The 57671-nt window shown below is 42.6% G+C and carries 47 protein-coding genes (2 of these 47 running past the window's edge); 19 read left to right on the forward strand and 28 right to left on the reverse strand.

The features are described from left to right. The 3 genes in view from RM544_RS03520 to RM544_RS03530 are tightly spaced (at most 9 nt apart) and all read right to left on the reverse strand, a layout consistent with a single transcriptional unit that may run on beyond the window. Positions 1–1051 carry the 5' portion of a dihydrolipoyllysine-residue acetyltransferase gene (locus RM544_RS03520; protein WP_311360377.1) on the reverse strand. It extends 557 nt beyond the left edge of the window, so the window shows 1051 of its 1608 coding nt (coding positions 1–1051); its start codon is at positions 1049–1051; its stop codon lies off the left edge, out of view. A gap of 9 nt (positions 1052–1060) precedes the next feature. Next, the gene (locus RM544_RS03525; RefSeq protein WP_311360378.1) at positions 1061–2038 is read right to left on the reverse strand and encodes an alpha-ketoacid dehydrogenase subunit beta; all 978 of its coding nucleotides are present in this window, start codon (positions 2036–2038) and stop codon (positions 1061–1063) included. After that, positions 2038–3225: a thiamine pyrophosphate-dependent dehydrogenase E1 component subunit alpha gene (locus RM544_RS03530; protein WP_311360379.1), complete on the reverse strand. Its 1188-nt coding sequence runs from the start codon at positions 3223–3225 to the stop codon at positions 2038–2040. Before RM544_RS03530 ends, RM544_RS03525 begins: the two co-directional genes overlap by 1 nt. 424 nt (positions 3226–3649) lie before the next feature. Here RM544_RS03530 and RM544_RS03535 point away from each other — a divergent pair, with 424 nt between their 5' ends. Together RM544_RS03535 and RM544_RS03540 are read left to right on the forward strand one after the other, a co-directional pair. Continuing rightward, entirely contained in the window at positions 3650–7816 is a 4167-nt protein-coding gene (locus tag RM544_RS03535) for a S8 family serine peptidase (RefSeq protein ID WP_311360380.1), read from the forward strand. Positions 7817–8004: 188 nt separating this feature from the next. After that, complete coding sequence (locus RM544_RS03540; RefSeq protein WP_311360718.1) at positions 8005–9348, forward strand: MATE family efflux transporter; 1344 nt, start codon at positions 8005–8007, stop codon at positions 9346–9348. A 57-nt stretch (positions 9349–9405) separates the two neighbouring features. Here RM544_RS03540 and RM544_RS03545 read toward each other — a convergent pair whose 3' ends face one another. The 3 genes from RM544_RS03545 to RM544_RS03555 are packed head-to-tail and all read right to left on the reverse strand — an operon-like array spanning position 9406 to position 12193. Next, entirely contained in the window at positions 9406–10143 is a 738-nt protein-coding gene (locus RM544_RS03545) for a pseudouridine synthase (protein WP_311360381.1), read from the reverse strand. A gap of 32 nt (positions 10144–10175) precedes the next feature. After that, the gene (locus tag RM544_RS03550) at positions 10176–11357 is read right to left on the reverse strand and encodes a vWA domain-containing protein (RefSeq protein WP_311360382.1); all 1182 of its coding nucleotides are present in this window, start codon (positions 11355–11357) and stop codon (positions 10176–10178) included. Then, positions 11357–12193, reverse strand: a complete 837-nt coding sequence (locus tag RM544_RS03555; RefSeq protein ID WP_311360383.1) for an AAA family ATPase — start codon at positions 12191–12193, stop codon at positions 11357–11359. Before RM544_RS03555 ends, RM544_RS03550 begins: the two co-directional genes overlap by 1 nt. A gap of 238 nt (positions 12194–12431) precedes the next feature. On the opposite strand from RM544_RS03555, the gene cysK reads away from it, so the two are divergent. Together cysK and RM544_RS03565 are read left to right on the forward strand one after the other, a co-directional pair. Further along, positions 12432–13397 carry a cysteine synthase A gene (gene cysK, locus RM544_RS03560; RefSeq protein ID WP_311360384.1) on the forward strand — a complete coding sequence of 322 codons (966 nt, stop codon included), beginning with the start codon at positions 12432–12434 and terminating at the stop codon, positions 13395–13397. A 151-nt stretch (positions 13398–13548) separates the two neighbouring features. After that, a complete protein-coding gene (locus RM544_RS03565; RefSeq protein WP_311360385.1) occupies positions 13549–14004 on the forward strand; it encodes a hypothetical protein in 456 nt (151 codons plus the stop codon). Positions 14005–14042: 38 nt separating this feature from the next. On the opposite strand, the gene ggt is transcribed toward RM544_RS03565, so the two are convergent. After that, positions 14043–15779, reverse strand: coding sequence for a gamma-glutamyltransferase (gene ggt, locus RM544_RS03570; protein WP_311360386.1), 1737 nt, complete (start codon positions 15777–15779; stop codon positions 14043–14045). Between the two features lie 9 nt (positions 15780–15788). Continuing rightward, positions 15789–16544 (reverse strand): enoyl-CoA hydratase-related protein, encoded by a 756-nt coding sequence (locus RM544_RS03575; protein WP_311360387.1) that lies wholly within the window; start codon positions 16542–16544, stop codon positions 15789–15791. Between the two features lie 125 nt (positions 16545–16669). Here RM544_RS03575 and rrtA point away from each other — a divergent pair, with 125 nt between their 5' ends. Further along, positions 16670–17263, forward strand: a complete 594-nt coding sequence (rrtA, locus tag RM544_RS03580) for a rhombosortase (RefSeq protein WP_311360719.1) — start codon at positions 16670–16672, stop codon at positions 17261–17263. A 76-nt stretch (positions 17264–17339) separates the two neighbouring features. Here rrtA and RM544_RS03585 read toward each other — a convergent pair whose 3' ends face one another. Next, the gene (locus RM544_RS03585) at positions 17340–19838 is read right to left on the reverse strand and encodes a S9 family peptidase (protein WP_311360388.1); all 2499 of its coding nucleotides are present in this window, start codon (positions 19836–19838) and stop codon (positions 17340–17342) included. A 194-nt stretch (positions 19839–20032) separates the two neighbouring features. Between RM544_RS03585 and RM544_RS03590 the strand changes: the two genes are divergently transcribed. Further along, positions 20033–20578 carry a glutathione peroxidase gene (locus RM544_RS03590; RefSeq protein WP_311360389.1) on the forward strand — a complete coding sequence of 182 codons (546 nt, stop codon included), beginning with the start codon at positions 20033–20035 and terminating at the stop codon, positions 20576–20578. A 155-nt stretch (positions 20579–20733) separates the two neighbouring features. Here the strand turns inward: RM544_RS03590 and RM544_RS03595 are convergent, their stop codons facing one another. Both RM544_RS03595 and RM544_RS03600 read right to left on the reverse strand, forming a co-directional pair. Continuing rightward, on the reverse strand, positions 20734–21345 hold the full coding sequence (locus tag RM544_RS03595) for an FMN-dependent NADH-azoreductase (RefSeq protein ID WP_311360390.1): 612 nt from the start codon (positions 21343–21345) through the stop codon (positions 20734–20736). Between the two features lie 87 nt (positions 21346–21432). Further along, positions 21433–22680, reverse strand: coding sequence for a cystathionine gamma-synthase family protein (locus RM544_RS03600; protein ID WP_311360391.1), 1248 nt, complete (start codon positions 22678–22680; stop codon positions 21433–21435). 153 nt (positions 22681–22833) lie between these two features. Here RM544_RS03600 and RM544_RS03605 point away from each other — a divergent pair, with 153 nt between their 5' ends. Further along, entirely contained in the window at positions 22834–23610 is a 777-nt protein-coding gene (locus tag RM544_RS03605; RefSeq protein ID WP_311360392.1) for an NRDE family protein, read from the forward strand. A 154-nt stretch (positions 23611–23764) separates the two neighbouring features. After that, complete coding sequence (locus RM544_RS03610; RefSeq protein ID WP_311360393.1) at positions 23765–24955, forward strand: amino acid aminotransferase; 1191 nt, start codon at positions 23765–23767, stop codon at positions 24953–24955. 89 nt (positions 24956–25044) lie between these two features. Here RM544_RS03610 and RM544_RS03615 read toward each other — a convergent pair whose 3' ends face one another. The 5 genes from RM544_RS03615 to RM544_RS03635 form a co-directional block, all read right to left on the reverse strand. Further along, positions 25045–25491 (reverse strand): YaiI/YqxD family protein, encoded by a 447-nt coding sequence (locus RM544_RS03615; protein ID WP_311360394.1) that lies wholly within the window; start codon positions 25489–25491, stop codon positions 25045–25047. After that, positions 25491–26252 carry an SDR family oxidoreductase gene (locus RM544_RS03620; protein WP_311360395.1) on the reverse strand — a complete coding sequence of 254 codons (762 nt, stop codon included), beginning with the start codon at positions 26250–26252 and terminating at the stop codon, positions 25491–25493. Before RM544_RS03620 ends, RM544_RS03615 begins: the two co-directional genes overlap by 1 nt. A gap of 72 nt (positions 26253–26324) precedes the next feature. Continuing rightward, the gene (locus RM544_RS03625) at positions 26325–27092 is read right to left on the reverse strand and encodes an SDR family NAD(P)-dependent oxidoreductase (protein WP_311360396.1); all 768 of its coding nucleotides are present in this window, start codon (positions 27090–27092) and stop codon (positions 26325–26327) included. Continuing rightward, positions 27089–28096, reverse strand: coding sequence for an NADP-dependent oxidoreductase (locus RM544_RS03630; RefSeq protein ID WP_311360720.1), 1008 nt, complete (start codon positions 28094–28096; stop codon positions 27089–27091). Before RM544_RS03630 ends, RM544_RS03625 begins: the two co-directional genes overlap by 4 nt. 16 nt (positions 28097–28112) lie before the next feature. Continuing rightward, complete coding sequence (locus RM544_RS03635) at positions 28113–29915, reverse strand: acyl-CoA dehydrogenase (RefSeq protein ID WP_311360397.1); 1803 nt, start codon at positions 29913–29915, stop codon at positions 28113–28115. A 361-nt stretch (positions 29916–30276) separates the two neighbouring features. Between RM544_RS03635 and RM544_RS03640 the strand changes: the two genes are divergently transcribed. Continuing rightward, entirely contained in the window at positions 30277–32538 is a 2262-nt protein-coding gene (locus RM544_RS03640) for a TonB-dependent receptor (RefSeq protein WP_311360398.1), read from the forward strand. Positions 32539–32651: 113 nt separating this feature from the next. Here RM544_RS03640 and RM544_RS03645 read toward each other — a convergent pair whose 3' ends face one another. From RM544_RS03645 to RM544_RS03655, 3 genes are all read right to left on the reverse strand, one after another. After that, positions 32652–35828, reverse strand: coding sequence for an efflux RND transporter permease subunit (locus RM544_RS03645; protein ID WP_311360399.1), 3177 nt, complete (start codon positions 35826–35828; stop codon positions 32652–32654). Next, positions 35828–37036, reverse strand: a complete 1209-nt coding sequence (locus RM544_RS03650) for an efflux RND transporter periplasmic adaptor subunit (RefSeq protein WP_311360400.1) — start codon at positions 37034–37036, stop codon at positions 35828–35830. The genes RM544_RS03645 and RM544_RS03650 overlap by 1 nt, the downstream gene beginning before the upstream one ends. Positions 37037–37171: 135 nt before the next feature. Further along, positions 37172–37849: a CPBP family intramembrane glutamic endopeptidase gene (locus RM544_RS03655; RefSeq protein ID WP_311360401.1), complete on the reverse strand. Its 678-nt coding sequence runs from the start codon at positions 37847–37849 to the stop codon at positions 37172–37174. Positions 37850–38006: 157 nt separating this feature from the next. On the opposite strand from RM544_RS03655, the gene moaE reads away from it, so the two are divergent. Further along, positions 38007–38459 (forward strand): molybdopterin synthase catalytic subunit MoaE, encoded by a 453-nt coding sequence (moaE, locus tag RM544_RS03660; protein WP_311360402.1) that lies wholly within the window; start codon positions 38007–38009, stop codon positions 38457–38459. 58 nt (positions 38460–38517) lie between these two features. Here moaE and RM544_RS03665 read toward each other — a convergent pair whose 3' ends face one another. Both RM544_RS03665 and RM544_RS03670 read right to left on the reverse strand, forming a co-directional pair. Next, entirely contained in the window at positions 38518–39444 is a 927-nt protein-coding gene (locus RM544_RS03665; RefSeq protein WP_311360403.1) for an electron transfer flavoprotein subunit alpha/FixB family protein, read from the reverse strand. After that, positions 39441–40199 carry an electron transfer flavoprotein subunit beta/FixA family protein gene (locus RM544_RS03670; RefSeq protein ID WP_311360404.1) on the reverse strand — a complete coding sequence of 253 codons (759 nt, stop codon included), beginning with the start codon at positions 40197–40199 and terminating at the stop codon, positions 39441–39443. The genes RM544_RS03665 and RM544_RS03670 overlap by 4 nt, the downstream gene beginning before the upstream one ends. Before the next feature lie 244 nt (positions 40200–40443). Here RM544_RS03670 and RM544_RS03675 point away from each other — a divergent pair, with 244 nt between their 5' ends. The 5 genes from RM544_RS03675 (at position 40444) to RM544_RS03695 (ending at position 46958) form a co-directional block, all read left to right on the forward strand. Continuing rightward, on the forward strand, positions 40444–42093 hold the full coding sequence (locus RM544_RS03675; RefSeq protein WP_311360405.1) for an electron transfer flavoprotein-ubiquinone oxidoreductase: 1650 nt from the start codon (positions 40444–40446) through the stop codon (positions 42091–42093). 17 nt (positions 42094–42110) lie between these two features. Beyond that, the gene (locus tag RM544_RS03680) at positions 42111–42911 is read left to right on the forward strand and encodes an alpha/beta fold hydrolase (RefSeq protein WP_311360406.1); all 801 of its coding nucleotides are present in this window, start codon (positions 42111–42113) and stop codon (positions 42909–42911) included. A 90-nt stretch (positions 42912–43001) separates the two neighbouring features. Further along, the gene (locus RM544_RS03685; protein WP_311360407.1) at positions 43002–43223 is read left to right on the forward strand and encodes a DUF2788 domain-containing protein; all 222 of its coding nucleotides are present in this window, start codon (positions 43002–43004) and stop codon (positions 43221–43223) included. Positions 43224–43257: 34 nt separating this feature from the next. Next, positions 43258–43782: a flavodoxin FldA gene (gene fldA, locus RM544_RS03690; protein WP_311360408.1), complete on the forward strand. Its 525-nt coding sequence runs from the start codon at positions 43258–43260 to the stop codon at positions 43780–43782. A 290-nt stretch (positions 43783–44072) separates the two neighbouring features. Further along, positions 44073–46958, forward strand: a complete 2886-nt coding sequence (locus RM544_RS03695; protein WP_311360409.1) for a M14 family metallopeptidase — start codon at positions 44073–44075, stop codon at positions 46956–46958. Positions 46959–47084: 126 nt separating this feature from the next. Here the strand turns inward: RM544_RS03695 and RM544_RS03700 are convergent, their stop codons facing one another. Further along, positions 47085–49112: a HAMP domain-containing methyl-accepting chemotaxis protein gene (locus RM544_RS03700; RefSeq protein WP_311360410.1), complete on the reverse strand. Its 2028-nt coding sequence runs from the start codon at positions 49110–49112 to the stop codon at positions 47085–47087. Positions 49113–49330: 218 nt separating this feature from the next. Here RM544_RS03700 and fur point away from each other — a divergent pair, with 218 nt between their 5' ends. Further along, complete coding sequence (fur, locus tag RM544_RS03705; RefSeq protein WP_311360411.1) at positions 49331–49762, forward strand: ferric iron uptake transcriptional regulator; 432 nt, start codon at positions 49331–49333, stop codon at positions 49760–49762. Positions 49763–49834: 72 nt separating this feature from the next. Here the strand turns inward: fur and RM544_RS03710 are convergent, their stop codons facing one another. Genes RM544_RS03710 through RM544_RS03725 form a run of 4 tightly spaced genes read right to left on the reverse strand, consistent with a single transcriptional unit; the run spans position 49835 to position 53277 of the window. Continuing rightward, complete coding sequence (locus RM544_RS03710; RefSeq protein ID WP_311360412.1) at positions 49835–50692, reverse strand: aminotransferase class IV; 858 nt, start codon at positions 50690–50692, stop codon at positions 49835–49837. A gap of 43 nt (positions 50693–50735) precedes the next feature. Further along, the gene (locus RM544_RS03715) at positions 50736–51704 is read right to left on the reverse strand and encodes a 5-oxoprolinase subunit C family protein (RefSeq protein ID WP_311360413.1); all 969 of its coding nucleotides are present in this window, start codon (positions 51702–51704) and stop codon (positions 50736–50738) included. Continuing rightward, on the reverse strand, positions 51695–52540 hold the full coding sequence (locus RM544_RS03720) for a 5-oxoprolinase subunit B family protein (protein ID WP_311360414.1): 846 nt from the start codon (positions 52538–52540) through the stop codon (positions 51695–51697). The genes RM544_RS03715 and RM544_RS03720 overlap by 10 nt, the downstream gene beginning before the upstream one ends. Beyond that, complete coding sequence (locus RM544_RS03725) at positions 52537–53277, reverse strand: 5-oxoprolinase subunit PxpA (RefSeq protein WP_311360415.1); 741 nt, start codon at positions 53275–53277, stop codon at positions 52537–52539. Before RM544_RS03725 ends, RM544_RS03720 begins: the two co-directional genes overlap by 4 nt. 88 nt (positions 53278–53365) lie before the next feature. On the opposite strand from RM544_RS03725, the gene RM544_RS03730 reads away from it, so the two are divergent. Genes RM544_RS03730 through RM544_RS03740 form a run of 3 tightly spaced genes read left to right on the forward strand, consistent with a single transcriptional unit; the run spans position 53366 to position 55757 of the window. After that, a complete protein-coding gene (locus tag RM544_RS03730; protein WP_311360416.1) occupies positions 53366–54211 on the forward strand; it encodes a CvfB family protein in 846 nt (281 codons plus the stop codon). A 19-nt stretch (positions 54212–54230) separates the two neighbouring features. After that, positions 54231–54638 carry an OsmC family protein gene (locus RM544_RS03735; RefSeq protein WP_311360417.1) on the forward strand — a complete coding sequence of 136 codons (408 nt, stop codon included), beginning with the start codon at positions 54231–54233 and terminating at the stop codon, positions 54636–54638. Between the two features lie 36 nt (positions 54639–54674). Further along, positions 54675–55757 carry a hypothetical protein gene (locus tag RM544_RS03740; protein WP_311360418.1) on the forward strand — a complete coding sequence of 361 codons (1083 nt, stop codon included), beginning with the start codon at positions 54675–54677 and terminating at the stop codon, positions 55755–55757. A 78-nt stretch (positions 55758–55835) separates the two neighbouring features. Here the strand turns inward: RM544_RS03740 and RM544_RS03745 are convergent, their stop codons facing one another. Next, positions 55836–57311 (reverse strand): DNA recombination protein RmuC, encoded by a 1476-nt coding sequence (locus RM544_RS03745; protein WP_311360419.1) that lies wholly within the window; start codon positions 57309–57311, stop codon positions 55836–55838. Between the two features lie 172 nt (positions 57312–57483). Further along, positions 57484–57671 carry the 3' end of a fumarate hydratase gene (locus RM544_RS03750; RefSeq protein ID WP_311360420.1) on the reverse strand. It continues 1348 nt past the right edge of the window, so 188 of the gene's 1536 nt are visible here — the last part of the coding sequence; its start codon lies off the right edge, out of view — the gene reads right to left on this strand; the stop codon is at positions 57484–57486.

The following is a 57671-nucleotide window of genomic DNA, read 5'->3' on the forward strand; positions in this document are numbered from 1 at the left end:
ACTGTGGCTTAAGTGCTTGCCTTAAAGCGATGAGTTCATCCATCACCAATTCATCTGAGACCGTAAAATGCGGTATCGTCGTAACACTGGCAAGCATTTGTTTTGCCATAGCAGCCTTAATACCGCGCATCGGAATCGTTTCAAGTATGTCTGAACTTTCACTTGTATTAACCAAAGTAGAATGCGAGCTACTTTGTGACTTGTTTTGGCTTGACGGTCCTTTCTGAGCATTGTTCGACAAAAAGTGCTCAATATCCTCTTTTAGGACTCGGCCTTTCTTACCGCTGCCAGCAACCATACTTAAGTCGACATTTTTCTCTCTGGCGACACGTCTCACCGCTGGGCTCGCTAGCGCTTTGCCATTTTTGGTATTTGATACCTGACTGGCAGACGCCTCCTGCACTGTTTGCTGTTCTTCAGTCGTTTGAATTACACGCTCCGGCTCGCCACTAGCGATAGTTGCTGAACCAGCGATTGTTTGGTCGAACAATGGCGTGTGCACCTGTGCAATATCGCCCTGTGCATAATGCAACTTAGTCACAACACCTTGATGCTTCGCTGGAATTTCTACTACAGCCTTATCGGTCATGACTTCGACAACCACTTGGTCTTCCTCAACCAAATCGCCTTCTTGAATGCACCACTTCACAATCTCACACTCAACAATACCTTCACCAATATCTGGCAGAATGAACGCCTCTTGCTGGCTTCCTTGTTGATTTATTTCATGAGACGCTAGCTTTTCAACACTTTCTTCGATTACGTTATTGGTCGATTCAGTGACATTTTCAGAAACGCTTTCTGTGCTCGCTTCACCCTCAATATCCATTGCGAACAATGGCTCATGGACCTTTGCAATATCGCCTGTTTTATAGTGTAGCTTGCGCACAACGCCTTTGTGCATTGCTGGTATCTGGACAGTTGCTTTATCGGTCATGACTTCGGCAACCGGCTGATCCTCTTCTATTTGGTCGCCTTCATTGACTAACCACTCAAGAAGTTCACATTCAACAATACCCTCGCCAATATCGGGTAGAATAAATTCGTTCATGGTACTTCCTTAATAGTTCATCGTGCGCATGATAGCTTCGAATGTTTTCAGGTGGTCTGGCATATACTCTTTTTCATGTGCCAAAGGATAAGGCGTATCAAGACCACACACTCTCGCAATGGGTGATTCTAAATGCAGAAAGCATCTTTCTTGTACAGTGGCAGCGATTTCACTTGCAAATCCACCTGTTAACGGAGCTTCATGATTAATCAATAGACGACCGGTTTTGCACACCGATTCACAAACAGCTTCCACATCCCAAGGTAGAATACTCTGCAAATCAATCACTTCACAAGACACTCCCTTCTCACTGGCCATGGCGGCTGCTTTTTCAATGATTTCTACTTGAGCTCCCCAAGCCAGTAAGGTGATATCACTTCCGCTTGAGACAAGGTCGGCTTTGCCCAAAGGTAACTCGTAGTCTTCCTCTGGCACTTCACCTACTGAGGCACGATATAGTTTTTTCGGCTCCATAAATAACACGGGGTTGTCATCACGAATAGACGATAATAATAGACCTTTCGCTTGACGAGGATTGCGTGGAATAACGATTTTCATTCCAGGAATGTGCGCAAAGAAAGCCTCTGGCGACTGTGAATGATAGTGACCGCCAGCGATTCCGCCGCCATACGGCGTTCTAATGGTCAACGTTCCCGTGGTAAATTGACCGCCCGAACGGTAGCGCCATTTGGCGGTTTCATTCACGATTTGGTCAAATGCGGGGAAAATATAATCACCAAACTGAATTTCAGCAATTGGCACTGAGCCCTGAGAAGCCAAACCATTGGCGAAACCAATTATGCCTTGCTCTGTTAACGGAGTGTTGAAGCAACGACCTTTACCAAATTTCTCTTGTAAATTACTTGTGGCTCTAAAAACACCGCCGAAGTGGCCTACGTCTTCACCAAACACCATGACTTTTTCGTCTTCCGTCATTGCAGTGATCAGCGCGTTGTTAATCGCTTGGAGTAAGTTCATCTTTGCCATTACTTAATTCTCCCTGCCGTCTTCGGATAGTGTTCTGGATAACGTTTAATATGCTCTTTGAGGCTTGAAAGTTGTTCTTGTAGGTGCCAAGGTGGCGTATCGTATACATCCTCAACAATATCTTCTATTGGCGCTACGTCGACTTTTTCAGCTGTTTTTACAGCGGCAAGAATATCTGAGCGAGATTTATCTAGGAACTGCTCTGTCGCTTCCTTATCAAACCACCCTTTTTTATCTAGCCAGCGAGTGAAGCGATCGATAGGATCCTTCGCACGCCATTTTTCTTCTTCGTCTTTCGAGCGGTAACCTGTGGGATCATCACTCGTCGAGTGTGCTGCCAATCTGTAGGTCATAGCCTCAATAAGCACAGGGCAATTCTCGGCAAGCGCAATCTCTCTCGCTTTCTTTGTCGCAGCATAAACAGCTAGGACGTCATTGCCATCTACTCTGATCGTTTTCACGCCATATCCAATGCCCCTAGATGCAATACCATCACCTTTGAACTGTTCCTCAGCTGGCGTTGAGATGGCATAGCCATTGTTTCGGCAGAAGAATATCACTGGACAATTTAAAACAGCCGCCATATTCACACCAGCGTGAAAATCACCTTCAGAGGCTGCGCCTTCTCCAAAATAACAAATGGTTATTGCATCGTTACCCGCCATTTTTTGACCGTAAGCATAACCGGATGCCTGTGGTATTTGAGTGCCGAGTGGAGAAGAAACAGTCATGAAATTCAGCGTTTTATCACCATAATGAATTGGCATCTGTCTGCCTTTATTCGGATCAAGCTTATTGCTAAACATCTGGTTCATAAATTGTTCGGTTGTGTAACCGCGATATGCAAGAGCACCTTGTTCTCTGTACTGTGACATGATCATGTCATGCTCGGAAAGTGCCGCTGCACTGCCAACCGTAGAGGCTTCCTCACCTGTACATGATAGATAAAAACTAATACGACCTTGTCGTTGTGCACCAACCATACGCTCATCTAGCAAACGAATATACTGCATTGTGGACGCTATTTTTTTAGCCGTCGTTTCATCTAAATGTGGTGTTTCATCTGGGTTTGTCTCGCCGCCTTCTTGGTCAAGCAATTGAATCATTGGTATTTCTAACAAGCCATTTTCGATAAGTGCGACCTCGTGAGTCGTTTTCACATTCGAAAGGTGATTTCTGTCTTGCATTATCAACATCCATTAGAGTTTTATTTAAGCGTATATAGTAGTTAAGCTTTCACCCTACTGTTTTGCTAATTTTTTTATAAATATTGCTCAAGCGATGATATTTGTTCTAATTTAGCCCATGTATTAGAGTATTCATCCTATATGTTAAAAATTTGATAATAAAAGCGGTCGAGCATGTAAAAAAATAGCGATGTAAGTATCACAGCTCACAAGCTTGCTTTAATTTACATACCCTTTTTAATGCGCTTGCCGATATACACTCAATAGTAAGGACCCATTGATTGATATTCATTTCTTGTAAAGAATAGTTGCTAGGATAATCCTTTCGACTTTGCGAAATATTTCGCTTATTTTTGAAAAATACAGTATCAATTTATGCTGCTAAGCCCGCTGTGCGGCTTTTTAATTTCGTTTGGAGGTTGATTTGTTTAAACAAACGTCACTGGCAATGTTAATTGCTTTCGCTACAAACCCATCGTTTTCTGCCCCTGTTGCCGTGCCACAAAAGGACACTGCCGGACCAGCAAAAACCATGGCTAAACCAGCTTATCTACAAGCTGAAAGTTTCATAAGCAACATGGAAGATGCTCAAGGCCAGCATGTGTACATTGTTCATTTTAACGACGCTCCCATTGCACTCTATAACGGCGGTATTCCCGGCTTATTAGCAACAAAACAAAGCGACAGTAAGCTCCAGTTGAAATCACCTGAAGTTCGCAGCTACACTACTTATCTAAACGAACAACATCAGCAATTTTTGAAAGCTGCCTCCGCGACGATAAAAAACTTCAAACCTATTTTCACCTACAAATACGCATTTAATGGCATGGCCATACGTGTTACTCAAAACCAAGCGGCTCAATTAGCAAAATTACCCTATGTATTGAAAGTCGTAAAAGACAGAACGTATGCACTAGATACCGATACCGGCCCAGAGCTCATTGGTGCGCCACGCGTTTGGTCTGGCGTCGCCCTTGATAGTGGTGTCGGAAACTATGGTGAGGGTGTTGTTGTCGGTATTATCGACTCGGGTATCAATACCGACCATCCTTCTTTTGCAGACGTTGCTGATGATGGCTACGACCATACCAATCCCTTAGGAGCAAATAATTATCTAGGTGATTGTGCTGGCGAATTCGCCAATTTGTGTAACGACAAGCTGATAGGGGTTTACAGCTATTCAGTCATTACAGATACATATACCGATACAGACGTTTTCCCAGTTGGGCTAGCGCAAAACGGGGAAGATTATGGTGGCCACGGGACCCATGTTGCAGGCACAGCTATTGGTAATACATTGCTAGATGTGCCCGAGTCTTTACCTGAGTTTGATGCTGAAGAAAGTGACGGCATTGCAACTGGATTTGTGTTTCCTCGGATATCTGGCGTTGCACCACGAGCTAATGTGATTTCTTATCAAGTATGTTGGGGTGGACGCAGTGACGCGGGAGATACCTATGGCGATTGTACCGGTGCAGCAATAAACCAGGCAATTGAAGATGCCATTGAGGACGAAGTTGATGTGATCAATTATTCAATAAGTGGCGGTGGCCAACCTTGGAATAGTTCAACGGAAATGGCGTTTTTGTCTGCACGCAATGCTGGTATTTTTGTGGCGACATCGGCTGGAAATAGTGGGCCAGATGCTGGAAGTACAAGAAAGCATGCACCTTGGTACACGGCAGTTGCTGCTGCAGAGCATGGCCGAAGTATTTCTTATGCGAAACAAATAGGTAACTTTACAGGTGGGAATACCGGCTTACAAACGCTCACCGGCGTGAGTAACAGTGATGGTATTACAGCCCCCATTGTTTATGCAGGCGATTTTGAAAATCCAAATGATCCAGGTAATGACAGCGCGCAGTGTCTACAACCCTTTCCTGCCGGCACATTCAGTGGACAGATTGTTGTCTGTGACCGTGGTGAAATTGCGCGTGTTCAAAAAGCGGTCAATGTCAGAGACGGTGGCGCTGGCGGCTATGTCCTTGCCAATGTTGTAGGAGGAGCAACCAACATCGTTGCTGACCAATATGTTGTACCGGGCATTCACATTGGTAGTTCTCAAGGCACAGCGCTACGCAATTGGTTAGCCGCAGGCACTAATCATGCTGCAACTATTACCGCGTCCTCAGGCCAGTTAGTGGTAAACGAAGCAAGACAGGATGTATTAGCTAGCTTTTCGTCTAAAGGACCGAACAGCAGTATCAGCACATTATCTCCGACCATTGGCGGGCCGGGCGTACAAATTTACGCTGCCTACGCCGATCAACAGTTTGGCCATGATGGTCATGAGCCCTCAGCTGGCGATTATAATTACTTGTCCGGCACCTCTATGTCGAGTCCACATATTGCTGGTGCCGCAGCCCTACTTAAGGCTGTGAACCCTGAATGGACGCCAGACAACATTCGCTCGGCACTTGCTATGACAGCCTCACGTACCGTTAAAAAGGAAAACGGTGTCACTGCCGCTGATTGGTTTGATTCAGGCTCTGGTCGTGTTCAAGTCGACTTGGCCGTTGAGGCCGGTTTAGTCATGGAAGAAAGTGCGGCTAATTATTTGAATGCAAACCCAAATACTGGTGGTGATCCTAGAACGCTTAATATTCCTTCGATTACTGATAACGATTGTGTGCGCACTTGTTCATGGACACGCACGTTTACTGCCACTAAATCTGGTAGCTGGACAGTCAGCGCAGAGGAAATATCTAATGATATTTCTATCTCAGTCTCTCCAAGCACTTTTTCACTGTCTGTTGGCGAAAGTCAGACAGTCACGACGACAATTGATGTGACTGCAGCGACAAGTTCTACATGGCGCTTTGGGGCAATCAATTTAACGGCGAACGGACAGCCTGATTTGCATTTACCTGTTTCTGTGATCCCCGCTAATGGTTCAATACCTGAACTCATTAGCACTACGGCAGGACGCGACGCAGATTCCTTGTTGATCAAAAATGTCGAAACATTAGCGCAAACTAACTTCAGAGCAACAACATTTGGCTTTACGAAAGCAACGAACCTTGATGGCCAACTGGCTCAAGACCCAAGCCCGGGAGAACCATTTGATGATACGGCCGTGGGCATTGATTTATATGAGTTTACTGCAACGTCTGAAACACAAAGAGTCGTTGCAAGAGTCACAGAGAGCTCAGCACAAGATATAGACTTGTTCTTGGTATTTGATGCCAATGACAATGACATACCTGAGGAATCTGAAGTGGTTGCAAGCAGTCTTAGTTCTGGCGCAATCGAGAGTATAGACGTTGATTTAGACGATCTGAGTGCAGGTAGACATTGGATTGTGGTTCAAAATTTCACCGCCTCTACTGATGGTGAAAGTGATACTTATGGGCTAATGTACGCTGTAGTCGATCAAGAGGACAGCACAATTTCTTTAAGTGCCGACGTGCCTTCCTCTGTAGGTAGTGGTGTTCCATATGATGTCCGATTAAATTGGGACCTTGGGGCCAGTGATGCTGGCGATAATTATTTTGGCGTCATTGGCTTTGGCACAAACGGTAACCAAAGTGCAGTTTCAAGAACGGCAGTGAACGTGCTTAGAGGTGAGAACGATGTTCAGCTTGATACCACAAACCCGAGCATAAACATTGGACAAGCCACCGAGTTTACGATCGATATTCTTGGTACCAGCTCACCTGAAAACAGAAACTACGATGTTACCTTACCGATTCCGAATGGGTTTACGCTTGTTCCGAGCTCTGTTCAACAAGGCGGCGCAATATCTGGCGAAGAGGTCACTTGGAATGTAACGAAACGTGCCGATGAAGCTGAAGCCGAAACGCTTAGCTTTGAGTTAATACCCTCAGCAGATATTAGTGACAATGACCTGAGCTTCGCTATACGATCTGATGTCACTAACATTCAAGTTGCCCAATCAGAAGAGTCGATATTACGTACTGCCTTGCAGATTGATAGACCACCTGTGATTAGTATTGACGGGGCACAAGACGCTAACTTCAGTGTATTTGAAACATTGTCCTTATCAATCACAGCAGACGTCAGTGATCCGAATGGAGACCAGCTAACGGTTAATTGGGAACAAATCAGCGGTCCTGATGCCGTTTTGAGTAGCCCAAATGAAGCGACACTTGGTCTAATAGCACCTCAAGTAAACCAGCAAGAAGTGATTGTACTGCAAGCAACCGTCAGTGACCCACAAGGGAACACCGCAACCGCAAGTGCAACGGTAACAGTCAATAATAATGAGGCACCCACCCTTACAATTACGGCACCAAGCTCAGTTGTCGGCGGAACAAGCTATACGGTAAGTGTCAGTACAAGTGATCCAGAGGGTGATAACGTGAGTGTTACCATTGATGGTGTTTCGGGGACTAGTCTGACGCGCACAGCACCCAATAGTGCGGGCACATTGAACCTTGAAGTTGTTGCGAGCGATGGTATCAATGACGTTACTGAAACAGTCAGTATAACCGTGACAGCTGCTCCAAGCACTGGCGGAGGAAGTACCGGTGGAAGCAGCGGCGGCGGTGGTAGCCACTCATGGATTAGTTTACTCCTGATCCCGTTTATTGCTTGGCGTAGGCGCCAGTCTAGCGAACGCCGGAGCTAAACGACCTGGTAAATGGAAATAAAAAGAGCCTATATTGGCTCTTTTTTTATGCCTACAACGCTGTTTTACATAGGATATAGAGTAGTTTGTGATACCATTTATCACATCTTCAAAATGTTCTCCCGAATTACCCTAGGCAGTCCAATATCGTGTCAAACAAAGTTACTAAAGCACTCTTTCTAAAAGAAATGAAAGTTCTTCTCACCTTGGCATGGCCACTGCTTATTGCCCAAGTTACCCAAACTCTCATGGGCGTTTCAGACACTATTATGGCCGGCCGTTATAGCTACACAGATATGGCTGCAGTTGCCATTGGTTTCAGTATTACGATGCCAATTTTGATGTTTATTCAAGGTATTACACTGGCACTTTCTCCCATTATTTCTCGTTTACAAGGAAGCAACCAAACCGACAAAGTCGCGAGTGCCTTGCATCAGTCTATTTGCTTATCGCTAATAATCAGTCTTATCTGTGTATGCTTAATCCCTCTAGTTGATGATTTTTTTGCTTTAATGGAAATGGAGCAAGCACTCAGAACTATCACCATCGAATATACAATATTCATACTTTTATCAGCCCCTGGTTTTGCGCTTTATCAAAGCTTGAGGAACTGTTGTGAAGGCCTATCTAGTACCCGACCAACCATGGTTATCATGTTTGCAGGCCTACTGGTAAATATCCCTGCAAACTATATTCTGATAAACGGTTTATTCGGGCTACCTGAGCTTGGTGGTGTTGGTTGTGGTATCGCAACGATGATCGTCATATATGTCATGGCGTTAAGCACTCTCATTTATACCTTAAGTGCTCGGAAGCTGAAAGATTACAATTTATTCTCTCAATTTCATCGCCCTCGACTGGCTTTGCAATTGAACCAACTAAAGATTGGCTTACCGATCGCGTTCACTATCGTGTTCGAAGTAACCTTATTCGGTGTGGTCGCCCTGTTGCTCGCGCGATTTGGTGCTTCTGTCGTTGCAGCCCATCAAATAGCCTTAAATTTTTCATCATTGATGTTTATGCTACCAATGAGCATAGGTATTGCTGTGGCAATTAGAATCGGATACTCAATCGGTAAAGAAGATGCGCTTAACGCAAAAATAGCGGTCTATTGTGGGCTATTCTGTTCGATAGTAATTGCACTTTTCACAGCCACAATGACAGTGATATTGAGCACTCAAATAGCAAGTTTGTATACTGAAAACCAAGAGGTCATTTATCTTGCTTCTAGTCTCTTGTTCTTTGCCGCCCTGTTCCAGTTTAGTGATGGCATTCAAGTAGTCTCAGCCAATGCCTTAAGAGGCTACAAAGACACCCTTGCTATGTTCCTCATTAGTTTCGTCTCTTATTGGCTAATTGGTTTAACGGTTGGTGTTGTATTAGGTTTAACAGACTGGATATTCCCCGTCATGAAAGCGCAAGGGTTTTGGATAGGTTTTATTTCGGGATTAAGCTGTGCAGCGGTATTGATGTTTTGGCGAGTGAAAGTGATACAAAAACGCGTTGCTGCTGATGTATCGGCTTTCGCTTAGACTAAAATGGTGGCAGCTCAAGCTTTTAAAATAAGGGGCTTAGTTGACGTTTTAGATTTAGTCTGCAGCCTGATACGTTTTACTTGACCCCGCTAATGCCCGATTCATTTCCTGCATCTCTGAATCGCTTAAATGGCGATAAGTGCCTGGCTTAATGCCAGCTAAATCAATATGCATAATACGTTTGCGAGTTAAACGCGTCACGTCATAACCAAGGTATTCACACATTCTGCGGATTTGCCTATTCAAGCCTTGAGTGAGAATAATATCAAAACCAAACTTCCCCGCTCTCTTTATTTTACATGGCTTGGTAACCGTATCGAGAATGGGAACACCCTTGGCCATACTGTGTAAGAAACTATCACTAACAGGTCTGTTAACAATCACGCGGTAGTGCTTTTCATGAGCGTTTTCAGCTCGCAGTATTTTATTCACTATGTCACCATCGCTGGTCAATAAAATGAGTCCTTCCGATGGCTTATCTAAACGTCCTATTGGAAAGATGCGTTGTTTGTAGCCAATAGCATCGATGATGTTCCCTTTTACCTTTCGCTCTGTGGTACACGTTATCCCAACGGGTTTGTTGTAAGCAATGTACACTCTATCTGTTTTGTCTTCTGCAACAGGCTTGATCTCTTTGCCATGCACTGTCACTTGGTCGCCGTCACCAATTTTTGTACCGAGTTCTGGCACCTTACCATTCACCATGACAACACCCTTATCTATCAGGGCATCGGCCTCTCTGCGCGAGCAGTAGCCTGAGTCACTGATATATTTATTTAGGCGTTTTAACATAGCTTCTCCAGAATATGTAACTGCAATAGCCACTAACTCTTTTTCAACAATGCCTTAATCGACTCTGTCAAACCGTCTACGGTTAGCGGATACATTTTTTGCTTCATAATATCTAACATAATCTGCAACGACGCATGATAATGCCAGTACTCTTTTGGTTGTGGATTTAACCAAACAGCATGTTCAAAATGATTGAGTAATCGTTCCATCCAAACTGCGCCGGGCTCTTCATTCCAATGCTCTACGCTACCACCTGGGTAGGTAATTTCGTAAGGCCCCATTGTAGCATCACCGACAAATATCGCCTTATAATCTGGCCCATATTTATGAATAATTTGATATACATCGATGGTTTGTTGACCACGACGCTGATTATCTTTCCAAACCCCCTCATATATACAGTTATGAAAATAGAAAAACTCAATGTGTTTAAATTCTGTGTGCACCGCAGAAAACAATTCTTCGCATTGCTTGATGTGTGCATCCATCGACCCACCGACGTCGAAAAACAAAAGTAACTTGATAGCATTATGGCGTTCAGGTGCCATTTTTAGATCCAGATACCCTGCATTTTTTGCAGTAGAACTAATCGTGTCATTTACATCCAACTCTTCACTAGCACCGGTTCTAGCGAACTTTCGCAAGCGCCTTAAGGCAACTTTAATGTTGCGAGTCCCAATTTCTACATCGCTTGATAGATTTTTAAACTGCCGTTTATCCCACACTTTCACAGCAGAGAAGTTGCGATTCTTATCCTGACCAATTCTGACACCTTCGGGGTTATAACCATTTGCACCAAACGGTGAAGTGCCTCCCGTGCCAATCCATTTATTGCCACCCTGATGACGTTTTTCTTGTTCTTTGAGACGTTCCTGAAGCGTTTCCATGAGTTTGTCTAGGCCACCCATTGCTTCAATTTTCTTTTTTTCTTCGTCACTCAGATACTTTTCCATCTCTGAGCGCAACCAATCTTCAGGGATCTCCTTATCAAACAAGTTTATCGATTGAACCCCTTTAAAGTAGTCAGCAAAAGCACGGTCAAATTTATCATACTGATTTTCATCTTTGACCATCACCGCGCGAGACAAGTAATAAAACTCCTCAGCATCAGCAAAGACCACCTCCTTATCCAAGCAGGCGATAAGATCTAACCATTCTGTGATGCTGGTTTTTAGCTTGTATTCTCTTAATTTAAAGAAAAAATCGATTAACATTATCTTCTAGCCATAAACATCAATTTTTCGAATAAATGTATATCTTGTTCATTTTTAAGCAACGCGCCATATAACGGCGGCAAAGCGTTTTTCGCATCGTTATCCTGCAACACATCCGCGGGAATATCATCGGCTACTAATAGCTTCAGCCAATCAATCAGCTCAGAGGTTGACGGCTTCTTTTTAATGCCGTTCACGTCACGAATTTGAAAGAACGAACTTAAGGCTTTGTCCAAGAGGTCCTTTTTAATATTAGGGAAATGAACATCTACAATCTGACGCATTTCTTCAGCTTCAGGAAATTGGATATAGTGGAAAAAGCAGCGTCGTAGAAACGCATCTGGCAATTCTTTTTCATTGTTCGACGTAATAATGACAATTGGACGCTGCTTGGCAACTACACGCTCTTGCGTTTCGTATACAAAAAATTCCATCTTATCTAATTCAAGTAATAGGTCATTTGGAAATTCTATGTCCGCTTTGTCTATTTCATCGATCAATAAAACAGGACGTTTACCCGCGGTGAAGGCTTGCCAAAGCTTGCCCTTAACGATGTAATTACTGATATCGTGTACACGATCGTCACCTAGTTGAGAGTCTCGAAGACGCGATACTGCATCATACTCATACAAGCCTTGTTGCGCTTTTGTTGTCGATTTTATATGCCATTGCAGTAAATCGGTATCTAAGGCACTGGCTAACTCCTCTGCTAACATCGTTTTCCCAGTCCCTGGTTCACCTTTTATTAGTAGAGGTTTCTCCAAAGTGATCGCGGCGTTAACCGCAAGTTGTAGCTCTTTACTAGCAATGTAGTTTTTAGTTCCCGTAAAACCCATGAGGATCCTCAATTCAAATTGTGTGAAAAATGTAAAAACAAAATATCTTATAGCAAAAAAAAACTTTGTTTTTTCAAAATTGTGCATACTCTTATAACTGTAAAAGTTTTACGACGAACAGAACAGTAAAGATTAATAATAGCGATGGGTAAATCTTGGTGATAGTAGCATGCATAACACCTTGTATGCTTACAGTATCTCACCAACATCATCCACTCATGCTGTATAAGGAAAAGAAATGAAAGCATTTGATGATAATTCACTCGCCATTGGTCGTACACCACTGGTTAAATTAAACCGAGTGACCGGTGGCAATGTCTACGCGAAAATCGAATCAAGAAATCCTAGCTTCAGCGTAAAGTGCCGTATCGGCGCAAACATGATCTGGGATGCAGAGAAAAAAGGTTTACTAACTGAAGGTAAAGAGCTTATTGAAGCAACCAGTGGTAATACGGGTATTGCTTTGGCATTTGTGGCTGCATCGCGTGGATACAAAATCACTTTGACAATGCCAAGCAGCATGAGCTTAGAGCGACGCAAACTACTTAAGGCCCTTGGTGCTAAATTGATACTGACAGAAGCACCCAAAGGCATGAAAGGTGCTGTTGCCAAAGTGCAAGAGTTAATGGATGCTGAACCAGGACGTTACGTTCCTCTAAATCAATTCGATAATCCAGCTAACCCTGAAATTCATGAGAAAACAACAGGTCCTGAAATTTGGGATGATACCGAAGGCACAGTTGATGCTTTCGTTGCTGGTGTGGGTACAGGCGGCACGATCACTGGTGTGAGTCGTTATCTCAAAACAACAAAGGGCAAGGCGATTACCACTGTCGCAGTTGAACCAACTGACAGCCCGGTAATTACGCAAGCAAAAGCGGGGCAAGAATTAACGCCGGGTCCTCATAAGATACAAGGGATTGGCGCAGGATTTATTCCTGGCAACTTAGATATCGATCTGGTAGACGAAGTAGAGCAAGTATCCAATGATGACTGCATGGAAATGGTACAGAAACTAATGAAAGAAGAAGGTATCTTAGCCGGTATTTCTTCAGGTGCTGCAGTTGTCGCGGCGAAGCGCTTTGCAGAACGTCCAGAAAATAAGGACAAAATTGTCGTTGTCCTGTTAGCGAGTGGAACAGAACGTTACTTAAGTAGCCCATTGTTCGCTGGTCAGTTTTCAGAACTAGAAGAAGTACAATAAATCTGGCACTCACTGCCAAACTTAAATTAACTTCAAATAGTCGAAAAGTATGCTATTGAGTATAAAATATGTTATTTAATAAAGGGGCTCTAAAGCCCCTTTATTTTTTGCCGTTATAACTGTGTAATATTCAAAAGAAGATAACGTTTATATGAAAAGTGTTTTAAGAGTAGTCTTTATATGCATCATCGCCATCTCGATTAGCGCATGCAGTAAACCAGCAAAAGAAATCAAAGCTGGCCGTTACGGTATGATGAGTGATGAAACGCCGCAATATGCAGCACTCGTTTTCATTATGGCTATATATGAAGAAAAGACCTTAGATGAAGCAGTTAAAATATCTACCGACAAATTTGCGCGTCTACTACGCTCTTACCATACAAATAGCGGTGTTCAGCGCCACGTACTTAATCTACGCTTGTCAGAAATGACTGTTGAGCCAGTTTCAGGCGGTTTTCAAGGCATTACGGATTTCAAAAAAGAAGCCACTGTTGATGTGAAGATTAGCGGCTCCTACAACAACAAACGTATTATCGAGCTTAAAACTGTCTATATGGTTAGAGAAAGTGGCGATTGGAAGATTTCTGGCGTGGAAGATACGATTTAGTATCTTCCCCACGGGACCCACTTCCCTAGTAGTTCGCTCTACCGCCCTACAGCCACACCTTCGCGGCGAGGATCAGCACCTCCAACTAGCTTTCCATCGATTATATGAATACCATGCAGACCACTATTCAGGTCCAAAATACGCACATTGTGACCTTTTTCCTTCAGTGACTCTTCTAGCTCAACTAAATTGGTGCCCTTCTCCAATGCTGTATAATCGTTACGATTCGTGATCCTCGGCGAGGATATCGCAGTTTGGATATCCATATCGAAATCCACTACGTTGATAATAGTTTGTGCGACATAGTTAATAATACGACTACCACCAGGTGAACCAATAATGAGTTCGAGCTTTCCATCTTCGTCGAATACCATCGTTGGGGACATCGAACTGCGTGGACGTTTATTGGGTTCAACTCGATTAAGCGCTTGCCTACCGTCTTTTGATGGTGCAAGAGAAAAATCGGTTAGTTGATTATTTAGTAGAAACCCTTCTACCATAATGCCTGAACCGAACATGAACTCTATGCTGGTTGTCATCGATACCGCGTTTCCTTTTTTATCGACAATTGAAAAGTGACTGGTACTTGGTAATTCTGCCGTATGGTCTTTTCCTATTTGGGCATTCATATAAGGTTTACCCGGTTCAGCTTTAGAAAACGGAAGTTTTAGATCGACACCTTCTGCTCGTTGATTCAAATACGCGCTGTTAATAAGTGAAACCGCGGGTAAGTTAGTAAAATCTGTGTCTGCGATATATTGATTTCTATCAGCGAAGGCAAGTGCACTAGACTGCGAGAATAGATGGGCAAATTCAGTACTTTGCGCCCCAAACTTTTCTAATTCATACTTTTCAAGCGCTTTAAGTATCTGATACACCGTAATACCGCCAGAACTTGGCGGTGCCATGCCACAGATTTTTTTATTGCGATATGTTCCGCAAATCGGCTCACGCTTTTTCGCTTCATAGTTACCCAAATCAGTTGCTGTCATAAAACCTGGGTTAATCGTCGCAACTCTAGTTGCTTCGGCAATTTTTTCTGCTAACTCACCTGAATAAAAGTAGTCGACACCATTCCCTGCTATTTGCAGCAAGGTATTCGCTAATAAGGTGTTCTTTTTATTCTTGCCTGCGGTAATAATATTGCCGTTAGGCTTAAAGTAATTTTGAGTGGTAACAAAGTTGTTCAACCCTGGGTGAATATCTAAGGATAGAAGCCTTTCAAGGCGAGGCGATACAGTGAATCCTTGACGAGCTGTTGTGATGGCATCATCAAACAATACACGCCACTCTAGCTCACCAAATTCTTTGTGGGCCATATCCAGTGCTTTTAAAACGCCAGGCACACCAACCGCTTTACCACCAACCACAGCATCTAACCAACGCATAGGTTTGCCTTCATCTATGAAAATATAGGGGCTAGCTTGCTGAGGTGCCGTTTCTCGACCATCGAATGTATGAAGTTTTTTGTTTTCATTATCCCAATAGAGAATAAAAGCGCCACCGCCAATACCAGACGATTGTGGCTCAACTAAGGTCAACATAGCTTGCACAGCGATTGCTGCGTCGATCGCATTGCCGCCCTTTTCTAAAATATTCTTTCCGGCCCAGGAAGCATACGGATTGGCGGCCACTACCATATATTCTTGACTTTCAAAAGCCGCTTTTTGGGCTTTGCCCGTATCCGCTTCAGGCTCTCTGTCTTCTCTCACTTGAGCTGAGGCTATAAACGAAATAAAGAAAAAAGATGTTACTAAAATGAGGGGTTTACGCATTAAACAGGCCTATTTGTAAATGTCAGTATTGATTGGTCGCTTTTCTAAAAACGCGGCGAATGCTTCTTTTGCAGGAGCGCTTACCATCGCTTCAGCGAAGACTTTTAACTCGGTTTCTATGTGTTGCGTAATCGCCACTTCTTGATTTCTCAATAACGCTTTGGTTTGTTGCATCGCGTGACTTGGCAGAGAAACTAACTTTGAGAGCACGCGTTCGACGTGAGCATCGATATCATCAGAAGGTACACATTCTGTGATGATACCACATTTGAGTGCTTTTTCAGCGCCAAAAGCCTCCCCTAACATAAGAAGCTCTGCTGCTGCTAGGTTCCCTGATATGCGTGGCAAGATATAAGAGGACGCATATTCAGGCACCAAACCAAGGTTGATAAATGGCATAGCAAACTTCGCACTTTCATCGCAATACACAAAATCGCAATGTAATAATAAAGTGGTGCCAATGCCAATTGCCATTCCTTGCACCTGAGCAACAACAGGTACCTGACAACGCAGCAATGCCAGCATGAAGCGATGAGAAACAGTTACATCCTCTGGTTTTGCATTAGATGCAAAGTCCGAAATATCATTACCCGCGGTAAAGCAATTAGTCGCACCTTTTATCAGTACTGCTTTATCATTATTATCTGTAACAGATTCAAGCGCACTTGCCATATCCCGATACATGTCTGGAACGAGCGCATTCTTCTTCTCTGGTCGATGAATTTGAATGACGAGTATTCTATTTTGTCTTGATATTTTGATCATAAGGCATCCTAAAATCGTGACTGTTTAATTTACCAGAAATAATCCTTATTTTGTTGTTTTGTAATGATAAGCTATCATTCATCTCATCAATATGTGTTTACAAAATAGACCTATCACCAGTGAAAATGACCTTCCCTGTTCAGCCTAATCAATATCTTGGCCCCTTGTTACTCGCGGCACTCAGTATCCTCGCTTTTTTATGTGAACCCTACTCATCGGCGCACCTTGCACTAGAAAGCACTTGGTGGGAGCAAGGCAACTATTATCAAGCAATCAGCGGTCATTTCTTGCATACTAACTACGTTCATTTAGCGTTTAATTTACTTGGTGTATTCTTACTATGGATGTTACATGGTGATGATTACGACGCATATTATTACCTTATCAAGTTCCTATTAACGTGTGTCGGAATATCCATTTTAATCTTGTTATTTTCGCCAGAAATTAGCTGGTATGTTGGACTATCAGGTGCCATTCACGGCGTATTTGCATGGGGCTGTATTAAAGACATCAGTAAAGGTTTGATCAGTGGCTGGCTCTTAGTCATCGGTTTGGTCATTAAGGTAGGTAATGAACAAATCAATGGCGCTGGTAGTTTGATGCCCGATTTAATAGAAGCTAACGTTGCTATCGATAGTCACTTATATGGGGCCGGAATTGGCATTGTTATCGGTGTTATGACCTACCTTGTTGCTATCTATCGCCAATCAAAAAAATAAGACCCTGACATTACATTGCAATAACAGGGTCCTTCTTCTTTGGTTTAAGCTCTAGGAAGCAAGAGCTTGGCTGGCTTTATAAATGCTCTTCGAATAATTTAAATATTCGACGGTATTCATCTAACCAAGAGCTTGGTTGAACAAAACCATGAGGTTCCACTGGGTAAATCGCGGTTTCAAAATCTTCCTTTTCTTTCTCAATTAAGATTTGTACCAGCCTAACGACATCTACAAAAAATACATTGTTGTCTACCATTGGTGCATTTATCAGCAGTGGCTTAGTTAAGCCATCAGCAAAGTAGATCGGTGAGCTACGTTCGTATGCAATCGGATCAACATCAGGTCTATTGAGAATATTTGAGGTATAAGGGTCATTGTAATGAGCCCAGTCTGACACTGGTCGCAAGGCAGCACCCGCTTGGAATAAATCAGGTTCTGTAAATAGCGCCATAAAGGTCATGAATCCACCATAAGACCCGCCATAAGTGCCTATCCGTGAACGATCAACATTCGCATTTTCAACCAACCAATCAACACCATCTTTTAAATCTTGAGTTTCTGGCGTCCCCATTTGACGATAAATAGCGGTTCGCCAATCTCTACCGTAACCTGCTGATGCTCTGTAATCCATATCTAGGACAACATAACCTTGAGATACAAGGAAGCTGTGGAACATAAACTCTCGAAAGTACCCAGACCACCCAAGGTGTGAATTTTGTAAGTAACCCGCACCGTGGTTAAACACAACCGCTCGACTTTTATCGTCTTGTGGGCCCTGCGGTGCATATACTCTGGAGTATATCGGCTGGTCACTATGTGATGATGGTACAGCGACAATAGATGGTGAGGTCCAAGAGATACTTCTAAATGCTTCGCTGACTGTGCTAGTTAGCTTCACCGGTTCAGCCGAGGCTTTAATATCCATAGCGTATAGTTCAGGTGGCGATACTAATTTTGAATGAGTAAGCAATAGTTTGTTTTCATTTGGTGACAACACATAGTCTGTCATGCCATTCAAATCAGTCAATTGCTCAATTGAATCAGTGCCTTGAGCATCTGCACCTACTCGATATATTTCATAAATTCCTGGATGCTTTTTGTTTGCTTTAAAGTAAAAGTACTTATCATCCTTCGTTAAGGTAACGTTATCTACAACGAAGTTGCCTTGGGTCAAGGCTCTGAGGTTCCCCTCTAAAGGTTTGGCATAAAGCTGTGAGTAACCAGATTCTTCTGACAAAAGATACAACGTTTCTTGATTATCAAACCAACCAAACTCATTAAATCGATAGTTTACCCAAGCTTCATCGTGCATTCTATGCTGTGTGACTAGCGTTTTTTCATCCACATCTACCGTTGTTATCCAGCGGTCTTTGTTATCCCATGCCTCTAACATGATAGCCACTTTATCACTGTCATCATGCCATTTCACAGGAGGCTCAGTTGCATACCAATCAAACAACAGACCTATATCTCTAGGTAAACGGTTTTCTTGATACTCTTCTCCCTTTGCTATTGCATTTTCTCGCTTTACCTCGGCTAACACGTCTTCGTTATAGCCAGGTAGCGCTTTATAATCGAGTAATGTTTTATCGCCTGAACTTAAATCGATGAGCCAAACATCGTGGACAATCGGTTTTGCATCGGCCACTCGTTGCCTAACGTTTTGCGCTTTTATTCGACCATTCTCTTCAATGTAATCTGGCATGATATCGCTATCTGAACGTTGCGCTTTATTTTCAGTCGTGACCACAACTGCCCATTTACCATTCGGTGCTAAGCTTGCCAGTACAGTGCGATGTGCAGGATCAAAGTAATATGAAGATGCCATAATAGTATTATTCGTGGCTTTTAAAGCAGCATCATTATCAGCTCTAAGTTGTCGATTTCTTCTTTGCAATTGAACGTAATCGATTAGCTTTATTTGCTCTTGTGCAATGTAATCTTCTGGAGCCTCTACAGCTTTTTGCTCTTTTGCAAAATGCCAACTGAGCACTTGCTCCTGCAGTCCACTATTTACCTCTACTGAGTAAAAACTGTTCCCTCTTTGAAAAGAAAGAGCGTTGTCATTTAGGAACTGCAGGTTTCTTGCACCGTCGGTACTGAGCGTCAGTTGCTTAATTACGCTTGTATTAATGTCTTGAACAAAAATATTACCTTCAAATATCCAAGCAACAAAAGGAAAATCCTCATCTTGAATAAATTCATCGTACTCATATTGGTGAATAGTTGACAAATCTGCCTTTTGACCATTTCCAACGCTTCCATCGTCAATTAGCCAAAGGTCGCGGATAGGGTTTCCCTCTTGCTTCCGGTAATAGCCCAACGTCTTACCGTCAGATGACCAAAAAGCATTTTCAGGTTCTCGGCCTAACCAGTCTGGATCAGACATGATTTGCTTCAACGTTAATTCAACTTGTTGTTGTCCATCAGCTATAACTGCCGCCTGAGACATTGTTTTTGTTGGATATTCATTTGTCTGTAATGCTGGTGCAGATTGCGTTGTTGATGTAGTAGAACAGGCACTTAGTAAAGCTATACCTACACTCGAATAAAGTATTTTTGAATATTTTGTCATTATTAGTGTTCTTTAAAGGTGGTTATCACGTTATATTTAACTTGAGCTTAACATCTTACTGCAAATTACGTAGAGGCTGAACCTGATTGGCAACAATTCAGGTAACATTTCTTTACAGCGGTTAAATTTCAAGCGCTAAGTGCCCTTGATAAAAGCAATCTAGTCATCTTGAATAACATTAAAGGAACGTTCAAATGAAAAAAGCGATAACACTCATTTTTGCCCTAGCATTTAGTCAGGTTGCAATGTCAGCTGAGCAATGCCCAGACATACTGAAACACGCAAAACGCAAATTAAATTCACAAGAAGTTGTCAACATGTGTGATGCGTATAAAGGCAAAACTATTCTTTTCGTTAATACCGCGAGCAAATGTGGCCATACCCCGCAATTTGAAGGTTTAGAGGCGCTATACAACGAATACAAGGATGAGGGTTTTGTAGTATTGGGCTTTCCTTCGAACGATTTTAATCAAGAATTCAGCGATGAGAAAGAGACCGCAGCTCTATGCGAACTAACGTATGGTGTCAATTTTCCTATGTTCGAAACAATGTCTGTACGCGGCGATGATGCGGATCCACTTTACGCGAAATTAGCTGAGAAAGCAGGCACAGCACCAAAGTGGAATTTCTACAAGTATTTGGTAGACAAAAATGGAGAGGTGAAAGATTCGTATGGCTCATTCACTAAACCTGATGACGAAAAGCTAGTAGGTGATATCAAAGCTGCATTAGCTATGTAATTCTGCGGGCTTAAATATAACAAACATAAAAAAGCCCCGCTATTATGGCGGGGCTAAAACACACTCAACTAGGAACACACTTTTAACTTAAACGTCAGTTTACGACTACAAGCTTTGACTACAAGCTTTGCTACGTTTCAGCTATCAGTAATTAATTAGTCTTCCAAATTTTTAATTAGTTCAGATATTTTTTCATTAAATAGTGAAAAACTTTGAGATACAGACTCTTCACCCATTGCTAAACCTTCAGCATAAGCAAACTCAATATTATCCATGCCCAAAAATGCGAGAAAGTTACGCAAGTATGCGCTTTGTGTGTCCATGGCAGTCCCCTCATATTTGCCGCCGCGAGCAGCTAACACAAATACTTTTTTGTCTTTCATCAAACCAACAGGACCATTTTCAGTGTAAGAGAACGTAATGCCCGCTCTGGCGATACGATCAAAAAACGCTTTTAGCACTGATGGACTATCAAAGTTGTACATAGGCACGCCCATCACAATGTAATCAGCTTCTCTTATTAGATTTATGTAACGTTCTGAGTAACTAGCCAGTTCGATTTGTTGTGGCGTACGCTCTGCTTCTGCCGTCTGCCACGCTGCCATTTCATTAGCAGTTAAATGCGGCAAGTTTTCAGCGTTCAAATCTAGGTGTGTGACATCAATGGATGTCACCTGTGCAAGTGAATCAACAAACGACGCACTTAGTTTTGATGAGTTTCCTTCTGAGCCTTGTAGGCTAGAGTTAATAACGAGCAATTTCTTCATTTTTGTTTACCAATCTTCTAAGATAAACAAATTATATACCCATATAAACGAATTAAAATCGCGTTAAATAGGAGCTTAACTCCTATTTTATCGAACAGTTTTTTCAAATGCCTGGTCAAAATCGGCAAGAATATCGTCTAGCTCCTCTATACCGACAGATATACGAATTAAATTATCGCTGATCCCCATCTTCATTCTCTCGGCTTCGCCATTTTCGTAGAAAATAGTGGATGCTACGGGAAGTGCTAATGTTCGAGTATCTCCCAAATGAGTAGCACTGATCACTAACGATAAATGGTTAAGGAAAACATGTGGATCTATATCTGCATTGAGCTCCATTGATAATATGCCGCCGAAACCTCGATTGAACAATGCCTTAGCTCTTTCGTGCTGGGGATGATTTTCTAAACCAGGATAATGGACCGCATTAACCCCCCTATGAGAATCTAAATACTTCGCTAGACCTTGTGCATTTGCACATGTTTTACGCATTCTCATCGTCAGCGTTTCTAAGCCGACAGAGATTTGATGAGCTGACTGAGGTGCCAATGTCGCGCCCATGTCTCGAAGACCTTTCTTCTTAATCTGGGTTAATCCCCATTGTTTTTTATCACTCACTTTATATTTATCAGCGATATTGCGAAACTGAGTCCAATCATATAATCCACTATCCACTAACACTCCGCCCAACACATTCCCGTGACCACCTATGTACTTGGTCAACGACGTGAGTAATAGCGAAGCCCCTACAGCTTTTGCATCAAATAAGACATTTGGCGTCATGGTGTTATCAACTGCAAATAGAATGCTGCGGGCATCACAAAATTCACCAATGGCTTGGAGATCTGCAACTTGTGTCACCGGGTTTGCAATCGTTTCACAAAATACCAATTGGGTATTCTTTTTAATGTGTGACTTTAGGTCAGTAATATCTGTCACGTCCGCATAACTCACTTCAATACCAAAGTTTTCAATACTGTCCATAAAACTTCGCGTATTGCCGAACAAATACTGACTAACGACAACATGGTCACCCGCTTTTAGTAAAGATAAGAAACACGCACTAATTGCAGCCATGCCTGTGGCAAAAACCACTGCTCCAACGCCATCATCCAAAGCGTTCAGCATATTTTGAAGTGAAACGGCCGAAGAACTCGAACTACGAGAATACACATGCCCAGCTTGTTTACCTTGAAAGACATCAACCAAACCTTGCACATCTTCAAACTCGAAAAGCACACTGTTGTTCGTTGCTTCGTGCACAGCACCAAACTGTGGCTTGTTTAATAGTCGGTCGGCATGAACCAATTGGGTTTCAAAAGCTAATTTTTTCACTGATGGTGTTTCTCGTATTGACTTGTGACTCGGATAATAACATAGTTGTGCGCCTGTTCTAGGTAGCTCCCTTAGAACAAATTCACTTTTTTTATGCTAATTGCGGATTATCGCTAGGCGTTTATTTTCTATTTAATAGGTTCAGTTTTACGCATGTGTATTTTGTTTATTGCGGTTAATCAACACCCAAAATTCCCACTTATTATTGCTGCTAACCGCGATGAATTTCACCAAAGACCCACTACTAACTCTCGATACTGGGAAGACCGGCCTGCTATTCTAGCAGGAAAGGATGAGCTCGCGGGTGGCACATGGATGGGAATAAACCGAGACGGAAGCATTTCGGCCCTAACTAATATCAGAGCACCAGGTCGCGAAGTTGAAAGTGCGATAACGCGCGGTGAGTTAGTGATGAATTACCTGAACGGTAAAACTAAACAACGAAAAAAATACGCAGAAGTGCTCAGTGAATCAAGGCACAATTACAATGGTTATAATCTATTGTTCGGTGATCTGAATAAACTCTATGTTTATAATAATTTTGATGATTCTTTAGTGCCTTTAGAGGATGGTGTTTACGGGCTATCAAATGCATCACTCAACAGTCCTTGGCCCAAAATAGCCACGGGTAGAGATGCTCTCGCTCGCTATTGTCAGCATGCAAATGTTTTGGACACCGAGCACTTGTTTGAACTCCTAAAGAACAACGCGCCTGCTGATGATGCAGCTTTGCCTAAAACTGGGGTGCCTATCGAGTGGGAACGCAGACTGTCGTCTATTTTCATTCAAAGCGATGATTATGGAACACGTTCGTCAACTGTTTTACTCGTTGACCATGACAAACATGTTACATGGGAAGAAAGAACCTTCAACCCGCAGGCTGAACAAGAGTCTGTCCAGCATTTTGAGTTCGACATTAAGTCCTCATAAATGCCATAATAGCGAGACAAACGAAGCACAAACACCTTGTCATAATAAATACTCACAACAAGGTGTGAAATAAAACTAAAAAAACGCTTTGAATTAAACTGCCAACACAGAAAACACAACTAAGTAAATAACCAAATATTATTAAGGAACACTCGTGTTTGAAACTCTTCCCGCTCTCGCTCCAGATCCAATCTTGGGTCTATCCGCTGCATTTAAACAAGATACTAACCCTGCCAAGATTGACCTTGGTGTGGGCGTATACAAAGATGAAGATGGAAACACACCGATATTAAAAGCGGTAGCAAAGGCACAGGCTATTTTGCAGGAAACTGAAACATCAAAGGTCTATATCACGCCTCAAGGGGTTCAAGGGTTTATTGATGGCATGCTAGGTTTGATTTTAGGTAAAGCAAGCCCAGTGATATTAGAAAACCGCGTCGCGGCTGTTCAAGCACCTGGGGGTTGCGGCGCACTTCGGATTTTGGCCGAACTGCTTAAACGGTGTAACCCTGACACTAAAGTTTGGGTCAGTGACCCTACTTGGGCTAACCATATTCCGCTTATCGGAAATGCGGGGCTAGAGCTAGCTACTTACCCTTACTTTGATAAAAGCTCTGCTAGCATCAAATTCGATGAAATGATGGAATGTTTGGCCCAAGTTAAAAAAGGCGATGTGGTGCTGTTGCACGGCTGTTGTCATAACCCAACCGGGGCTGACCTGACAAATGAGCAATGGCGCGCTGTTGCTGAATTAGCTAATAAAGTTGGTTTTTTGCCTTTCATTGACGTAGCTTATCAAGGCTTTGGTGTTGGTTTAGAAGAAGATGCATACGGTATAAGACTGATGGTTGAGTCAGTGCCAGAGGTCATCATTGCAGCATCTTGCAGCAAGAATTTTGGTCTTTATCGTGAACGTGTCGGTCTTGCAGCACTCATTTGTAATGACTCCGCTACTCGCAACATTGTTCAGTCACAAATTCAGTATGTTGCTAGAGGCATCTACTCTATGCCTCCGTCTTACGGTGGTGCGCTAGTTGATATTATCCTTGCGAATGACGACTTAAACTCTCTATGGCAGGACGAAGTCACAGAAATGAGAGAGCGCATGATTCAATTGCGAGCACTATTAGTAGATAACTTAGCTAAACAAGGTGCGAGTAAAGATTTTGGTTTTATTAACCAGCAAAAAGGCATGTTTTCTTTCTTGTGTATTAAACCAGAACAAGTACAGAAGTTGCGCGCTGAGAGCAGTGTTTACTTTGTAGATTCTAGCCGAGTTAATATAGCCGGCATCAATACCAAAAATGTTGAGACTTTAGCCGCCGCGATTGCGGGAGTACTTTAGAAAGCCCCCCAATAAGTCGAGCATGAACACTTGCTGAAGCTTTGCTAAGAAAACAAAAAACGCAGTGTGTAGAAATACCACTGCGTTTTTTACTTTGAACTCGCGATAATTCGGTCCAATTGATTTGCAAAATTCATTTTGTCTTTTGGTGAAAACGCTTTGGGCCCACCAGTTCTCTCGCCACTAGCCCGTATAGTGTCCATAAAATCACGCATCGTTAAGGTTGCTTTGATAGTCGCATTATCATAAGCCTCACCGCGGAAATTGACGGCTTGCCCACCTTTCTCCAAGACCTCAGCGGCTAGCGGAATATCTCCGGTAATGACCAAGTCATTTGGCTCGCAACGCAATACAATCTCATCGTCTGCTACGTCGAAACCAGAGCTCACTCGTAACGAGGTGATATGCGCGTTTGGAGGTACTGGTATATGTTGGTTAGCCACAAACGTCAGTGGAATTGAAGTGCGTTGAGATGCTTTTACAAGCACCTCTCGTATAACGCCAGGACATGCATCTGCATCTACCCATATATGCATTAGGCTAACATTCCGCCGTCAACATTTATGCATGCACCGGTAGTGTAGCTTGAGGCATCAGACACTAAATATAGCACTGTACCAGCCATTTCATCAGGATCAGCGACACGACCCAGTGGGATGACTTTAAGCGCGTGTTTCAAAATAGAGTCATTAGTCGTCAACGCCGATGCAAACTTAGTATCAGTTAAACCAGGTAGCAACGCATTTACTCGAATATTTAACTTGCCACATTCCTTTGCAAATGACTTAGTCATACTGATCACAGCGGCTTTCGTAATTGAATAAATACCTTGCATATCACCAGGCGAGACACCGTTTACTGACGCCGTATTCAGAATGACGCCTGATCCCTGCTCTCTCATCAATTTACCCGCCTCGATTGACATGAAGAAGTATCCACGCACGTTTACATCGACGGTTTTCTGATATGCTCCCAGATCAGTATCTAGAATATGTCCAAAATACGGATTGGCAGCAGCATTATTCACTAGGATGTCGACTTTACCGAACTCTGATTTTACGAAATCAAATAGCGCCGTTATTTGCGCCATTTCACCTACATGACAAGCGAATGCAGTGGCTTTCCCACCATCATCTCGAATGCTTTGTGCAACTTCTTCGCAAGCTTCGATTTTACGACTCGAAACAAGCACGTGAGCCCCCTTTGCAGCCAATAAACGTGCGATTGACTCACCAATGCCTCTACTAGCCCCAGTAACGATGGCAATCTTGCCGCTTAGATCAAACAAATCTTTCATGTTAACTCCTTTCAAACTGAATTATATACTTTAGCGAGTTTACGCTTCTCTTGGCGCTAAAACACCTACTTTTTAAGCTAGCATTCCACCATCTAGCACCATGGTTTGTCCTGTCATAAAGCTACTTTCATCACTACACATCCAAGCCATTGCACCTGCAATTTCATCTGGCTTGCCTAGTCGCTTCATTGGGTTCGCTTTGACTAGTGCCTTACGTCCCCTTTCATCAAGTTTCGCCATTGTATTTTGTACCATAGGTGTGTCCACAAAACTTGGACAAACCGCATTAAAACGAATATTCGCTCTGGCATATTCAACAGCGGCAGATTTAGTTAGCCCCACGACACCATGTTTAGCAGCGGAATAGGCAGAAATCATTGGCGAAGAGCGCAAGCCTGCAACCGATGCTACATTAATGACATGTCCACCACCATTCGGAGCCATACACGCAATCGCAGCACGCATACAATGCCACACACCTTTAAGATTCACGGCTATGTTTCGATCAAAATCATCATCGCTTAACTCATGCATCGGCGCTGGATCGTGGTCAATACCCGCATTATTAATAACGACATCAATGCCACCCAGTTGTTGCATGGCAGCAGCAAACAGGTTTTTTACCGACTTCGCATCAGACACATCTACTGCGTGGGTCAATAGCGATGTGCCATGGTTTGACGCTTGTTTTTTAGTTTTTTCAGAGTTCTCTGCAGACAAGTCAGCAATCATGACTTTAGCACCTCTCTGTGCAAGCAATAATGCAAGCTCAGCGCCAATGCCTGATGCACCACCTGTGATTAGAATGCGTTTATTTTCTACGTTTGCTGCTGGATTCATTCTGCATCTCCTACTTTAAGGACTAACTTCCCGAAGTTTTCGCCTTTAAATAACATCATCAAGGTGTTCGGGAATGTTTCTATCCCTTCAATGATATGGTCTTTTACCTTCATCTCACCTGATTGAATCCACCCCGCAATATCTTTCATCGCACTTGGATATTCACTGACGTTATCGAAAACAACAATGCCTTCCATTCTTGCTCGGTTAACAAGTAAAGAGAGATAATTAGAAGGGCCTTTTACTGGGGTGGTATTATTATATTGACTTATAGCACCACAAATAACGATCCTTGCTTTCATGTTTATTTGAGTCAGAACATCGTCAAGAATGTCGCCACCGACATTGTCGAAGAATACATCCACGCCTTTTGGACAGGCCACTTTGAGTGCCTTTTTCACGTTTTCAGATTTATAATCAACTGCGGCATCAAAGCCAAGCTCATTAACAAGGAAATCGCACTTTTCTTTACCGCCAGCAATGCCAACTACGCGACAACCTTTGATTCTTGCTATTTGACCCACTAAACCACCAACAGCACCTGCAGCTCCGCTTACAACGACGGTTTCGCCTTCTTTGGGTTCTCCCGTTTTTAGCAAACCAAAATAACCTGTCATACCAGGCATACCCAGCACACCTAGATAGTAAGACAATGGTGCGAGATTAGCATCAACCTTGTGCAACATACTGCCATCAGATACTGCATACTCTTGCACTCCCTGATAGCCACACACAAAGTCACCTTCTTGGAATTTATCATGCTTACTGGATATCACTTTACCAACGGTACCTGCTCGCATAACGGCGCCAATTTGAACCGGCTCAATGTATGATTTTGCATCGTTTAACCAACCACGCATGGCAGGATCTAGTGAAACGTATAACACTTTTATTAATAACTGCCCTTCTTTAAGTTCAGGAAGGTCAGACTCAACCATTTTCCAAGTACTTTCATCAGGTGCGCCTATTGGGCGCTGTGCCAGTTGCCATTGTTTGTTTGTTATCGTCATCGTCTTCTCCTTAGAACCAGTCTGCTTGCATTGTTGAACAAACGTCGTTGTCTTGTTTTAATATTTTGATATCTCGTTCAATAGTGGGTAGTTCCCAGCTAACGAAATAGGCCGCAGCTTTTAATTTGCCTTCGTAAAAAGCAGTTTCTTGTTCTGTTACATTGTCACCAGCCAGCTTTTGCTCCGCCACATGTGATTGACGAAGCCATATCCAAGTCACTACGATTTGCGAGAAAACACTCATTAAAGCTTGCGCATTCGCCAACAAAGTCGCTTGCTTGTCGTTTTGCAATGTTCCTGCTACATGCGTCAGGATGTCATGAAGCTTTTGTAGATATGGCAGGAATTCTTTCACTAATTTCCCTGTTTTCGGTCCAGACATAGCGACCAAGTCTTTTTCTATTTCACGTTGCAAGATCTTGAGCCCAAGTCCATTTTTTTGCCACAACTTGCGGAACGACAAATCTAAAGCTTGTATTCCATTTGTCCCCTCATGAATTGGGTTTAGGCGATTATCACGCCAAAACTGCTCTGCGTAATATTCTCTGGTATACCCTGAGCCACCTAACACCTGAATTCCCAAATCATTCGCTTTCGGACCAAATTCTGAGGGCCAAGCTTTGAATACAGGCGTGAGTAAATCAAGAAGCTCTTGCAGTGATTCTTTTTCTTCTTTGTCTTCACACACATTAATGCGATCAATAAGGTGAGAACCGTATAAACAAAGCGCCATGCCGCCCTCTGTATAGGCTTTCTGCGCTAGAAGCATTCTTTTCACATCGCCATGCAATACGATAGGAGATGGCTTTGAGGGGTCGCTGTGCTCTGCGCTTCTGCCTTGAGTTCGCTCTTTGGCATAAGCTAAAGAATATTGATACCCGCGATAACCAATCATTGCTGCGCCAAAACCGACACCGATTCTCGCTTCATTCATCATCATAAACATGTAGCGCAAACCATGATGTTCCTCACCCACGAGATAACCATGACAATCATCATTTTCACCAAAGGTTAAGGCTGTTGAGGTTGTGCCACGATAGCCAAGCTTGTGTATAAGGCCCGCTAACTGAACATCATTTCGATTCAAAATCTCGCCTTTGTCATCCAAGCGGAACTTTGGTACGACAAACAATGAAATTCCCTTTACGCCAGCTGGACCACCAGGGATTTTTGCTAACACAAGGTGCACAATATTGCTCGACAGTTCGTGCTCGCCACCCGAGATATACAGTTTACTCCCTTTCAAGCGGTAGTTTCCGTCTTCATGCTTCGTCGCGGTTGTCGTGATGTCAGCTAGAGACGAACCAGCGTGCGGTTCGGTTAGCGCCATCGTACCGGTAAACTCACCGCTCAACATACGAGGCATAAAGGTTTCTTTTAATTCACTAGAGGCGAAATGGTTAATCACGTTGGCTGCTGCTGCAGTTAAGAATGGGTAAGCCGTAGACGAAGGATTTGCTGCCATAAAATAGGCAGATGCTGCTGTCATTAGCACCTCAGGCAGTTGCATCCCGCCATCTTCAAAGCTATAGCGTCCTGCAATAAAACCCGCCTCGCAAAATGCATCATAGGCCATTTTCACTTCAGGTATCATACTGACCTTTTGACCGTCGAAAGTAGGCTCATCTTTATCCGCGATATGGTTGTGCGGTAAAAACAGATCGGTCGCTATCTTTTCAGCTGTTCCTAACATCGCAGAAAAAGTATCTTTGCTATGCTCTTCAAACTTTTCAAACTGGCATAACTTGTCCGCTTCGAGCACATCATACAATTGAAATTGCATTTCTAAATCGGGTATGAGCTTCTCTGACATAAGGGTTCCTTTTTTAATAAACTGCTTGGCTGAAGTTTGGTCGATAATTGTCAATAGACATTCTGTCGATATTTTTAATCGATTTGGTATCAAGCCGTAACATACTAAACAATACACATGATACGTATAACACCATACAAGCGATTTCCTATGCCAATTAAACATATGAATAGACAAATACAAAGTTGCTGAATAACAGCAACTCATTTTTCATAAAGACGACTTTTTATGTGACACTTTTATGAATTTATTATGACAGTAAGCCTTGTGAGGCTGGCCTTGAATGCAAATATAAGTGGAAACTGATACACTCGCGCGCGATTTACAAACTCATGTTTAAACTCTACTAAAGGTTCAATAAATGAAAAGCTACAAGCTAGCCAGCCTGGCAATTTGTATTAGTGCAGCATTGCAAACTACCTCACTATCCGCTCAAGAAGTTGAAAAAAACGAAGCGGTGTTGGAAACAATCACGGTGACAGCTCAAAAACGAGTGCAGTCAATTCAAGATGTTCCAATCTCTATCGCTACGCTAAATGGTGAGAAGTTTGAAAGCATTTTCTCAGGTGGCGAAGATATTTTGGCGCTCGCTGTTCGTGTGCCGGGCTTGTATGCCGAATCGTCTAATGGTCGAGTTGCTCCGCGTTTTTATATTCGTGGCCTAGGCAACACCGATTTTGACTTGGCAGCATCTCAACCGGTATCGATCATTATGGACGATGTGGTCAAAGAAAACGTCGTTCTCAAAAGTTTCCCTCTATTTGACATTGAACAAGTGGAAGTTATTCGTGGACCACAAGGTACCCTTTTTGGACGTAATACCACTGCAGGTATCATCAAGTTTGACAGCGTTAAGCCAAGTGAAGACTTTGATGCATATGGTAAAGTGGCGTTCGGTTCTTTCGGTACAGTTAATGTCGAAGGTGCTGTTGGTGGCGGCTTAGCTGACAATATTGCGGGTCGTTTTTCATTTTTATCGCAACAACGCGATGACTATATCGACAATGCATTTTCGGGTGAAGACGATGTTATTGGTGGCTATGACGAGCTAGCTTGGCGTGCGCAGTTGTTGTTTACACCAACTGCTGAATTAGACGTTCTCGTTAACCTGCATGGAAGAGACTTAGAAGGCACCGCGTCTATCTTTAGAGCAAATGTCTTCACTCGCGGTTCTAACGACCTAAATGAAAACTACGATCGCGACACTGTTTATTATGACGGTAACCTTTTAGGTAACGGTTTTGATAACAACCCACAGGAATATGAAAACTTTGGATTTTCTGTAAAGGTTGACTACGATTTCGATGAGGCAACGTTTACTTCAATTACTGCAAATGAAGAAGCTGAAGGATTCAGTCTAGGTGATGTAGACGGTGGCGCAGGTTCAGGTGATACTTCTGTACCCGGCTTCATTCCTTTTACTGCGGTAACTCAAGATAAATTAAATGACCTAGAGCAATTTACGCAAGAGTTCCGTTTAGCCAGTAACAGTGACGATGCATTGAGCTGGCAAGTAGGTGCGTTTTACTATGACTCATCTTTCAATGTAACCAGTATCGACGGTTTCTTTGGTGCAACGACTGTATTCCATGAAAATACTACTTGGGCAGTCTTCGGTCAGAGTACTTACGAAGTAAGCGAAAAACTCACTGTAACCGGTGGCTTACGCTACACAGAAGATGAGAAATCTCTCCGAGTTGGCGACCAAAATGTAGACGGTTTCGCATTGGTTATTGACGCAGCTCAAATCCAAGAGTATGCACCGATTAACGTCGATGACGGCCAAGTAGGCTATGAACTAAGCGCAAACTACAAGCTTGACGAGAACACATCATTATTTGCTCGCTATGCTAATGGTTTTAGAGCACAGAGTATTCAAGGCCGTGATGTTGCTTTCGAAGGCGCACCGTCAGTCGCTGAAGCTGAAACAATTAATAGCGTTGAAGTGGGCTTTAAATCTGATCTATTAGATGACAGTTTGCGACTCAATGCGGCAGCGTTTTATTATGTTGTAGATGACATTCAATTCTCTGCCATTGGTGGCGGAGCGAACAATACGGCTCTTATCAATGCTGATAAAGGAACTGCGTTTGGTTTCGAAATCGATGCAACGTATATCGTCAACGACAATTTAGTTTTAACTGGTGGTTACAGTTACAACAACACCGAAATAAAAGATGACAGTTTGTCTGTTTTCCCATGTGGTGCAAATGCCGACTTCGGTGGCAATTGTAGAGTGCTTAATCCAAGAACAGATGATAATCGCGCACTCATTGATGGAAACCCATTCCCACAAGCACCTGAAACTATCTTCAACTTTACTGCTCGCTACAGTATACCGGCGGGTGAAAACGGTGAGATATTTGCGTATACAGACTGGGCATTCCAAGGCAAAACCAACCTGTTCTTATATGACTCTGTTGAGTTTCAAACGGATGATAATGTTGAAGGTGGATTACGTATCGGCTATGAAAACTTCGAGCACAACTATAGCATCGCGCTTTATAGTCGTAATATTACAGACGAAGATAACGTAAAAGGCGCAATTGATTTCAATAACCTAACGGGGATTGTAAATGAGCCGCGCGTTATTGGTATCGAAGGTAAAATTAGCTTCTTTTAAGCGTTTATAATCGTTTAGAAAAGCAACTAAAAAGGGGTCAGAGTTAATTTAATATGCCATCGGCAATTAAATTAACTCTGACCCCTTTTTTAATTAACTCTGACCCCTTTTTTCTAACCTCGAGTCTGAGTACTTTCCAAAGTAGACTGTTGTAGCCCGCTTTTCGCCTTGTCTCGTTTAAACAAGCCTGTGAAGTCATCCAGTATTAAATAAAGGGAAGGAATCAAAAGCAATGTTATGACGGTGGCAAACAAAATACCAAACGCTAAGGAAATAGCCATGGGTATGACTACCTGAGCTTGTAGGCTTCGCTCAAAAACAATAGGCATCAAGCCCATAAACGTGGTCAATGAAGTTAACACAATTGCTCTAAAACGTTCGCTCCCCGATTTCAAGACAGCGTCCATCAAGTTATGACCTTCTGCCCTCGCCTTGTTCACAAAATCGACCATAATCAATGAGTCATTCACTACCACTCCCGCTAACGCAATAATGCCGCAGATTGATAGGACACTCACCGCTTGCCCGAATATTAAATGTCCGACAATCGCACCGACCATGCCAAATGGAATAACCGACATTATGATCAAGGGTTGCAAATATGACTTAAGAGGTATCGCCATCAGCGCGTAAATAGCGATTAAAGCAAACAAAAAACCCTGCGCCAACGAAACGACGGCATCTTGCTCGTCTTTTGAATTACCTTGTAATCTAAATTCGACAGCAGGATACCGCTCCAGCATCTCGGGAATCACCTTCATTTGCACTTCAACTGTCAGGTCGCGAGTATCGACAATGTCCGTATCTACTTTGGCTGACACAGAAACAGAACGTGAACCATCCACTCTTATTATGTTCGCATACCCTTTGCCCAATTCGATATCAGCTACTTCGCGAAACGGAATATCGTCACCATTTGGCGCTCGGACTCGCATATTCTCCAGATTACCAATAGAATTTCGCTCGTCCTTAGGGTATCGAACCATGACTTTAATCTCTTCATCATCACGCTGTATCCTTTGAGCTTCAGCACCATAAAACCCATTTCGCACTTGCTGAGCTAATGAGGATAGCGTTAATCCCAAAGACTCGGCCTCAGGTTTTAAATCAAGCTTGATTTCGTCACTACCACCACTGAAGGTATCCGTCACTTCAGTGATACCTGCGTAGGCGCCCAAGTAACTGCGGAGCTCTTTGGCGACATTTTCTAATTGTTGAATATCATTGGATCTGAATTCAAAATCAAGTCCATTGGCACCACCTGGTCCGCCGGGATTACCAATGTTGAAGTTTCTGACACCGGGTATTTCTGGAAGTAGTGCGCGCCATTCGTCTTGCATTTGGACGTCGGTCAATTCGCGAGTCTCGCCTTTTGTCAACTCAACAAACACAGTCCCACCTAAAGTGCCGTTATCAAAAGCAATAGCATGCTTGACTGCGTTAGAGCCGGTTTCTGCTTTTACCTTTTCATCCATTTTGTACATCGCATCTAACATTGCATTCATCGCGATGTCTCTCTGTGCGATCGATGAGCCAGGCTCAAGTTCAACGCTTGCTTGCATAAAATCAGACGGAATATTGGGGAAAAATTGCCAGCGCACCAAACCACTGCTGAATAAACCAATGGTGACAATCAACATGCCAATAAAAGCGGCTAAGGTGGTATACCTGTTGCGAACTGCCTTTGCTAGAAACGGTACATACTTGTCTTTTATGAAGGTCTTAATACCAATACTAAAAATATCTCTAAAACGTTGAAAAGCGTTAGCTTTCTTTGGGTCGTAAGGCTTCAGCTTCATGTGTGCCAAGTGAGCTGGAAGAATTAACTTGGACTCAATCAAAGAAAAGATCAAGCATAAGATAACCACCATACCTATGGTTTTCCAAATGACACTTGTTGGCCCACTCACCATTAACATGGGTGAAAAAGCGGCAATAGTGGTCAATACACCGAAGGTTGCTGGCATTGCCACCTTCTTGACACCCCGTATGACGGACTCTGTACTATGACCCTTTTTATCAATTTCTGAATAGGCCGATTCGCCCATAATAATTGCATCGTCTACCACTATCCCCAGTACCAGTATAAAACCAAATAAACTGAGCATATTAATGGAGACATCAACTTGTGACATTGGCATAAACATCAGTGTGCCTAAAAAGCAAACGGGAAGGCCCACGATCACCCAAAAAGCTAGCTTTACTCTAAGAAACAGGGATAACACGATAAATACGAGTGCGGCACCGGCCAGCATATTCTTGATCATCATATTTAAACGATCAGCTAAATAGAAGGAACTGTCGCCCCATGTATCAGCCTTGATGTTTGCTGGCATCTCTTCACGTTTTTTATCAAGGTATTCGTTGACTGATTTGGAAATTTGTAAGGCGTTCTGGTCACCCACGGCACGCACTCTGATACTAACCGCTGGCTTCCCATCAAATAATGCATATTGATTATCTTCTACAAAACCATCATTGATTGTTGCAATATCACCGAGAAGTAAACGAGTGCCATCATCGCGACTAATTAAAGCTACTTTAGCGAAATCCCATGCGTTATAGGCTTGCCCGTTTGCCCTCAATAAAATATCACCATTGTCGGAACGTATGGAACCACCCGGAAGGTCAATGGATGACTGACGAATCGCATTTACCAATTCGTTAAAAGTGAGGTCATACTCTTGCAGTTTTCGTTCTGATATTTCAACTGAAATTTCATAGTTTCGAGAACCGACAACCGATACATCTGAAATCCCAGGTAGGTTTGCGATATCGTCACGAATGCTTTGCGTATATTGCTTTAACTCTCTCTCAGTGGTATCACCATACACAGAGACCCAAAGAACGTCCTGCGGAAACTTAATTCTATATACGACTGGCTTTTCAGTGTTGCCAGGGAAACTGGGGATGGCATCTACTTGTACCTTTACTTCATCCAATAAGGTTTGAACGTCATAACCATCTTCAACTTCGATGCTCAAGGAGCCCACGCCTTCTCTCGCAGTTGACGTGAGCTTCTTAATACCCTCGAGATCTTTGACAGCCTCTTCAAGTTTTAAAATAACCCCCTCTTCTACTTCTTGTGGAGCCGCACCTAAATAAGGAACTTGGACAGAAATGACATTGACTTCAAACGCCGGGAACACCTGCTTTTGTACACGAATAATACCGAATATCCCGCCCAGTATTATCATGACCATCAAGAGATTCGCTGCAACACTGTTTCGTGTAAACCACGCTATTATGCCAGTTTCAGTGTCAATTTTATTATCACTAATCTGACTCATTACTTCACCTCAATGGCGTTGTTATTTGCTGGGATTTCGTTAGCGCTTGGCTCTTTGTCTTCATCGCCTAAAAACCTGACTGGCATGCCATTATAGGGGTTGGGCACTGCGCTCATCACCACTTGGTGTTCTGGGTTTAAACCATCACTTATATAGACAAAATCTTCATCTGTTCTCTGTACGGTGACAAAGTTGATTTTAATTTCTTTGTTCTCATCAACCGTTAGCACGGTTCCGTCTAATCTAAGTACATTGCGAGGTAGAACGACAATATTTGGTGAACTGATACCGCTAATCTGCGCACTCACAAATCGACCAAATCGCAAAGGCTGTGCATTGGATGCCGCTTCAGACCGCAAAAGATAGGGATCAACGACTTCAACAACACCATAAATAACTCGACTCTTACCATCTAAAATCGCTTCATCACGCACTAGAGCGCCAGTCCACTGAACCGTTTTACCAGCAATATCTGTTGACAGAATTACCTTTGGGTTTGTATCACTTAAGTCATCAAGAAAGGCGACATCATCATCAGTTAACGGTAAGCGTACCTCTCCAATGGCAGTAGAAAAGACTTCACCAAGTTGTGAGCCTAAGGTAACGAACTGTCCCAAATCGACATTACGCGTTTTTACCAGGCCATCATACGGCGCACGAATTTTGGTTCTTTCTAGATTTCGTTTTGCTCTTTGTAAACCAGCTTCGGCTGCTTTCACAGTAGCTTGCTCTCGGGCTAGTTGTGGCTTTCTCAATCCTAATTCTGGTGGCGTTCCTTGATTAAATGAACGCCATTCCTCAGCGGCAACCATTCCTCTTGCTTTTTCCTCGTCCAATGAAGCTTGGGCTCTTGCCAATTCGGCTTCTGCCAACAATAAATCTGTTCGGTAGTCAGCATCTTCGAGTTCGACAAGTACGTCGCCTTTAGCAAAGAAGCCACCCTCGACAAAGTTGTCAGCTATAGAGGCAACCCTGCCGCTCACCTGCGTACTCAACATCGTTTTGTTTTTTGCTTGTACCGAGCCTTGTGAATAGACGAGAAAATCTACGGTCCCAAACTCAATAGGCTTTGCGTCAACCAAAAAATCTTTTGTGACCACCTCTTCTTTCTCTGGTTGTTTTTTTAAACTCGCTAGTGCGAACATCACAGCGATCGCCAATAAAATAATAATCATTGGGATGCCAGCTTTCTTTAAGGTACGACTCATTAATGTAAACCTTGGTCAGTTACAGATTTAAATACTGATAGTGATTATACTGAACGAGTGCCGTAAAGGCCTATTTACAATAGTTAACAATTGTTAATAAATGTGTCGAATATTAATAGTTTACAACCTTAAGCACTACGGCGAGTACACAGGAAAAGCTAGTATTTCGCCTAAACCAACGGTAAATAACCATAATCCATATAAACTGTGCTCAAGGACTATTAGGCGATAACTTTTGGTTTTAACGTAAGTATAGGCAAATAAAAGCCCACCAAAGAAGGTGAGCACTAATACCCACAGATTAAAGAACATAATATGTGCCAGACAAAAAAGTGTGGCGTTGAAGAGAATGAAGACTGTTTGGTTCACCTTACTTAAGAGTGAGTTAAATAAAACCCCATATCGCCACAAAAAGAAAACACGAAATAGCCATTCTTGAGGTAAAACTGATAGAAAAACGTAGACGCAGGTAATTGCAAACCAGAAAACAAGTGATTGCCCAATAACCAAAAATAATTTACCAGGCATCAATAGCGCCATGATGACCAGTAAACACAGTGCAAACGTAATAAACTTTAGGCATATTCTAATGATATGTTTTCGTATGAGACCTTCAGCTTTCGTACCCTTTGACTCCAGTCTGAAACTGAAACGAGTAAGCCACATAACATATAGTAAGGCTAATAACACCAACACTACGCTTAGGTAATGCAGAGGATTAAAAGCGATGATGATAGGAATGAGCATGAAGATGACCAATAATTCGCCTATCAAAATATAGCTAGGTGGTGTGTCTCGTAATAAACGCTTCAACCTTGGGTTCTCGCTCTCATTTTTAAACAACGTGCAGTTGTTTTATGCATCATACTACGCTTATTTAAGACAAGATAATCCTCTTTCGCAAGCGCCATAAACTGCTAAGATAGTGCTGATGATAAAAGGTCCAATGAATACAATGGTAAAATAAGTAATGGATAGAATCCTAGTTCAACTAGAAGACTTTGATATTGGGAACGAATATGCACACCTGCGCATGGCAGCGAACTCTGATGGCGCGATCGTTACTTTTACAGGTTTAGTGCGTGAGTTAAGCCAACATGGCAATCTTGAAAGTATGTCATTGGAACACTACCCGGGTATGACTGAAAAGGCGCTAATAGAAATCGCTGCACAGGCACGTGAGCGTTGGCAACTTGGTTCAATCACAATTATTCATAGAGTTGGCACACTCAGGCCAGATGAACAAATTGTATTTTTAGGTGTGAGCAGTACACACCGCAAATCTGCCTACGAAGCAAGTATGTTCATGATGGATATTTTGAAAACAAAGGCCCCGTTTTGGAAGAAAGAAAGTACTGCTGAGGGTGATTATTGGGTAGAAGCAAAACAAAGTGATAAACAAGCTGCGTTGCGCTGGCAATAAAAAAGGCTAAACATTATTGTTTAGCCTTTCATTTTTACTATCGAAACGTGTGTTTCTTTTATAAAGCTGCTTCTAGCTCAGGCAGCACGTCAAATAGGTCACCGACTAGACCGTAATCAGCAACTGAGAATATCGGTGCCTCTTCGTCTTTGTTGATGGCAACAATCACTTTACTGTCTTTCATGCCCGCTAAATGCTGAATTGCCCCTGATATGCCCACAGCAATATACAATTGTGGAGCAACAATTTTACCAGTTTGACCTACTTGCATATCGTTTGGAACGAAGCCGGCATCTACTGCAGCACGAGACGCACCAATTGCTGCGCCTAGTTTGTCGGCAATCCCGTTCAACAAAGCAAAGTTTTCGCCATTTTGCATACCACGTCCACCCGAGATAATGACATCGGCAGCGGTTAATTCAGGGCGTTCTGATTCAGTTAATTCAGCCGAAACGAAGCTTGATTTATCTGATGTCTTAACCGTTGAAAGTGCTTCTGTACTGGCACTTCCATCGTTACCAGCGGCATCAAAAGAAGCAGCACGAACGGTTACCACTTTCTTTGTATCAGAGCTTTGAACTGTCGCTATCGCATTACCTGCATATATCGGACGAACAAAGGTATCTGCTGACTCAACTTTGATGATGTCAGAGATTTGAGCAACGTCTAATAGCGCGGCAACGCGTGGCATAAAGTTCTTACCGGTCGTGGTTGCTGCTGCAAAAACGTGTGAATAATCAGCTGCAAGTTCAACAACTAAGTCAGCAATATTTTCTGGCAACTGATGTTCATACGCTTCATTGTCAGCAACCAGAACTTTGGATACGCCGTTAATTTTAGCGGCCGCTTCACCAATTGCTGCGCAACCCGAGCCTGCAACTAAAACAACTACATCATCTGAAGCACCCAGTGCAGCAGTGACCAATTTATTTGTTTCTGTTTTTAAAGAGTCATTATCGTGCTCTGCATATACTAATACACTCATGAGATCACCTTCGCTTCGTTTTTCAATTTACCCACTAATTCTGCAACGTCTGCGACTTTCACACCACCACTGCGTTGCGCCGGTGCTTCTACTTTTAGCACGCTCACGTGTGAATTCATATCAACACCAAAATCAGCAACTGGTTTTACGTCGATAGGTTTACGTTTCGCTTTCATGATGTTTGGCAATGAAGCGTAACGTGGTTCGTTTAAGCGTAGGTCAGTTGTTACGACAGCAGGTAAGCTAAGCTTGACTGTTTGTAGGCCGCCGTCGATCTCGCGTGTGACATTGACTGAACCATCCTCAACAACAACTTCTGAAGCAAATGTTCCCTGTGGCATGCCGGTAAGTGCTGCTAACATTTGTCCGGTTTGATTGTTGTCTGAATCGATTGACTGTTTACCCAGAATAACAATGTCCGGTGATTCCGCTTCAACGACTTTTTGAAGAAGCTTTGCAACCTGCAAAGAATCAACAACGGCACCCGCATCAGTTTCAATGTGAATACCGCGGTCTGCGCCCAAGGCCAAACCAGTTCGTATTTGCTCTTGGCAAGTTTTATCGCCAATTGACAAGACGACCACTTCTGTCGCGACGCCCTTCTCTTTCAAACGAATGGCTTCTTCAACAGCAATTTCACAAAAAGGATTGATTGCCATTTTTACATTGTTCAAATCAACACCAGAGTTATCTGGTTTAACGCGTACTTTCACGTTGTAATCTATCGCCCGCTTTACCGGTACCAAAATTTTCATAATCACCTCTATTTAGGGCTATAAATAAAAAAATACTATTCGCTTTCATTACATATTCACGTAATCATAGCAGCCATACTAATATGTTGACGCAAAATTTACTGATACTTTACGTAAACGTCAACCTGAATTCACAAATATTCTCAGTCATACTGTAATTAGATTTTACAATGTTTTGACAAGCTGTAATATTCGTTTAATTAATATTTCACTATAACTGGTAAGAGTTGTTTCGGAGGCACAAGTGGAAAGAGAAGTAATGGAATTTGATGTAATTGTAGTTGGTGCGGGGCCATCAGGGCTCTCAACGGCATGCAAACTGAAACAATTAGCGAACGAAAAAGGTCAAGAATTAAACGTCTGTCTACTGGAAAAAGGCTCAGAAGTAGGTGCACATATTTTATCAGGTGCCGTTTTCGAGACTAGAGCTTTAGATGAATTGTTTCCAAATTGGGCAGAACTTGGTGCGCCATTAAGCACTAAAGTAACCGAAGACCATATATATTTACTCAATAGTGAAACCGGTTCGACTAAGCTACCAAACTTTATGACCCCAAAAACCATGCACAATGAAGGTAATTATATTGTGAGCATGGCCAATATGTGTCGCTGGATGGCAGAGCAAGCGGAGCAACTAGGTGTCGAAGTATTCCCAGGTTTTACGGCAGCCAGCGTGCATTACAACGAAGATGGTAGTGTTGGCGGCGTCATTACTGGTGACATGGGTCTGAGCGAAAGTGGCGAGCAAAAAGACGGCTATATGCCTGGAATGTTGCTAAGTGCGAAATACACAGTTTTCGCAGAGGGTTGTCGTGGACACCTAGGTAAGCAACTTATTCAGCAGTTTGCTCTGGATAAAGGCGTATCACCTCAGCATTACGCAATCGGTTTCAAAGAAATTTGGGATATTCCAGCCGAACAACACCAAGAAGGACTGGTAGTGCACACGGCAGGTTGGCCATTGAGTGATGCAACAGGCGGCAGTTATTTATATCACGCAGAAAATAACCAGGTATTTGTAGGACTGATCGTTGACCTCAATTATGATAACCCTCACCTGAGTCCTTTTGACGAGTTCCAACGTTTGAAACATCACCCGGTTATTGCCAATACCCTGAAAGATGGGAAGCGCGTGACTTATGGCGCGAGAGCAATAGCGAAAGGAGGTTTTCAGTCCTTACCGAAGATGACATTCCCTGGCGGATTATTGGTCGGCTGCGATGCGGGCACTTTGAATTTCTCGAAAATAAAGGGGAACCACACCGCAATGAAGTCAGGCATATTAGCAGCAGAAGCTCTGTTTGCTGAGTTGGCGAATGCCGATGCCCCTATTGTTGACCCAAGCTCGTACACTGAATTATTTAAAAACTCTTGGTTATATGACGAGTTATATCGTTCACGCAATTTCGGTGCTGCGATTCATAAATTTGGTAATTTCTTTGGTGGCGCGTACAACACGCTTGATCAAAATATCTTTGGCGGTAAATTGCCATTTTCAATCGGCGATTCAACACCAGATCATGTCGGTATGAAATTGGCCAGTGACGCGCCCACAATCCAGTATCCTAAACCTGACGGTGTACTGAGCTTCGATAAACTATCTTCCGTGTTTTTATCCAATACAAACCATGAGGAGGATCAACCTTGTCATTTGGTGTTAAAGGATCCGAGCATACCAATTCAAGTGAATTTACCGAAGTATGACGAACCTGCGCAACGCTACTGCCCTGCCGGTGTATACGAAGTCATTGATAATGATGCTGGTGAAAAGCAATTGCAAATCAACTCACAAAACTGTGTGCACTGTAAAACCTGTGATATTAAAGACCCCAATCAAAACATCTCCTGGGTGGTTCCCGAGGGTGCTGGCGGTCCTAACTATCCAAATATGTAGATAAGAAACCAACTATCATGACTGAATTGCTTCACGCGCAATCATTTGGTGACACCTTTCGGGTGTCATCACCTCAACAGCCAACTATCGTTCTAATCCATGGCTTGTTTGGTAATAGCGATAACTTGGCTGTGATACGTCGGCATTTTGAGACGACCCACCACGTACTCAGTGTAGATTTACCTGACCACGGTCAATCTCCGCGGACGGATATATTTAGCTTTGACCACTACGCAAAAATGCTACTGAGCACCTTAAAAGCATCAAATATAAATATATGTTACGTCGTTGCTCATTCACTCGGTGGAAAAGTGGCTATGCGAGCAGCGAGCCTAGCGTCTGACATCATTAAGAAATTGGTAGTGATGGACATAGCGCCTGTCAAATATGAAGCGAGACATCACAACGTAATTAAAGGCTTGAGTTCGGTAAATTTAAGCACTATTACCGATAGAAAAGCAGCAATGCAATGCTTATCAGACCATATTGTCGATTCAGGGACTATCGCATTCTTGCTGAAAAGTCTTTATCAAGATGACAAAAAGGCTTGGCAGTGGCGCTTCAACCTCCCCTTGATTATTAGGGATTACCCTCTGTTAAGTGATTGGCCTTTTTCTGGTGAGTTGTACAACGGTGATGTCACATTTATCAAGGGTAAAAACAGTGACTACATAGGCAAACAACATCAAGCGACAATCATGCAACAGTTCCCAAAAGCAAAAGCGAAAATTGTGGACGCTGGACATTGGCTACATGCCGAAAAGCCACAACTTGTTAACACGCTGTTAACCCGTATTTTACTTGGCACGGAAAAGTAACACTGATAGTTGATTATTCAGCTAAGTAGCTTCAAAAATTGCAATAAAATGTGCTAATATCCGCGCCCAAGATTACGCTGGAGATAGAACATGAATGCTGACAATTACCAAGTGATTGAATCGGTGGTGCTTAATTTAAGCCTAGTGTTGTTGTTTGTGTTGTTGGGTCTAGCAATACATGATGTTCTGAAAAAAAACGATGTTCCATTAGTGGGCAAAGTTGTTGCTTATGGCGTATTAGGTTTGGGTGCTGCAGGTTTTGTAGCTAAAGGCATTATTCAATTATTTTACAGTGCGAGCGGTGTTTCTTAGCTCCGCACGAGATTAGACGTTTTAGAGGTGAAGCATGGCTAGCGTTGGTTTATTTTTTGGCAGCGATACTGGTAACACAGAACACATCGCAAAAATGATCCAAAAAGAATTGGGCAAACAGCTCATTGACGTCAAAGATATCGCTAAAAGCAGCAAGGAAGAAATTGCTGAGTTCGATTTACTGATCTTCGGTATTCCGACTTGGTATTATGGAGAAGCCCAGTGTGACTGGGATGACTTCTTCCCTGACCTTGAAGAAATTGATTTTGAAGACAAGCTTGTTGCTATCTTTGGCTGTGGTGATCAAGAAGATTATGCTGAATACTTCCTTGATGCGATGGGCATGATCAGAGACATCGTTGAACCCAAAGGCGCAATATTAATTGGTCAATGGCCGACTGAAAGCTATGATTTTGAAGCGTCAAAAGGTATGGCTGATGACGAACACTTCGTCGGTCTAGGCATTGACGAAGATCGTCAACCTGAACTCACAGAACAACGAGTCAAGGCTTGGTGCAAACAGCTGAATGAAGAAATGTGTTTGGCTGATTTAGCCTAGTTCGTTAGCATGTATTGGTAACAAGCAAGCAATACTAAGAAAACGCGCGCAGTGAAAATTGGGCGCGTTTTTTATTTCTAGATGGTTTTGTTGCGTTTTGTTACAAGTCTTGTGAACCAATTTGACTCAAACGCTTGTGTTTTTATCTACCTTTGTCGCAAACTAAGGAGCGTAGGACAATTCTAATTGAAAGGTTCTATAACAATAAGTAAGTCTCAACGTTCACGCTCTTTACACCAAAAAGTGCTCGATAATAAAAATATTAGAATAAAAAGACAAAAGGAAGAAAGATGCGAAAGCCCATTAGCATAGCTGTTTGTGCTGGTTTACTTGCTCTGTCCATTGGAACAAGTCAAGCTGGCTTATTGATGAAACCCACCTATAACCCTGATTTAGATTACCAAGCTGACATACTAAAAGGTACCTATGATGCTGCATTAACGCATCCTGATAGCATCCTCGGCTTCCCAGTTGGTCAACGCGTTGCAACGCCCTACCAGATTAACAAGTCCATTCAAACTTGGCGCACTCAAACTGACAGAATGAAAGTTGTCGAGTACGCTCGCAGCCATGAAGATAGACCTTTGCACGCTGTGTTTATCTCTAGTCCAAGTAATCTAGCAAATATGGACGACATACTTGAAAAGCTAGACGCTCTGTCAGACCCGAGAAGAACGAGTGAGAGCGAAGCTAAAGAATTGATTAATGAGCTCCCAGCAATTGCTTGGATGGCCTACTCTATCCATGGGAATGAAACCTCTGGAGCCGATGCAGCACTGGCGTCAATTTATCACTACGCTGCCTCAGAGGATCCAAAAATTCGTAAGATGCTAGACGATATGATTATCGTCATTGACCCAATAATGAATCCTGATGGTCGAGACCGTTTTGCGAAGTCTTTGGAGCAATATCGAGGAACGGCACCCAATGTGGATGATCAAGCCCTACTGCATAGAGGAGATTGGCCATATGGACGTACTAATCACTACTTCTTTGATTTAAACAGAGACTTCTTCTATCTCACCCAACCCGAAACGAAAGGTCGAGTAGCACTTATCAACAAATGGCGTCCTCAGTTAATGATAGACGGTCATGAAATGGGCCCTCAAGACACTTACCTTATGGGCCCCCCTCGTCAACCTCTCAATTTTAATATCGCACCTAGCGTCCAGAAGTGGGCAAAAACATTTTCAATCGACCAAGGACAAGCCTTTGATAAAGAAGGCTGGCGTTACTACACTGGAGAATGGTTTGAAAATTGGTATCCAGGCTACTCAAATTACGCTGAATACCGTGGCTCCATGCACATCCTATACGAACAATCTCGTATGGCTGAAGATGGCGTGAGACGACCTGAAGGAACTATTCAAACTTACAAAGAGTCAGTGCACCATCAATTTGTGAGTACCATCGCAAACCTTGAATCTTTGCATAAATATAGCAAAGAGATGTATCAAGATTATTGGAAAGATAGAAAGTCATTAGTGGAAAAAGATAGTCCCTATGCTAATAGAACCTTCATCGTCAGCGCTAACAATAATCACACTCGTATGAATACGCTTGTCGAAAAATTATTAGCACAAGATATTGAAGTCTTCGTTGCGAATAAAGATTTTTCGGTGAAGAAAGCAACTAATCATCTAGGGCAGACCTTCAACACAACAGTGAGCAAAGGAAGTTTGGTCATTCCTAATCGTCAACCTGAAGCTAGGCTACTGGCGGCTATTATGGAGTTTGACGCTCAAATCTTACCGGAAACCGTTGAGGATGAACGTCAAAAAATTCTGCGTGAAGGTCGCTCTATTATGTACGACACTTCCGCTTGGAATTTAACGATGATGTATGGACTGGAAGCGTTAACGGTACCAGACCATATCACCAACAATATAGAACCATGGAAAGCGCAAGATAAAAATCAAACACTCGCGGCTAAAGATGCTATCGCATGGGCTGTTAATGGCGATGATGATGCGTCAGTTGGATTTGCTGCAAGATTAATGGAGCGCGGTGTGCAAGTGCGCGTTATTGACAAAGCAACTCAACTGGGCAAAGAAACCTTAGTTCGAGGTTCGGTTGTTGTCACTATTACTGACAACCCAAATACAAGTGACCTGATAGAATTAATCAATACCACCGCCAAAGAGACCAAGTTGTCGATACAAAATATCACGACAGGTTATGGTACGGGTGATCTTCCTGAATGGGGAGGCGATCATTTCCAATTGTTAACCAAACCTCAAATTGGCGTTATTGGTCAAGCTGGTACTAGCAGTAACGATGTTGGTGCAACGTGGTGGAGCATCGATACGCATTTGGGTATTCGCCACTCACACCTCGACACTGCAGCTATCTCCAGAACTGACTTGCGTCGTTACAACGTTTTGGTCATGCCAAGCGCTTGGTCTGTCTCAGATAGCACGGCAAAAGCGCTGAAGACTTGGGTTCAACAAGGTGGAACACTCATTACACATGAGGGTGCCACGCAAGCCTTAGCATCGAAAGATGGCACGACGGTAAAACTGGTGAGCGACATATTCAAAGACGCTGAGAAGTTTGATATCGCTCTTCAGCGCAGATTATTAGCTGAAGAATCTGTCGACGATATGGAAGACTTGTTTGCCACGACTGTGAGTGAAGATGTGAGTTATCCTTGGGATGACGCCCCAAAACGTCTAAGCGAAGATGAACTGAAGAAACGTGATAAGTGGCAACAGTTGTTTATGCCAGCCGGTGCCATGGTTTCAGGTAGCGTTGATCAGGAACATTGGTTAAGTTTTGGAACGAACGAGCAACTGCCATTGCTTTATGGTCGTCAACCTGTGCTTGTCGTGCCAGAAAATGCTGAAGCTGTTGTCACTGTCGGCGTGTACAAAGATAAAAAGTCCACAAAAAAATCGAAAGACAAAGACGATGACAAAGCAAAAGCCATTGCATGGTACAGTTTGCCGCAAGACAAAGAGCTGCACGTGAGAATGAGTGGTTTACTTTGGCCAGAGGCAGCGCAACGTATTGCGAATTCGGCATACCTAACACGAGAACGTGTCGGTTCGGGGCAAATTATTATGTTTTCTGGTGAGCCTATATTCAGGGGGGCAACGCTAGGCACTAATCGCTTATTGCTCAACGCTATCGTATATGGGCCAGGCATGGGAACGAGAGCCAACATTGAGTTGTAATTAACCCATCTAACAAAAAGCCTCCGCCAAGTAGTACGTACTTATGCGGAGGCTTTTTTATTTGCTGGCTTCAGTTTCTGTTAAGCCAGATATTATTTACAAAGTAAGAGTTTATTCATGACACCTTTATAAACTGAATTTTGAAACCGCGCTTTTCAAGGCGTTCATTTGTTCCCCTAACTGATGAGTCGCATTATTTGACTCTTGAGTACTTTGCGCACTATCTTTTGCCAAATCAACAATACTTTGTAGGCTGCGGACAACATCATCTAACAAAGCATCTTGGCTTTGAGTATCATTAACAATTTGATTGTTAACGCTAGCTAAGCTTTCAATAATTCCTCGTATATCCCCTACTTGAATCGTCACTTTCTCAGATAACTCTACGCCCCGACTAACTTGCTCAGTACCTAAGTTTATCGCTTCAACGGCCTCACTGGCATCTTGTTGCAAGGCGCCTATCATTTTCTCAATTTCTTCTGTTGATGCATGCGTCCGTGTTGCTAAGGTTCTAACCTCATCGGCAACAACCGCAAAACCTCGCCCTTGTTCACCCGCTCTCGCCGCCTCTATTGCAGCGTTAAGCGCTAACAGGTTGGTTTGTTCAGCAATGGTTTTGATGACATCTAAAATACTGCCAATTTTGTTACTATTTTCACCCAATCGATGAATAATTTTTGCAGATTGTTCGGCTTGTATTGCCTGCTCATCAACCTGTCTACGGCTTTCTTGCACAAGCCCCATGACGTCATCTGTCTGCGATATCGCCTGTGACATTTGCTGATTTGCAGCCGTAATTTGCTGGAGATTATTCAAACTAGTGTCTTTTACCTGCAAAGTATTGATCGAAGTTTGACTAATTTGCTCCTGCTGAACCGCCACTTGCTGCAAGCTGCGATCTCCCATTTGAATACTTTTATCTGTGATCTCAGTCAGCACTTCTTCTTGTTCATGAATACTGCCAATAAGAGCGCGCAATGAATCGATTAATCGGTTCACGTTTTTTGACAACTCTGCGAATTCATCAAAACCTTCATCGTTCATTCGCTGAGTCAAATTACCACTACTCAGTACCTTCAATCGTTTGTTCACAGACTTAAGTGGTTTTGCAATACTTCTGGTGGCAATAAGGGCAAGAATAAACGTAGCACTAATCCCCAATAAGGAAACGACAACATTCTTAATTTCATTACTCAACACCGTGTTTAGGATATCTTCTTGTCCTTGTAATGTTGATGCATTGATATTTTCAGACAACACCAATAAAGATTCATTGGTAAGCAGAAGAGCGTCATTTGCAAGGTCATGATACTGCTGTATTGTTAGGTTTAAGCCCAGTCGTTTTCTGTGCATGGCGTAAACACCATCGTCAGACGAAAGTACTTCTTTCAACAGAGCGTATTGCTCATTGAACATGTCGACTAAGCCATCATTTTCGACACCTTCAGCTAAGCGATTCAGATAGGTCGAATCCGCTTCAATATTGGCAATATTATAATCCAAATCGTCAATTGTTTGGGTGATAGTATCTTTCCTCTCAGCTCGCGACAGTTCTTGCATCAAGCTTAATACTAGCGTGAGTTTATTGTCGATGTTGTTACCCATACCAACCAAGGCTTCAAAATCTCGACCGTCGCCCTCAACATAGCTAAGATCGAGCATTAGCGCACTCGCCTCGTCTGCAATGGCTAAAGCATTTTCACTTTCCACTGCGAGGACTTTTCTAAGCTCTATAATCGCGGCTAGATCGGCGAACATCAATTCACTTTGACGAATAAATTCAGTTGACGCTTTCACATTTGATTCAAGCAACGACTTATTTTCATCCGATACAAAGTTACGCAAAGATTCAATGCCAGTATTAAGTTCATCCACTAAGCTATCGAAATCGTTTTTAATTTGCTCAAGCGCTTGCGCGTCTTTTTCGTAAAAGGCTTTCAAAGACAAGTTAGAAAGAGAGAGAATTTCAGTGCGTACAGTGTTCATTGCTTTTTGCATTGGCATTTTTTCTTGAACAACCGTGTTCGCAGATTGTTTAATATCTTGCAAACCAAAGTACGACATAAAGCTAGTCAAAAGTAACAACACAGCTAGGCCGCTGAAGCCGAGGATCATTTTACGAACAACGGTGAGTTGTCGCATCATATTAGCCATGCATCACTCCTGAAATGTAAATTCTTCATATCAATCAATACGACCTCATATTTCTAAACGCTGATTGAGTTAAATTTCCATATCTTGAGTAACTATCCGTATTTTTTATCAACAATTTAATTTCTTTTAAACATTATATTATAAATATTACGGCAGATACTGTTAAATCTTTACAAGTCACCTATAATATATTTCAAGTTTTTACGGCGAAGTATCTCATGGACCAAAATAAAGAATTAAAAAAAGCAGGACTAAAAGTAACACTTCCACGTTTGAAGATATTGGAAATACTACAAGAGCCGCAAAATCAGCACATTAGCGCTGAAGATGTTTACAAAATATTGATCGATCAAGGTGAAGAAATCGGCCTTGCAACTGTATACAGAGTCCTAAACCAATTTGATGATGCTGGCTTACTGAATCGCCACCACTTTGAAGGTGGAAAGTCGGTTTTTGAAATCAGCCACAAGGAACACCATGACCACTTAGTTTGCCTAACTTGTGGCAAAGTCTTCGAGTTTGAAGATGATGTTATAGAGAAAAGGCAAGACGAAATTGCTGCACAGAATAATATGAAGCTGACGAATCACAGCTTATATCTTTATGGTGAGTGTAAAAAAGTGAATTGTGAGAACGAAGACTCAGAATAAACTACTCTATGAGCAAAGACTGGCCACCGCGGTTATATTCAAGGTTCGTAGCCAGTTTTTAGCTCAGTAATGCTAACAGTTGAACTTGTGTTTGTTGTAGGCTTCTTGCGCTTCTCGCCATATTTTTCCTGGCTCTCCATTACCCACTTTTTTATCATCAATACTGAGTACGGGCCCAAGTTCTTTGCTAGAGCTCGTTATCCAAACTTCATCTGCTTCATTCAATTCATCAAGGCTGACGACTCTCTCATCAACAGGCAATGAGGTATATTTATGGATAGCGTCAATGGCAATTCGCCTTGTAATCCCAGGAAGCAAGTGATTGTCTAAGGGAGGTGTTGCAATTCGACCATCTTTAACGATAAAAACATTACACGCGGCAGCCTCTGTAACCTCATTTTGCTGATTGTAGAGAATCACCTCATCCTTTCCTGCTTCTTGTCCCTGCTGAAAATGCATCACATTGCCTAACAAAGAAGTGGACTTAATATGGCAACGCTGCCAACGTAAGTCTTCAGCCAATGTCACATGGTAGGTTTTAGTATGCTTGGATTGTAAGTCTTGACTCGGTGCAATGTCGAAAGCATAAGCAAACACAGTCGGCTGAATACCTTTTGGGTAGGCATGAAAACGCTTTTTGTCAGCCCCACGACTAATATGGATATACACAGCTTGTGAATCTGAGTCGGTTTGTTTTACCAAGTCACCAATAACCTTACGCCATTGTGCCTCATCAGCCTGATATTCTATGCCAACTGCCTTTAGGCCTTCATTCATGCGGGCAAGATGCAGACCTAAGCCAACCGGCTTAGTAGAATAAGTGGGTATCACTTCGTAAATGCCGTCGCCAAATAAAAAGCCTCGATCCATAGGTGAAATGCTGGCCTTATCAGCATCGACAAAATCGCCATTCAAAAACACTTTGTGCATATCCACTCTCCTGTCATCACAAGGTACTGCTTATAGTCAAAACTTAACTCAAACCAAAACAACGCTGAAACTTATCATGACGTAGTAATAGCATTTCACGCGCTGTATCAACATCACATTCAACAAACTGAACATGGGTGCCAGCTTGGCATTGAGCTAAGATGGGTATATCGGCGGATATTACACTACCGATTTTTGGATAACCACCAATCGTCTGTCTTTCGTGAAGCATAATTATCGCTTGCCCGTTTGGCGTCACTTGGATCGCACCCTTACTGATCCCTTCAGAGTACATTGTTACTTTGCCAATATCGATAGGTAAGCCTTTGAGCTTCACCCCCATGCTACTAATGTGATGAGTGACCTCATGTTTCTGCCCTTTGAAAAGAGCGACTTGTGTGTGTGTAAACTCTGAATATTGGTAACCTGGCACAAATCGAACAACGACACACCTTGATATCGGCGTCATTATGCCATCCAGCGCCTTCTGATTAGGAGATTCGTTTAATATTGACACATAACTTAGCTGCTCTGGTTCAAGGTGACGATTAGCGAGTTCAATACACTGCATGGCTTTAAGGCCAACACCATTATTTTCACTGCCCCCCAACCTTTCTCGTTCCACCGCGCAAACAGAGTTTAGGTGTAAGGGAGAGACGACCTCATGGCTAAGTGCTAGGTATGAATATAGACCAGCACGTGGCGCACTGACGCGAACATATTGGCCAGCGTGAACAGACACAATTTGATTGATAGTGTAGTGCTTGTCATCAATATATAAGTCGCAATCAGCCCCAGTCAAAGTGAGCAGCATATCTTGTTCTATTTTAAGCTCAAGGCCACCAAACATTATTTCTATCGCTACAGCATCGGGGGCATTTCTCAATAACAAATTCGCAAGTTTATAGCTATTTTGATCTGCAGGACCTGACTGGCAATAGCCCATATGTTGCAATCCTCTCCGGCCCAAATCAATTAGCTTTGATTTAAACCCTGCATTGATCACTCGCATTTTGAAGCCTGCTCAGAACACATTTTCAGATACTCCTTGGCACTTATCTCATAAAACTGAATGCGATCTCCTACCTGTAAAAGCGATGCTTTTTCAGGGTTTTCAGATATGAGACTAATAGGAGTATAACCAAGAATATGCCAGCCACCAGGGGATTCAATAGGGTAAATGGCTGTCTGTTTATCTGCGATCGCTACAGCGCCGGATGGAACACGAGCCCTCGGCTGCGATAAGCGAGGAATTTGAATTGACTCATCAATCTCCCCCAAATAAGCAAAACCAGGTAAGAAGCCCGTGGCAAAGACTTGCAGTTGCGACGTACAGTGTGTCGCTATGACTTCTTTGCAGGTTAATGACGTTTCTTGTGACACTTTTTCGAGATCACTAGGCAAATCCAATAGTTCATAACAAACCGGTATGCGATGTGCCTTGTTGCAAGCTACGTCAATTGCCCCGCCCTGTAGCGCTTTCAAATCATCGGAAACAGCATGAATGAAACTTGCCTCAGATAAACAACTTTTAACAAATGCACGCGCTTCATACAGATCGGCTTCAAGCAGATCAAACTCTAAAAACAAACTTTTATAAGACGGAATGTACTCAAGTAAATAGGATGGACGTCGCTGTAATATCGCCCTACTTAACTGTTTGATAACGTGGTTCGCCAACAATAATTCATCCAAATCGGCATATACGATCAGAGCACAATCACTTGCAATGCAGATACGTAAGTGAATGGTTTGCTTACCCGTTTCGCCAGAGGGCAAGCGCAGTTCCAACAAACTCTCTTCTTTGCTTTGCTTAACCTGGTATAAAGTGGGCGCGTCTTCAGTCATTTTTTACCTTGGCAAAGTAGGTGCAACCTGATTTTCTTCACTAACTCAAGGGCGTCTTGATTATCACCGTGTACACAAAGTGTGTCTGCCTGCACCGAAAGTGTGCTGCCATCATCAGCAAGCACCTGACCTGAATCAATCAAGGTAAGTGCCTGTGCAAAAGCTTTTGCCTCACTCAACACCGCTCCGGCTTTACTCCTTGGGGTCAACAGTCCGTTTTTTTGATAAAGACGATCAGTAAAGGCTTCGAATATCACGCTTAGGCCGAATTCTTTTGCTTCGTCTCTAATTTTTTCATTATTTGGACTGGCCTGAAGCATTACCGGCAACACAGTATGGAAAGATGAGATGGCTTTAAACACACTCTGTCTGCAGGCCTTATCTGTCATCAAGTCATTGTATAAAGCGCCATGAGGTTTCACATAACTAATATGTGTTTTTTGACAACGAGCCAAGCCATCGAGAGTCGCTAATTGACCTTGAATTGTGGCCACTAAATCTACTTCAGACATTTGCATACTGCGCCTGCCGAACCCTTGCATATCTGGATATGATGGATGCGCGCCAATTTGCACATTGTTTGCGAGGGCCGAAGTTATTGCCTTTTGCATGCTGAGCGCATCTCCAGCATGGCCACCACAAGCAATATTAGCCATATCTATCAATGGCATAATTGAAGCGTCATGTTGCATCACCCACGCACCAAAACTTTCACCTAAATCTGCATTTAATTTCATGAATTCCTAGCGATACATCACGTTTAAAAACACTTAGCTGTTATACTACCCGTAAGTTCAGCTCACGTCATGTATGAGAGAAAAGTAAATGCTCGAAATCGGCAATATAAACAGTCTGTTAGTAATAGATATACTCCCCTTTGGTTACACGCTCGCAATCAGCGAAGATACCCCTAGCGAACAAAAAGTTTTCTTACCAATCGACGACGCAAAAGGTAAAAAGGAATTAGAACAAAGCGTTGATGCTTATGTTTACTACTCACAGGATGGTAGCCTGCATGCTAGCGAAAAGCCGATTGCTATCAAGGTGAATGATTTTGCAGTTCTCACATGTACCGGTGTGACCGATTTTGGTGCTTTTTTTGATTGGGGGTTAGAGAGAGACCTGTTAGTACCTAGGTCACTGCAACATAAGCCCTTAGATGAGGGCTTGTCTTACGTTGTCTATCTCATACATGATGAAGACAATCATAAAATGATTGGTTGTACAAAACTCTATAGATTCTTGGAAGAAACGACAGACGAACTTAGTCCAGGTGAAGAAGTTGACCTGCTAATATTCGATGAAACATCACTGGGCTTCAAAGCTGTGATCAATAAACGCTTTCAAGGCTTATTGTTTAAGAGCGATCTATTCAGAACAGTGAAGATTGGCGAGCGGTGTAAAGCCTACGTGAAAGAGGTTCGAGAAGATGGCAAAATCAATCTATCCTTACAAAAACTGGGTAGCAACGCACGCAAAGATCTAGCACAGCAAATTTTAGATGATCTCGAAGCTCATGGTGGATTGTCCACACTCACTGATAAAAGCCCATCAGAGGAAATTCAAGCTCACTACCATGTGAGTAAAGGCGCGTACAAACGAGCGATTGGCAATTTGTACAAACAAAAGAAGATTACCATCAGTAAAACCCATATTAAGCTTAATAAATAACGATAGGATAAGATAAGATATGAAAGCAACTGTGACATGGCAGCCATCCGAAGAGGGTCTCGAATTTAACGGGGCAATGGACAATGGCAGAACCCTTAGTTTAGACGGCAACGGGAATGGACTTTCGCCTATGGAGTCGGTTCTGATCAGCGTCGGCGCTTGTTCGTCTGTTGATGTTGTTGAAATCATGCGTAAGTCAAGACAGGACATGCATGGTTGCTATTGTGAATTAAGCGCTGAAAGAGCCGAAAGCGCTCCCAGAAAATTCACAGAAATTCACGCGCATTTTGTGGTAGTTGGAAATGACATCAACGAAAAACAACTTGCAAGAGCAGTACAATTGAGTACAGAAAAGTACTGTTCAGTAATGCTTATGCTCACAGGCAATGTCAACATCACGACAAGCTTCGAAGTAAAATCGTCATAGGCGTATGATTAACTAACGCAAGAGGAAAGGTTTCACATGGGTGCAATAGCGAAGTTAATTCTATTCATGTGCTTTACAATTTGTGTTTTTATTGCCGGCTATTTAGTCGGCAATCACCATTACTCCTTTTCCCCTACTACACTAAGTGATGCTAGCACTGAGTCTAAACAACTTCATTCTGTCAACACTTCACTCGAACAGAGCCCAGCAGCAAATACAAACAAAATCACTGCAGACAACATTCCGATTAGCGTTGTAAGTGATGCAATAAAGGAAACGAACGAACTTAATACCGCAGAAGACAGTCCTCAGCTCATCAGCGGTAATAACGACGTATTGAGTCTATTTGACGAACTGATTTTTTACACTCAATCAAACGGCGACTATAGTTTATTTGGCAAAAAAATAGATGAAATACGACAAGTTTTAATTAATGACAGCGCTGAATTAGCAAGCTTGCTCGAGCACTTTGAACAAATCCCAATTGATTCTCAAGCGAATTATATGCTGGTATCGATACTCATGGGCCTCCCTCAAGAGCTTAGCCAAACTGCGATTATCCAAATATCAGAGAAAACGCTAAACAATAACTCAAACTCCAACAAAGCAGACTTTTTAGAGTTGATCGCCAGAACAGGTATTAAGTCGACAAACATAACCAATGCGATTAAAGACATTGCTATTTATAGCGAGAATAATGAGGAAACGTTACGAGCACTGGACATGCTAATGCCTTACGAAATGTCGGTCGTTGAAAGTGAACAAGTAAAGGAGCGTTTATCTATCGCGATCGCAGATAGTGAAACCGACAATCAGGCTTATTACTTCAGTCAGCTACTTCGGTTTAGCTCTGCAAGAGAGCGAGAACAGATAGCCAGCAGAGAATTTGATAAAGACGAACCTAACTATGCAATACAATCAAATATATTGGACGCACTGCAATCGGGTGTCATGGACCGAAGCCCGAAGCTAAAAGAGTCACTCTTAAACATTGCCAACGCTGACAATCATCCATTGCAAACCCAATCTATTTATACCCTACTTTACCGCTTTGACTTAAGCCAAACTGAGTATCAAAACTTAGTGAAAGGTAAAGATTTGGATTTGAACCGGTTTTAGATATTGCTCCAACATCAATATGCAAAGCCTCTAACACGCTCTTACGAGCGCATTGATCATTCTACCTTATGCTAAAAACTAATCATCTTCGGTGCTCTCGTCCAACAACTTCTGATCCAGAGACTTGGTTGGTGATACACCTAAGCTTTTAAACTGCTCAGCTTGTCTGACTAAATTTCCTCGGCCAGTTGAAAGCTTACTCATCGCACTCTCAAATGCTTTAGCGCTAGCTTCAATATTTCGCCCAATTTTATCCATGTCACCAACGAAACCATGAAACTTGTCATACATTTTGCGTGCTTGTTCCGCTATTTTGTTGGCGTTCTGATTTTGATACTCATATTGCCAAATATTGTTAATGGTTCTTAAAGCAACCAGCAGATTTGTTGGGCTCACCAGCATAATCTGATTGTCTAAAGCAAATTTTATCAATTGCGGCTCATGCTCAATCGCAGAGATAAATGCCGATTCAATGGGAATAAACATTAACACGTAGTCTAAGGTCCTTACTCCCTGTAAATCTTGATAGTCCTTTTTGCTCAAACCTTTGATGTGTCCTCTCACAGACAGAATATGTTCTTTAATCGCGAGTTGTTTGCTTTCATCATTTTCTGCATTGACCAACTTTTCGTGCGCAATAAGAGATACCTTCGAGTCAATCACAATGTCTTTATCATTTGGTAGATGCACGACTACGTCAGGTTGATAACGCTTTCCTGCATCATCTTTGAGTGACTTTTGAGTTTCGTATTCATGGCCTTTTCTCAAGCCTGACTCTTTGAGGATCCTTTCAAGTACCAGTTCACCCCAATTACCTTGTATCTTATTATCTCCTTTCAGCGCATTTGTGAGCGCAGAGGCCTCTTCGGTAATTTGTTTATTCAACTCTTTTAAGCCTAATATCTCTGTTTTAAGAGAGGCTCTTTCTTGACCCTCTTTCACATACTGATCTGAGATTTGCTTTTTGAAGGTTTCAATCTGATCTTTTAACGGTGATAGGAGCTGATCGATACCAAGTTGACTTGTTTTAGTGAACTTTTCTGATTTCTGTTCGAATATTTTATTGGCTAAATTCTCAAATTGTGTACTTAATTGCTTCTCCGCATTCTCTAAAAGAGAAAGTTTTTCAGAAAAGTTCACCCTTTCCTGATTGAAGCTTGCTTGTTGAGACTGAAATTTAGCTTGAAGATCACCTAACTCCTTCGAAACAGAGTCGATTTGTTTCTTTAATACGTCATTTTCTTTTTGCTGCCTGACCAATTCATCAGCTTTTTGGGATAAAATACCAATTTCTCGCTGATTGTCGGCAATAAACATCCGTTCTGCTTCTAACTTCATCGAATAGTCATCTTCTACTTGCTGACTTTTTCTGAGTACCTCAACAAGTTCCGATTGCTTCTGATCGAAGGCTTGTTGTAATAATGCTTTTTCATGTGAAAGATTAATCAAGGCATTATGCTTTGCCCGTAAAATAAAGTACGCCACAACAATAATAAATAGCGCTGACGCTCCTGCGGCTATCGCAACTTCTTGATTTAAATATGGCGTAATCATGCAATCACTCTCTTTTTATTGTTTTTGTCGATTGGCGATATTATTGAATGGTTGAACAGGAAATTCTATAAATGAAATTCTTATGATAAAGCGCAGCCTTGAATGACTGCGGCTATGCTTAACACTTGCCTGTAGCCACTCTAGTAAACCTCACTTGAGTGGCTAACAACGCTTATACTTTTGCTTTTAATGCAGCATCTAAATCTGCAATTTTCGCTTTCCAGATAGCTGGGCCGGTTTGATGAGCATTTGCACCAGAACTATCGACAGCAACAGTGACTGGCATATCCACAACATCAAACTCGTAGATCGCTTCCATACCTAAGTCTTCGAAAGCAACCACGCGTGATTTTTTGATTG

Source organism: Brumicola blandensis (assembly GCF_031846165.1).
GTDB lineage: Bacteria > Pseudomonadota > Gammaproteobacteria > Enterobacterales > Alteromonadaceae > Glaciecola > Glaciecola blandensis.

Excerpts from the sequence above, each read along its gene's own strand:
- RM544_RS03525 (WP_311360378.1), bottom strand. The coding sequence starts at position 2,038 with ATGGCAAAGATGAACTTACTCCAAGCGATTAACAACGCGCTGATCACT.
- RM544_RS03530 (WP_311360379.1), bottom strand. The coding sequence starts at position 3,225 with ATGCAAGACAGAAATCACCTTTCGAATGTGAAAACGACTCACGAGGTC.
- RM544_RS03540 (WP_311360718.1), top strand. The coding sequence starts at position 8,005 with ATGAAAGTTCTTCTCACCTTGGCATGGCCACTGCTTATTGCCCAAGTT.
- RM544_RS03545 (WP_311360381.1), bottom strand. The coding sequence starts at position 10,143 with ATGTTAAAACGCCTAAATAAATATATCAGTGACTCAGGCTACTGCTCG.
- RM544_RS03550 (WP_311360382.1), bottom strand. The coding sequence starts at position 11,357 with ATGTTAATCGATTTTTTCTTTAAATTAAGAGAATACAAGCTAAAAACC.
- RM544_RS03555 (WP_311360383.1), bottom strand. The coding sequence starts at position 12,193 with ATGGGTTTTACGGGAACTAAAAACTACATTGCTAGTAAAGAGCTACAA.
- cysK (WP_311360384.1), top strand. The coding sequence starts at position 12,432 with ATGAAAGCATTTGATGATAATTCACTCGCCATTGGTCGTACACCACTG.
- RM544_RS03565 (WP_311360385.1), top strand. The coding sequence starts at position 13,549 with ATGAAAAGTGTTTTAAGAGTAGTCTTTATATGCATCATCGCCATCTCG.
- ggt (WP_311360386.1), bottom strand. The coding sequence starts at position 15,779 with ATGCGTAAACCCCTCATTTTAGTAACATCTTTTTTCTTTATTTCGTTT.
- RM544_RS03575 (WP_311360387.1), bottom strand. The coding sequence starts at position 16,544 with ATGATCAAAATATCAAGACAAAATAGAATACTCGTCATTCAAATTCAT.
- rrtA (WP_311360719.1), top strand. The coding sequence starts at position 16,670 with ATGACCTTCCCTGTTCAGCCTAATCAATATCTTGGCCCCTTGTTACTC.
- RM544_RS03585 (WP_311360388.1), bottom strand. The coding sequence starts at position 19,838 with ATGACAAAATATTCAAAAATACTTTATTCGAGTGTAGGTATAGCTTTA.
- RM544_RS03590 (WP_311360389.1), top strand. The coding sequence starts at position 20,033 with ATGAAAAAAGCGATAACACTCATTTTTGCCCTAGCATTTAGTCAGGTT.
- RM544_RS03595 (WP_311360390.1), bottom strand. The coding sequence starts at position 21,345 with ATGAAGAAATTGCTCGTTATTAACTCTAGCCTACAAGGCTCAGAAGGA.
- RM544_RS03605 (WP_311360392.1), top strand. The coding sequence starts at position 22,834 with ATGTGTATTTTGTTTATTGCGGTTAATCAACACCCAAAATTCCCACTT.
- RM544_RS03615 (WP_311360394.1), bottom strand. The coding sequence starts at position 25,491 with ATGCATATATGGGTAGATGCAGATGCATGTCCTGGCGTTATACGAGAG.
- RM544_RS03620 (WP_311360395.1), bottom strand. The coding sequence starts at position 26,252 with ATGAAAGATTTGTTTGATCTAAGCGGCAAGATTGCCATCGTTACTGGG.
- RM544_RS03625 (WP_311360396.1), bottom strand. The coding sequence starts at position 27,092 with ATGAATCCAGCAGCAAACGTAGAAAATAAACGCATTCTAATCACAGGT.
- RM544_RS03635 (WP_311360397.1), bottom strand. The coding sequence starts at position 29,915 with ATGTCAGAGAAGCTCATACCCGATTTAGAAATGCAATTTCAATTGTAT.
- RM544_RS03640 (WP_311360398.1), top strand. The coding sequence starts at position 30,277 with ATGAAAAGCTACAAGCTAGCCAGCCTGGCAATTTGTATTAGTGCAGCA.
- RM544_RS03645 (WP_311360399.1), bottom strand. The coding sequence starts at position 35,828 with ATGAGTCAGATTAGTGATAATAAAATTGACACTGAAACTGGCATAATA.
- RM544_RS03650 (WP_311360400.1), bottom strand. The coding sequence starts at position 37,036 with ATGAGTCGTACCTTAAAGAAAGCTGGCATCCCAATGATTATTATTTTA.
- moaE (WP_311360402.1), top strand. The coding sequence starts at position 38,007 with ATGGATAGAATCCTAGTTCAACTAGAAGACTTTGATATTGGGAACGAA.
- RM544_RS03665 (WP_311360403.1), bottom strand. The coding sequence starts at position 39,444 with ATGAGTGTATTAGTATATGCAGAGCACGATAATGACTCTTTAAAAACA.
- RM544_RS03670 (WP_311360404.1), bottom strand. The coding sequence starts at position 40,199 with ATGAAAATTTTGGTACCGGTAAAGCGGGCGATAGATTACAACGTGAAA.
- RM544_RS03680 (WP_311360406.1), top strand. The coding sequence starts at position 42,111 with ATGACTGAATTGCTTCACGCGCAATCATTTGGTGACACCTTTCGGGTG.
- RM544_RS03685 (WP_311360407.1), top strand. The coding sequence starts at position 43,002 with ATGAATGCTGACAATTACCAAGTGATTGAATCGGTGGTGCTTAATTTA.
- fldA (WP_311360408.1), top strand. The coding sequence starts at position 43,258 with ATGGCTAGCGTTGGTTTATTTTTTGGCAGCGATACTGGTAACACAGAA.
- RM544_RS03695 (WP_311360409.1), top strand. The coding sequence starts at position 44,073 with ATGCGAAAGCCCATTAGCATAGCTGTTTGTGCTGGTTTACTTGCTCTG.
- RM544_RS03700 (WP_311360410.1), bottom strand. The coding sequence starts at position 49,112 with ATGGCTAATATGATGCGACAACTCACCGTTGTTCGTAAAATGATCCTC.
- fur (WP_311360411.1), top strand. The coding sequence starts at position 49,331 with ATGGACCAAAATAAAGAATTAAAAAAAGCAGGACTAAAAGTAACACTT.
- RM544_RS03710 (WP_311360412.1), bottom strand. The coding sequence starts at position 50,692 with ATGCACAAAGTGTTTTTGAATGGCGATTTTGTCGATGCTGATAAGGCC.
- RM544_RS03715 (WP_311360413.1), bottom strand. The coding sequence starts at position 51,704 with ATGCGAGTGATCAATGCAGGGTTTAAATCAAAGCTAATTGATTTGGGC.
- RM544_RS03720 (WP_311360414.1), bottom strand. The coding sequence starts at position 52,540 with ATGACTGAAGACGCGCCCACTTTATACCAGGTTAAGCAAAGCAAAGAA.
- RM544_RS03725 (WP_311360415.1), bottom strand. The coding sequence starts at position 53,277 with ATGAAATTAAATGCAGATTTAGGTGAAAGTTTTGGTGCGTGGGTGATG.
- RM544_RS03730 (WP_311360416.1), top strand. The coding sequence starts at position 53,366 with ATGCTCGAAATCGGCAATATAAACAGTCTGTTAGTAATAGATATACTC.
- RM544_RS03735 (WP_311360417.1), top strand. The coding sequence starts at position 54,231 with ATGAAAGCAACTGTGACATGGCAGCCATCCGAAGAGGGTCTCGAATTT.
- RM544_RS03740 (WP_311360418.1), top strand. The coding sequence starts at position 54,675 with ATGGGTGCAATAGCGAAGTTAATTCTATTCATGTGCTTTACAATTTGT.
- RM544_RS03745 (WP_311360419.1), bottom strand. The coding sequence starts at position 57,311 with ATGATTACGCCATATTTAAATCAAGAAGTTGCGATAGCCGCAGGAGCG.